At 38.1% G+C, this 45,224-nt stretch carries 36 protein-coding genes and 1 pseudogene; 26 read left to right on the plus strand and 11 right to left on the minus strand.

The window, feature by feature from the left end:
- Nucleotides 1-235 (plus strand): annotated as a pseudogene (locus HRT50_RS00855) (hypothetical protein); the annotation flags it as partial.
- 51 nt (nucleotides 236-286) lie between these two features.
- Here the strand turns inward: HRT50_RS00855 and HRT50_RS00860 are convergent.
- Nucleotides 287-2,983 carry a serine/threonine-protein kinase gene (locus HRT50_RS00860; RefSeq protein ID WP_291610362.1) on the minus strand — a complete coding sequence of 899 codons (2,697 nt, stop codon included), beginning with the start codon at nucleotides 2,981-2,983 and terminating at the stop codon, nucleotides 287-289.
- Nucleotides 2,976-3,989, minus strand: coding sequence for an FHA domain-containing protein (locus HRT50_RS00865; RefSeq protein ID WP_291610363.1), 1,014 nt, complete (start codon nucleotides 3,987-3,989; stop codon nucleotides 2,976-2,978). The genes HRT50_RS00860 and HRT50_RS00865 overlap by 8 nt, the downstream gene beginning before the upstream one ends.
- A 614-nt stretch (nucleotides 3,990-4,603) precedes the next feature.
- Here HRT50_RS00865 and HRT50_RS00870 point away from each other — a divergent pair.
- Nucleotides 4,604-5,491, plus strand: coding sequence for a 1-acyl-sn-glycerol-3-phosphate acyltransferase (locus HRT50_RS00870; RefSeq protein ID WP_291610365.1), 888 nt, complete (start codon nucleotides 4,604-4,606; stop codon nucleotides 5,489-5,491).
- Nucleotides 5,492-5,603: 112 nt separating this feature from the next.
- On the opposite strand, the gene pulA is transcribed toward HRT50_RS00870, so the two are convergent.
- Both pulA and HRT50_RS00880 read right to left on the minus strand, forming a co-directional pair.
- Complete coding sequence (gene pulA, locus HRT50_RS00875) at nucleotides 5,604-8,468, minus strand: pullulanase-type alpha-1,6-glucosidase (protein WP_291610368.1); 2,865 nt, start codon at nucleotides 8,466-8,468, stop codon at nucleotides 5,604-5,606.
- Between the two features lie 117 nt (nucleotides 8,469-8,585).
- A complete protein-coding gene (locus HRT50_RS00880; RefSeq protein WP_291610370.1) occupies nucleotides 8,586-9,557 on the minus strand; it encodes a LysR family transcriptional regulator in 972 nt (323 codons plus the stop codon).
- A 155-nt stretch (nucleotides 9,558-9,712) separates the two neighbouring features.
- Between HRT50_RS00880 and HRT50_RS00885 the strand changes: the two genes are divergently transcribed.
- Complete coding sequence (locus HRT50_RS00885) at nucleotides 9,713-10,642, plus strand: redoxin domain-containing protein (RefSeq protein ID WP_291610372.1); 930 nt, start codon at nucleotides 9,713-9,715, stop codon at nucleotides 10,640-10,642.
- A 140-nt stretch (nucleotides 10,643-10,782) separates the two neighbouring features.
- Here the strand turns inward: HRT50_RS00885 and HRT50_RS00890 are convergent, their stop codons facing one another.
- Nucleotides 10,783-14,715: an alpha-1,6-glucosidase domain-containing protein gene (locus HRT50_RS00890; protein WP_291610373.1), complete on the minus strand. Its 3,933-nt coding sequence runs from the start codon at nucleotides 14,713-14,715 to the stop codon at nucleotides 10,783-10,785.
- A gap of 294 nt (nucleotides 14,716-15,009) precedes the next feature.
- On the opposite strand from HRT50_RS00890, the gene HRT50_RS00895 reads away from it, so the two are divergent.
- The 3 genes from HRT50_RS00895 to HRT50_RS00905 all read left to right on the plus strand — a co-directional run bounded on the left by HRT50_RS00895 (nucleotide 15,010) and on the right by HRT50_RS00905 (nucleotide 20,397).
- Nucleotides 15,010-17,817, plus strand: a complete 2,808-nt coding sequence (locus HRT50_RS00895) for a TonB-dependent receptor (RefSeq protein WP_291610375.1) — start codon at nucleotides 15,010-15,012, stop codon at nucleotides 17,815-17,817.
- Between the two features lie 105 nt (nucleotides 17,818-17,922).
- The gene (locus HRT50_RS00900) at nucleotides 17,923-19,455 is read left to right on the plus strand and encodes a tryptophan halogenase family protein (protein WP_291610376.1); all 1,533 of its coding nucleotides are present in this window, start codon (nucleotides 17,923-17,925) and stop codon (nucleotides 19,453-19,455) included.
- 33 nt (nucleotides 19,456-19,488) lie between these two features.
- Nucleotides 19,489-20,397, plus strand: a complete 909-nt coding sequence (locus HRT50_RS00905; RefSeq protein ID WP_291610378.1) for an aldo/keto reductase family oxidoreductase — start codon at nucleotides 19,489-19,491, stop codon at nucleotides 20,395-20,397.
- 106 nt (nucleotides 20,398-20,503) lie between these two features.
- On the opposite strand, the gene HRT50_RS00910 is transcribed toward HRT50_RS00905, so the two are convergent.
- Entirely contained in the window at nucleotides 20,504-21,202 is a 699-nt protein-coding gene (locus HRT50_RS00910; RefSeq protein WP_291610380.1) for a hypothetical protein, read from the minus strand.
- Nucleotides 21,203-21,348: 146 nt separating this feature from the next.
- Here HRT50_RS00910 and HRT50_RS00915 point away from each other — a divergent pair, with 146 nt between their 5' ends.
- The 3 genes from HRT50_RS00915 to ygjK all read left to right on the plus strand — a co-directional run bounded on the left by HRT50_RS00915 (nucleotide 21,349) and on the right by ygjK (nucleotide 25,840).
- Nucleotides 21,349-21,765: a BlaI/MecI/CopY family transcriptional regulator gene (locus tag HRT50_RS00915; protein ID WP_291610382.1), complete on the plus strand. Its 417-nt coding sequence runs from the start codon at nucleotides 21,349-21,351 to the stop codon at nucleotides 21,763-21,765.
- A complete protein-coding gene (locus HRT50_RS00920) occupies nucleotides 21,758-23,101 on the plus strand; it encodes a M56 family metallopeptidase (RefSeq protein ID WP_291610384.1) in 1,344 nt (447 codons plus the stop codon). The genes HRT50_RS00915 and HRT50_RS00920 overlap by 8 nt, the downstream gene beginning before the upstream one ends.
- A 249-nt stretch (nucleotides 23,102-23,350) precedes the next feature.
- Nucleotides 23,351-25,840, plus strand: coding sequence for an alpha-glucosidase (ygjK, locus tag HRT50_RS00925; protein WP_291610386.1), 2,490 nt, complete (start codon nucleotides 23,351-23,353; stop codon nucleotides 25,838-25,840).
- Between the two features lie 196 nt (nucleotides 25,841-26,036).
- On the opposite strand, the gene HRT50_RS00930 is transcribed toward ygjK, so the two are convergent.
- Entirely contained in the window at nucleotides 26,037-27,014 is a 978-nt protein-coding gene (locus tag HRT50_RS00930) for a zinc-dependent alcohol dehydrogenase family protein (protein WP_291610389.1), read from the minus strand.
- Between the two features lie 271 nt (nucleotides 27,015-27,285).
- Between HRT50_RS00930 and HRT50_RS00935 the strand changes: the two genes are divergently transcribed.
- Entirely contained in the window at nucleotides 27,286-28,203 is a 918-nt protein-coding gene (locus tag HRT50_RS00935; RefSeq protein ID WP_291610392.1) for a LysR family transcriptional regulator, read from the plus strand.
- A 156-nt stretch (nucleotides 28,204-28,359) separates the two neighbouring features.
- The gene (locus HRT50_RS00940) at nucleotides 28,360-28,827 is read left to right on the plus strand and encodes a class I SAM-dependent methyltransferase (protein ID WP_291610393.1); all 468 of its coding nucleotides are present in this window, start codon (nucleotides 28,360-28,362) and stop codon (nucleotides 28,825-28,827) included.
- 361 nt (nucleotides 28,828-29,188) lie between these two features.
- Here HRT50_RS00940 and HRT50_RS00945 read toward each other — a convergent pair whose 3' ends face one another.
- Nucleotides 29,189-30,079, minus strand: a complete 891-nt coding sequence (locus HRT50_RS00945) for a LysR family transcriptional regulator (RefSeq protein WP_291610395.1) — start codon at nucleotides 30,077-30,079, stop codon at nucleotides 29,189-29,191.
- A gap of 111 nt (nucleotides 30,080-30,190) precedes the next feature.
- Between HRT50_RS00945 and HRT50_RS00950 the strand changes: the two genes are divergently transcribed.
- A complete protein-coding gene (locus HRT50_RS00950; protein ID WP_291610397.1) occupies nucleotides 30,191-31,315 on the plus strand; it encodes an alkene reductase in 1,125 nt (374 codons plus the stop codon).
- Nucleotides 31,316-31,526: 211 nt separating this feature from the next.
- Here the strand turns inward: HRT50_RS00950 and HRT50_RS00955 are convergent, their stop codons facing one another.
- Nucleotides 31,527-32,357, minus strand: coding sequence for a hypothetical protein (locus HRT50_RS00955; protein ID WP_291610400.1), 831 nt, complete (start codon nucleotides 32,355-32,357; stop codon nucleotides 31,527-31,529).
- A gap of 126 nt (nucleotides 32,358-32,483) precedes the next feature.
- Nucleotides 32,484-33,761 (minus strand): IS4 family transposase, encoded by a 1,278-nt coding sequence (locus HRT50_RS00960; RefSeq protein WP_367238715.1) that lies wholly within the window; start codon nucleotides 33,759-33,761, stop codon nucleotides 32,484-32,486.
- A gap of 436 nt (nucleotides 33,762-34,197) precedes the next feature.
- On the opposite strand from HRT50_RS00960, the gene HRT50_RS00965 reads away from it, so the two are divergent.
- The 9 genes from HRT50_RS00965 (at nucleotide 34,198) to HRT50_RS01005 (ending at nucleotide 39,022) form a co-directional block, all read left to right on the plus strand.
- Complete coding sequence (locus HRT50_RS00965) at nucleotides 34,198-34,422, plus strand: DUF3955 domain-containing protein (protein WP_291610402.1); 225 nt, start codon at nucleotides 34,198-34,200, stop codon at nucleotides 34,420-34,422.
- Between the two features lie 124 nt (nucleotides 34,423-34,546).
- Entirely contained in the window at nucleotides 34,547-34,906 is a 360-nt protein-coding gene (locus HRT50_RS00970; RefSeq protein ID WP_291610404.1) for a VOC family protein, read from the plus strand.
- A 100-nt stretch (nucleotides 34,907-35,006) separates the two neighbouring features.
- Nucleotides 35,007-35,339, plus strand: coding sequence for a YggL family protein (locus HRT50_RS00975; protein ID WP_291610405.1), 333 nt, complete (start codon nucleotides 35,007-35,009; stop codon nucleotides 35,337-35,339).
- A gap of 106 nt (nucleotides 35,340-35,445) precedes the next feature.
- Nucleotides 35,446-35,955: a hypothetical protein gene (locus HRT50_RS00980; protein WP_291610407.1), complete on the plus strand. Its 510-nt coding sequence runs from the start codon at nucleotides 35,446-35,448 to the stop codon at nucleotides 35,953-35,955.
- 516 nt (nucleotides 35,956-36,471) lie between these two features.
- Nucleotides 36,472-37,056: a hypothetical protein gene (locus tag HRT50_RS00985; protein ID WP_291610410.1), complete on the plus strand. Its 585-nt coding sequence runs from the start codon at nucleotides 36,472-36,474 to the stop codon at nucleotides 37,054-37,056.
- 225 nt (nucleotides 37,057-37,281) lie between these two features.
- Nucleotides 37,282-37,698 (plus strand): hypothetical protein, encoded by a 417-nt coding sequence (locus HRT50_RS00990; RefSeq protein WP_291610412.1) that lies wholly within the window; start codon nucleotides 37,282-37,284, stop codon nucleotides 37,696-37,698.
- 49 nt (nucleotides 37,699-37,747) lie between these two features.
- Nucleotides 37,748-38,062 carry a DUF6693 family protein gene (locus tag HRT50_RS00995; RefSeq protein ID WP_291610413.1) on the plus strand — a complete coding sequence of 105 codons (315 nt, stop codon included), beginning with the start codon at nucleotides 37,748-37,750 and terminating at the stop codon, nucleotides 38,060-38,062.
- 89 nt (nucleotides 38,063-38,151) lie between these two features.
- Entirely contained in the window at nucleotides 38,152-38,502 is a 351-nt protein-coding gene (locus HRT50_RS01000; RefSeq protein WP_291610416.1) for a DUF4144 domain-containing protein, read from the plus strand.
- A 103-nt stretch (nucleotides 38,503-38,605) separates the two neighbouring features.
- Complete coding sequence (locus tag HRT50_RS01005) at nucleotides 38,606-39,022, plus strand: VOC family protein (RefSeq protein WP_291610418.1); 417 nt, start codon at nucleotides 38,606-38,608, stop codon at nucleotides 39,020-39,022.
- Nucleotides 39,023-39,217: 195 nt separating this feature from the next.
- On the opposite strand, the gene HRT50_RS01010 is transcribed toward HRT50_RS01005, so the two are convergent.
- Nucleotides 39,218-41,569, minus strand: a complete 2,352-nt coding sequence (locus HRT50_RS01010; protein WP_291610420.1) for a TonB-dependent receptor — start codon at nucleotides 41,567-41,569, stop codon at nucleotides 39,218-39,220.
- Between the two features lie 128 nt (nucleotides 41,570-41,697).
- On the opposite strand from HRT50_RS01010, the gene HRT50_RS01015 reads away from it, so the two are divergent.
- The 5 genes from HRT50_RS01015 to HRT50_RS01035 all read left to right on the plus strand — a co-directional run.
- A complete protein-coding gene (locus tag HRT50_RS01015; protein WP_291610422.1) occupies nucleotides 41,698-42,777 on the plus strand; it encodes an AraC family transcriptional regulator in 1,080 nt (359 codons plus the stop codon).
- Between the two features lie 86 nt (nucleotides 42,778-42,863).
- Entirely contained in the window at nucleotides 42,864-43,565 is a 702-nt protein-coding gene (locus HRT50_RS01020; RefSeq protein ID WP_291610424.1) for a DUF3313 domain-containing protein, read from the plus strand.
- Nucleotides 43,566-43,868: 303 nt separating this feature from the next.
- A complete protein-coding gene (locus tag HRT50_RS01025; RefSeq protein ID WP_291610426.1) occupies nucleotides 43,869-44,270 on the plus strand; it encodes a DUF4267 domain-containing protein in 402 nt (133 codons plus the stop codon).
- A gap of 9 nt (nucleotides 44,271-44,279) precedes the next feature.
- Nucleotides 44,280-44,819: an isochorismatase family protein gene (locus HRT50_RS01030; protein ID WP_291610427.1), complete on the plus strand. Its 540-nt coding sequence runs from the start codon at nucleotides 44,280-44,282 to the stop codon at nucleotides 44,817-44,819.
- Nucleotides 44,820-44,941: 122 nt separating this feature from the next.
- Nucleotides 44,942-45,224, plus strand: a 283-nt coding sequence (locus HRT50_RS01035) for a nitroreductase family protein (protein WP_291610429.1), incomplete at its 3' end; no start/stop codon positions are given.

The raw sequence follows: 45,224 nt of genomic DNA on the forward strand, positions 1-45,224 counted from the left end.
GAATGAGCCGGAACTATTACAACAAATAATGCAAATGGCTGATTCTGACGCGGCGCAATTAGAAAGGTTGTTATATTTAGCTGAGTACGCACCTGAGCTGCTTGCAAAAATGGTAACCATTAAGAATGTTGCCGCGACTCAAAAATTAAAAGTAGAAGAACAGCAAGTTTCACCGTATGGGCAAATGTCTACGTTTGGTGCTATTGATGTAGGTGGCGGAATTATCAGAAATTAATTGCATTAACTCATTGCTAGAATGAAACTCTAAATCATAATAAAAACAAGGTTAATTTTGACAGCGATCAGCATTATTATATTTTGCCATTAATTGCTGAAATTCAGACTCTGCACATAAACTATCAAACCAGGGAAGGTTAAACCAAACAACACCAATGTTATCCTTCAATGCAGATTTTATATGATGAACTGCTGACGCCTTCTCATCCAATAAACTATAAACGATAGCTGAAGCATAAGATACCTCGCCATTTTCCGGGGCTAATTTTTGTGCCTTACTTAACGCTGCTATCGCTAAGTTGGCTTGATTTAGCTGGCCATATGCTTGCGCTAAATATGTTAAATACTTAACATCATCTTTTCCTGCCAAAATAGCTACTACTTGTTGATAATAAGAAATGGCTTTCTGTTTATCACCTAAAATCATTTCGATATCTGCTAAGTTTAACAGTTTAACTGGATGTTTTGGGCTTTTCTTATAAGCTTTCAGGGCAAATTCAAGCGACTTTTGGTATTGCTTATTCAAGGCATAAGCCATACTTAAATTGGTTAAATCCCTGCCATTGTTTATACTCGCTACTATTTTCTCATAAGCAGTAATAGCTAAATCAAGCTTACCTTGTAGTAACCAAATATTTGCTTGTAACTGTTGTGCTATATAATTATGAGGGACAATTGCGAGCATTTTATTTATTGCTCTCTCAGCTTTAATTGAATCCCCCATATACCAATAACTAAAGGCAATATTGTTTAATAATGTTGAGCTGGGCCTGAGTTTAAAAGCATTAGCATAAGAATTAGCCGCTTGTTGATATTCTCCAGAACTAAAAAACATAAATGCTTCCAGTTCTAAAATAGTCAAACCATCTGCACCTCTTTTTTTCGCTTCACTGACTTGCAATCGTGCCAATGCCATATCACCCATTTCTGAGGCTAACCAAAACCTATCTATGGCTTCAAAAACACTGTATCTATATTCAGGCGGTGAGTTTTGCAATAAAACATCTAGCTGTTGAAAGTACTTTTTATCTTGTGAATCAAAATACAAATCTAATGCTGTATCTCGATACAAAGCATAAGCTGCATATAAATAGGGTGTGTGTGTTAACAGTGCCTCTAACTGAGTCAAACTATCAGCGCTATAATTACCCTGCCCTTTAATTTGGCTATAAAGGGTTATATAGTCACGATAATCATCTTCATTAATGGCGCGCTGTACTAAGGCTGATTGATTCACTTCTGAATGCTCAGGAAAAAGTGAAGCGAACTGTGTTTGGCTAGTGCTAAAAATGGCACTAAACCTATCTATTGGTGCTAACCAGTTTTTCTCAGACTTTACCGTTAACCTATCACGTTTATTTTCATTCGCAACCAAACGAGAAAAGCTCACTTTACAGCGGCTATTATCACACTCTAGCGCCGTTGATATAATATCTGATGCACCAACCGCTTGTCTGAGTTTATTCAAATCATCAGGATAATCTTTGGTAATGGCATTCACTTCTCGTTGCGATATTAAATACATGTCTTTGGTATTTATTACTGCTTGGCGCAAAGCATCTTCTACCGCTGAAGTAACTAAATCTTGTTGCATAGGTGCCATTATTGAACTATCTGACAACGTTGGCTTTAGTATAACTACTTGCTTAGATTCCACTTTATTGGTCTTATCAAACCAATAAAGTACAATCAGCAGAATGCAAAATATAGTCATGCTAGTAATGACTATATTGCTCTGTCTAAACCAGGGCGTTGGTAGTTTTTCAATTGGCTGAATACTTTGCGTACCTTGAGGAATAAAGGCTTGCTGAATAGGCTGCGTAGCATATTCATTAGCAGCGAGTTGAGAAGGTATCGGCAACTCACCCAAAGGTAAGGTTGCTTGCTCACTCATCTCTGCTTGTATTAAAGCGGTTCTAATATGCTTTAAACGATTTTCTATTACGCTAGCGGTTAATGTTCGTTGTTCAAGGGGCTGAACTAACATTTCCATTAACAAGTCAGTTAAGGCAATAGGTGCGTTTAACATTAAATTTTTTGCATGCTCTGGCGTTTGTTGACATATTCTTTCGGCAATATCTGTCGTTGAGCCACGGCCAAAGGGGTGGCTACCTATCATTAATTGATAAGCAACAATACCGAATGAAAAAATATCACTACGATAATCTAATGGCTTTTTTTGTATTTGCTCTGGCGACATATAAAGCAAGCTGCCGTACAACAACGGCTCTTCACTGGCTGAAGGTTCTCCACTAGCTGAAGGCTCACTATTTTTTCTTTCCTTGCAGGCAATTAAAGCGATGCCAAAATCTGTGATCTTTAGCTGCCCTTGGTCATTCACCAATATATTGGCCGGTTTTAAATCACAATGAATAACATCGTTTTTATGTGCCGCCGTTAGTCCTGCTGAGAGTTGCTGCAATAAATCTAGCTTTTGTACTAGAGTACAGTAGTTTTCCTGTTGAAATTGCGTCAGGGTTTTACTATTGAAATATTCCATGACCAAAGAGATATGGTCTCCTTCATCATGGACATTATAAATTTGGATAATATTAGTGTGGTTCACACGCGCTAATAAGCGTGCTTCTTGCAGGGCATGATTAACCGCTCCATCTTTCGGCTGATAGGTTAATTCTTTAATAGCAACTTGTCGTTGTAACTGGTTATCTTGGGCTAGGTAAACTTTACCCATGCCCCCTTCACCCAATAATCGTTCACGGCTGTAATGTGGTAACTTATTATCCATGTAATACCGTAAGTGAAACTTTATCTTGTCCGCGATTCACAATCAGCTCATTGCCTTTATAAATACGATAATTAACCCCAGAAAAACGTATTTTTTTCCCTTTACGTTCAATCAATTCATCACCATCACAAGCACCATCAAGCATGTCTCTAAATTGCTGTTTAGCACGGCAAACATGAGTATTAAACAGGGTGATATCACAGCCTAACTCTTTGGTTAACACTTCTGGCAAGCGCCAACCTTGATTATCTTCATCTATGCCTTGTTTAGCATCTTCATCTCTATGTCTAGCCAAACTTAAGGTTAAGTAATGATGTGCTTTAGTCGCTAAAGAGAATTTTTCATCATCAGTAGTAACCGTTAATTCAGTGTTTTCTTCATCTAAACTTAAATTAAAGCGGTATTTTATCTGATGAACAGATAACTTAGCTTTCGCCATGAGCACGGTATTTTCAGTTAATGGAATTAATTTTAACTGCCACTTTTGGTTAGCAAAAAATAATAAATCTGAATTTACCACAGGATAAGCACTACCGTCGGTATCAACCAAAAACTCTTTATACCATTGGTCTTTACTCGGCACATAAAACAAAGCAATCTCAGGGTTTTCCTCTGAAGGAAGTAAATTACCATCAGATAAAATAATTGGCGATTCAGTTCCTTGCTCACCATATTGGTCAATAGGCAGTAACATATTTTGCGGAGGATTAAGGTCTTGAATAGCAAAACCGTGGCTATCACCTGAAGCGAAAAATATCTGATCGCCAACCTTAAGTTTATACGGAGTATCTTTTACTAATTTTTGTTTATTTACCCAAGTACCATTATTACTAATATCTCGAATAAGCCATTGATTATTAGTCCAATCTACTACTGCGTGTATGCGAGACACTTCCTGAGCATTGATTACAGTATCAACATTAGTCGGCGACCTGCCAAAGCAATGACAGGCATTTAAATAACTTAACGCTTTGTTTTTACTACTAAGATCTAAAATGGCAGCCATATTATTATCATTGATACGTTGAGTTGATACTGGGATGCAAAGTGCATAGAAAGGTTGATTGTATATAAATACAAGTGACTCTTCTAGTGAATATAGTAACTTCTCGCATTGCACCCTAATCATGACCTAAAAATAGTGCTTAAAAATTTATCTCTAAATACAATGTTTTATCCTTTAATCGGTATTATATGAGACATTTTTAGGAAACAAATTACAACAAAGCCCCCACTTAAATCAGCTATGACATTGCACCACTGAAATGGTACCTATTGAATTACCAATGAAGGTGCTAGTTATGACGATAGTCCTGAAAAGTGTCTATATATATAGCAACTTTAAAAAGGGGCCTTTTAAATAAAGTAGCTTCACTATCAATTAAGTTTATTTATTTCAAACACAGCACTAACAACATAACAGCTTTTAAAGCTACAAACATTAAACTAACACCCCGTTTTTATTGGTAAAATCCTAGCAAACAACTCAAGATGATTATCTATTTTCAAACGGGTGTTTACTTTTATCAGCAGAAGCAAGTGCCAAGCGAACGAAATAGCTAGCTACATCAATATTTTTTGCCACTTACCTGCTACAATAGCGCCATCTTAGTAGTAACTTTGAATTACTTTATCATGGCTAAAAAAGCACTCACCATTCGCGAAAAAACCATCTTTGACGGTATTTTTACTAAATATTTCTTAAAATTTATGTTTACTGTTTGGTTTAAAATAGCTGGTTGGAAACTTTCTAAAACAGCGCCAGAAGGTGCCGGGGTAGCTATTGCTGCGCCTCATACATCAAACTGGGATTTCTTTTACGCCCTTGGTGCCGCTATTTTACAAGATGTTAAAATTTACTTTTCGGTAAAAGACAGCTTATGTCGAGTACCAGTGTTAGGTACTTGGATGATGTATCTTGGCGCTATACCTATTGATCGTTCAGCAAAAGGCGTTGGCCAAGTTGAACAAATAAAAAACTTTATCAACAGCCAAAAATTAAACCGAGTGTTTTTCTTATTCACTCCGGAAGGAACGCGAGGCCTAGTGCCTAAATGGAAAAGCGGCTTTTACCATGTTGCACAAGGTTGTGACTTACCGATATTTTTAGCGAAAGTTGATTATTTAAGTAAAGAAACAGGGGTTTTTCATACCTTTAAATTAACTGATAACAAAGACACTGATATTAAGGCGATACAGGCTTCTTACGAGAGTGTGCAAGGTAAGTTCCCGTTAATGCAATTCCCTGCATATACTGGTCGTATGCCAAAAATATCTGAAGCAGAAGCTAAGATAATCAAAGCTATGTACACCTTTAAAGGCGTTGCCACTAAAGTTGAAATTACCGCCAAAGCAAAATTAGGTGAATTATCAACTAACATGTTAGATTTTTTAGTTGATAAAGGCTTGTTAGAAAAAAGTATTAATGCTGATAAAGGTGTCGAACCTCGCTACCAATTAACCTTTGCCGGACGTGGTTGCTTTTTACATTTATCACCGAGTGTTTAATTAAGCACACTCACGTTTAACCGCAATACCTTGTCACAAGAAACAAAAAGGCTCTGATTATTCATAATCAGAGCCTTTTTTTGTTAAATGATAGTAAGAATAGAAAACCTAACTAACCTCTCTGTTTAACAAATACCACACTGCTTAGTGCGGGTACGGTAAAGCCATTAGCCGTTACTTTACTTTGTTTAACTACTTCATCAGTGCCACTTTTCTGTATTGGGTGTAATTGATAACCCTGAGTGCTGCTAGCATTAGAGTCATCGCTAAAGTCATAATCAAAGGTTTGGGTTTTATCGCTGGTATTAAAGATAACTATTAAGCTTTGATAGTTACTATCTACCGCGGTACCAACACTGTCATCAATTTTCATTACTAACAGACCTAGTTGCTGTTCTGCGCCCTGCTTTGCGCCATTTTTAGGTGAAGCAGCGTTAAGAAAGCTCACTTTATCAATAATATCCTGTTCGTTGGTTAATCTAAATAATGGACTAGCCATACGTATCTCTAGCATTTCTTTAAAGACTTCACTAGAAAATTGTATATGCTTGGCACTGACTTGATCACGGCCTTGATGTCCTTTTAACACTTCTTTAATCAGTGGCCAGTTAGCTTGGTCTTTCTCTGCAGGTGGTAAGCCAACATTATAAAAGTTATCTTGCTTAGAAAAATCAACACGATTAAACCAATCGCCATAATCATAACTGTCACGAAGGAAAGACTTAGAGCGCATAAACTCTGCGCCCATATGTAAAAAAGGTATGCCTTGGGCGAATAAGGTGAAAGACAAGCTTTGCAAATGCATTCTCACCCTATCATCTGTTGATACTTCAAACGCTAAGCGATATTGACTATTGTCCCAAAGGGTTTGGTTATCATGCTTAGAAACATAGTTGATAGTATCCGCGGGATCTAAGGCATAACCTGTTGGTTGGTCACCATATGGGATATCTTTACCTAATACTGTTGCGCCATTAACCTCCCTTAAAGGGAAGTTAATTAAATTACCTGCTAAGCCAATACGTAATTGATCCATCCTTAACGCATAATCAGCACGATTTCCTTCTTCATTTTGCTTTTCATTGGCTTTGTCATTAGGGAAGGTTAATAGGCCATTCCCTACACCTTGAGAGTCTCGGGTATTGTTACCACCACCACGAACGGCGTCACGTAATCGGTCAGAAAATGTTCCTATCTCAGTACCACCTAACTCTAACTGACTGGCTTGTGTAAATTGACTATTGCTAGCGACCTCACCAAAGTTCCAACCCTCACCGTAAAAGTAAGTATCACTGTCTACTTGGCGCACCGCTGCTCTTGCCACTAACATGACATCTTTTGGTTGATGCCCCATTAAATCAAAACGAAAACCATCAATTTTATAATCACGTGCCCAAACCACTAACGAATCTGTCATTAGTTTTGCCATCATTACACGCTCTGTCGCGGTATTATCACAACATGTCGATTGCTCGATTGCACCGGTTATTGGGTGTAATCTATGGTAATAATTAGGCACTATTTTATCTAATACGGCATTAGTTTCTAAGCCTGCTTGATGAGTGTGGTTATAAACTACATCCATAATCACCCGAAAGCCCATACCATGCAGGCTTTGCACCATTTCTCTAAATTCGACTAAGCGTGGCACACCTTGGGCATTAACAGCATAACTTCCCTCTGGCACTGTGTAATGAAAAGGGTCATAACCCCAGTTATAGTTGTCATATTCGCGTAATTGACTAACTAATTGCTGTGCTTTTTCTCCAGATACCGAATAACCCTGTAATAACGACCTAATTGACTGTTTTTCATCGTAAGATTGCTGACAGATACTGGCATTTGGTGTAATGGTACAAACCTTAGCCAGGTTGTCATCTATATCAAGATGCTTGGACTGATCTTCGTTAACAGTAGCAATATCAAAAGTAGGTAATAAGTGAATGTTATTTAGCCCTGCTGCTTGCAGTGCTTTTAAATGTTGTATGCCGTCAGAGTTGCTCTCACTAAAAGCTTTATACTTACCTTTAAATTTAGCATTACTCAAGCGCTGTTCATTAGCACTAAAGTCTCTAATATGGGTTTCATAAAAAACATTATCTTCAACATTTTTAACCGTCGGTATTGGCTGATTTAGCCAGTTTTCGGGTTGAGTGATAGGGTCATTCAAATCGACTACCTGTGAGTACTCACTATTAACAGATAAGCTTAAAGAGTATGGGTCGGTAACCGATAAGCTTTCTATCTTTTGGGATTCCGGATGATAAACACTGAGCTGATATTTATAATAAGCGTAACTCGCTTGGTCATCTGATATTACCTGCCAAATACCTGTATTGGTATCTTCTACCATGGCAAGCTTACCGCCTAAAATCGCCTGTAAGTTGTCATCAAAAAGCTGTACAGAAACAGCTTGTGCTGTTGGTGCCCACAACTTAAAGCTAACCCCTTCCTCTGTAATCGTTGCACCTAAATCAGTTACTTCGTCGGCATCATTTTCACCCTGAGTGTAAAGTGCGTCAATTACAGGCCCTGTTTGCACAAAAGAAACCTTTTGTGCTTGCTGACTTCTATCAAAGGCAACAACCATTAATTGCTGCTTTAACCATTCTTTAGCTTCTACTGGGGATAAGTCAACTTTGTAAGCTTGAAAATCGGCAAGGTGGGGGAATTTCTTTGCTAAGTGCTCAGGAAAATCAACTGCCAATAACGTAATGGCATTAAATTCATCTTTTCCTGTATTAAGAAATTGATATAACACCTCTTCGGTACTTTTAGGTAAAACCAATAACTCAGGTGTTAACCAATGGACTGAGCTATCACTGGCTTGCTTAGCAAACCCACTAGTAAGAGCAGCATTTTTCTCAGCGACTAGTTGCGCGGAAGTTAGCGTTTGAACACCATCACTACAAGCGGTTAGGTATAAAGACACGATAAGTGTCGCGTAAGTAAAAAAGGAAATTGAAGGCTTTTTCATGATCACAATTCTAGTAAGTTTTTATTGTTACTAACTTACTTGTTAAGCCCATATAAAAGAACCAGTTTTATAATTTTGCATACGTATTCAATATTCGCTTCCTAATACTATATCCTGTTAACCAAGTTTTAGCGGTCTATCAAGCCAAGTATGCGATGGCGATTCGCCCATTTCTTGCAGGTAATCTTTAACAAATTTGATAAATAGTTGCGTGCGTTTGGGTAGGTCTTTTCTTTTTGGATAAACAATAAAGACTCCTGAATTTGGAAAGTCATCAAGTTGTGCCACAACCTTCATCTTGCCAGCAACGACTAAAGCTTTCGCGGTAAAATGAGGCATAAGGCTAAGGCCTAGACCTTCAGCGCACATTTGGGCCATGGCTTCACCATCATCAACAATGGTTACGTTTTTCGGTTCAACATTAATGTGGCAACCTTGATAGGAGAAATTTATCGGCATTGTCCTACCTGTTTGTTTGAAGCGAAATAATACCCAAGGTAAAGCAGCCAGTACTTTATTCGAAATATCAATATCTCTGCTGGTTACTAACTTATTACCTACTCCATTGCTACTGACACCCTCATTACTGATGCAGAGAACAAAAGGCATGGGTGACAGTTTTTGTGCCACCAAGCGGCTGTCATTTAAAGTACCACTACGAATAGAAACGTCGACTGCATCACTAATCATATCAACATATTGATCATTAAAACTGACATCTAGCTGGATTTCAGGATAGGCCTGTTTAAATCGGCTTAACATTGGCAGCATATACATACGGCCATACGATACCGGTAAATTAATTTTCAGTGCACCGCTGTAACTATTATTGTCTGATTTTAATTCTTGCTCACACGACTCTAATTGTTGATAGAGAGAGCCAACGGTATCTGCATACTTCTGCCCTGCTGAGGTCAAACTTAATTGCCGAGTAGAACGATAGAGCAATTGCAAGCCGAGCTGCTCTTCTAATCTTTTAATTGCTTTACTTACTGTCGATGGATCGGTCGAATGTTTTTTGGCTGTTGCAGCAAAGCTGCCAGTCTCGATAGTCGACATAAACAAGGCGATGGTTTTAAACTTATCCATAATGCCACTTATTAATGAATTATATTCACTAATATAATTCATTATCGGCACTTCTGATAATAATAATTTGACGTAAAATAAATTTCATTGAAATCGCTAAGCAGAAAAACATACAAATTACCTTCAACCGAATAACTAACGGAATCCTTATTCTCATGTTAAAAAGATTGCTCTTATCCTTCACTCTGACATTATTTATCAGTCCTATTTTATTGGTGCAAGCCAGCAACTTATCGAAGCAGTTATTAACCATGCCAATGACACTAACCACGGGGGAAGTGATTACCTTAGAGCAATATCAAGGTAAAAAGCCGGTATATTTAAAGTTCTGGGCAACCTGGTGCAAACCCTGTATTGAGCAAATGCCCCACTTTGAACAAATTAGCCAACAACATGGTGACAACTTAGCCGTCATCGCCATTAATCTAGGTATCAATGATAATTTAGCTGCGGTGCAAAAAGTGCAGCAAGAGTTTAACTTATCAATGCCAATGGCTATCGATAATAGTGGCGACTTAGCGCAAGCATTTAGGTTGCTCGGTACCCCGTATCACTTATTGTTTGATAAACAAATGAACTTAGTTCACCTTGGCCACAAAGCTGACTCTGTGCTTGATAACAAAATTGCCTTGATAAGTACTGACAAACAACTTGATTTACTGGCCGACAATGCCATTACAGAAACTGCATTGCCACTGGAGTTAGGGGTTAATGACAATAAAACACAGGCATTTTTATTTACGGCTACTTGGTGTGATTGGTACTTTAAAGACTCTCGCCCAAGCTCATCACAACAATGCATAGCGGCACAAAACTCAGTCAATATTTTAACCCAGCAGTTTGACAATATCGCATGGCAAGGCATAATTTCAAGACTTTGGACTGGTCCAGCTGAACTAGCGAATTACACTAAGAAGTATCAGGTAAAACATGCCATTGCAATTGATGCTAATAATGGCATGTTTCATCAATATGCCGTGAAAGAATTACCGAGCTTAGTCATTGTAAAAAATGGTCAAGTCATATTAAGAACGTCTGACTTTTCCGAGCCTGAAGCTTTAGCTGAACAAATATCCAAGCTATAAGCAGTAATCATTTACTCGTAGATTTCCGGTGCAAAGCTAAAATAAAAAAAAGGCTTACTGATTTACTCAGCAAGCCTTTCTCATTACCTTCAAAACAAGCTCAAGGTCTATTTTACCAGCATGTTATTCTGCTTTGATTGTTATGGCTGACATTGCTGAATAATCAAACTACCTACATTCGCGCCCTGTGCAGGGTTAGCTTCATTAAGTATCAACAAAAAGCTATAACTGCCTGCTGGTAAATTAGCTGAATTATTTGTTTCGCCCGCATCGCCATAAGTAACATTATAATTAAGGCCTACACTAAGCTCGCCAGTATTAATGTTGGTACTATCACTAGCTTGTGCCCACAGTTGTGTGGTCCAGCTCTCATCATCAGAGGCTAATTTAAATGACATCGTACCATCAAAATCGGCAACGGCTTGATACTGCTTATTGCCTTTATAATGTAAACGATATAACTCATTTGCACCCCAGCCAGAATGATCACCTTTGACATAGAGTTCACCGCCGCCAGCAATACTAAATGGAATACTATCAGCAGAGTCTGTTAATGCGCTACAATTTACGGTTAGTGTGATGTTAGTAATAGTGACTTGAGGTGTTGCACTAGAAGCGTCAATGGTAAAGCTATAAATACCATCACTGTCGGCAGTAAATACCATGTTGCCACCATCATCATTCACCATAATTGAACTTGCGGTAAAACTCACATCATTAAAGCCTAAGTTTAAATTGGCCCATTCAGCATCGGCAAATTTAAAGGTTTGCTGGCCCGCAGTTAAATTAACACTAAGAGTGTAAACGTCATTTTCTTGATAAATAAAGCTATCTTCTTCAGTTAATCCATCGTTACCCCAGTTATTCATACTGCCGCGTAAGTACACAACGGTATCACCAAATGGTCCAATATCTTCGGCATCTCGAGTAAGACCCGCGGCTAACCCTGCTCCTTGCTCGCCAACTTGTGGCTTAACAAATACTGCAGTGGTATAAGCAGGTACTGTAAAGGTTCCTTCACCAGTTCCTGCGGTAAAACTTGCTGCTTGGACACTGGTATCTACAGACGTTTGCTGAATTGAATGAAGTGCAAAATCAGTTGCTGTACTTATGGTATGAACTTGTTCTGCATCAGTACCGTTAATTACCACAACAATTGCGTCATAATTAGTATCTAGATCTGTGTATCCAGTACCATCATCTATGCTCATCACAATTAAACCTTGGGTTTGATTAGAGCCGGTATTATGAAAACCAACACGGTCAATAATATCTTCTGCTGAAGTTAATCTAAATAATGAACTATCACTACGTATAACTAAGAACTCAGCAAATATCGCAGAGCTGAAATCAATATCGCTATTATCCACAACAATTTCGTTATTGGTTTTTATAGTAGCAATAGTTGCTAAGTTATCATCATTACTATTATCAACAGGCGTGCCTGCTTGCCAATTATTACTTTGGTTGGTGTAATCAACGGCGTTATACCAATCACCAGCATCGTAGGTATTTCTGTCCATCGATTTAGAACGCATTTTGTCCAAACCTAATTGAAAGAAAGGTATGCCTTGGCTTAATAACGGAATACTAGCCGATAAGTTATGCACACGCACACGATCATCATTGAGCATTGCTGTTGGTAAGTTATATTGTAAATAATCCCATAAAGTTTCATTATCATGTTTTGAAACATAGTTAATGATATCTGCAGGATCTAAAGCGTAAGCTTTACCGTCTGAAAAATCACGGCCAAGTTTAGTAGCACCTCTAAAATCTTGCAGTTGATAGTTTTGCAAGGTACCCGCTAAACCACGACGGATTTTATCTACTTTATTTAAGTCGGGAGATGTTACTGAAAGTACCGCTTCACGAATGGCATCACGTGGGCGATCATTAAAGGTACCAACCTCTGAGCCAGCCATTGTTTCTTGAATGGCATTTTCAAATAAACGACCACTTACTACTTCTCCCCAGTTCCAACCTTCACCATAAAAGTAATTATCAGGGTCAATAGCTTGAACCGCTTCACGTGCAGCCAAAATGTTAGCTTTGGGCATATGGCCCATGATATCAAAACGGAAGCTATCAAATTTATACTGCTCAGCCCATTGCGCTAAAGAGTCAACGACAAACTTGCCCATCATTACATGTTCGGTAGCGGTATTATCACAACAAGTTGATTTCTCTAAATCACCAGAAACCTCGCTGTACCTGTGATAATAACCCGGCACCATTTTGTCAAAAACAGAATTGTCCCATAAACCAGAAGCTGAAGTATGGTTATAAACCACATCGAGAACTACTCTAAATCCTAAGTTGTGTAAGGCCTTGTTCATTTCTCGCATTTCTTTAATACGGGATACGCCATCAGCATTTGAAGCATAACTGCCTTCTGGAGCATTAAAATGATGAGGATCATAACCCCAGTTAAAGCTGTCGATACCACGCATAGCTTCAACTAAATATTTAGCGTCATTACTGGTTGGCTCATAGCTTTCTAACACAGAAAGAATGGTGGCGCTATTATCTTCCACACCACATACTGGCGCACTAGCATTTAGAGCACATAATTCAGTAACAGTGTTATGGAGGTTAACGGTTTCTCCTACCCCTTCCTTAATGGTAGCGATATCGTTAGCAGGTAACATATGAAAATGAGTAACGCCAGCGTCGGCTAAATTTTTCAAGTATTGCACGGCATTTGAATCAGTTTCAGTAAAGGCTAAATATTTACCACGATTTTCTGCTGTTGTGGTGCTATCAGTGATACTAAAGTCACGAATGTGTGCTTCTAAAATTACCGCATCTTCAACCTCTGCAATCGTTGGCGATAAATGATTATCCCAATCAACAGGTTTTAAATCATCGTCGTTTAAATTAACAAATTGTGAATACATACCATTAGTAGCTAAACTCACTGAATAAGGGTCAGTTGACCAAAGGTTTTCAACTTTTTGCGAAATCGGGTGATAAACACTGACTTGATAACGGTAAAATTTACGATCATAAAACGCCTTATCACCAGTAAATGACCAGATACCTGTTGCAGTATCAAGTATCATGGTTTCGGTACTGGTTAAGGTTTTAGCATCATCAAATACTTGTAAGGCAACAACTTGCGCTGTTGGCGCCCAAACTGAAGCGGTAATGTTATCCTTGGTATAAACAACACCAAAAGTTGCTTCATTAGCGTCGTTATCACCTGAGGTATAAATATCATCAAGGGCTTTAGCAATCTGCACACGCGTTGCCGATAACATCTCGTCGTCTGCTGAATACGCTATTGCCACTAGCTCCCCCTTTAAGGCGACTTTAATTAATGATAAATCAGCAGTAGTTGCATAAGCTGCAAATGAATCTTTAATATGAGGTACCAATGCTGCTTCATTGTCGGTAAGAATACTTGGGGTAAAGCTAATAAAGTTATCACCTGATATACCTGAAACAGGCTCAAAGGCTAAGTCAGCATCTGCTGCATGGTATATACGCACTTCGGCGGCATTGTCTGTTGGCAGTAAAACTGTAGATGCGGTTAACCAATGTGCGCTAGCACCTTCGATAAAGGTACCTTCAGGCGCTAGTATTGCCTCGGTATATAGATCACTAATACCTGATAATGTCCAAATAGTGTGTTCACCGGTTAAATCGACTACGTTATTAGTATCGCTACCAATGTCTTTTTCATCACCGTTATGCACAATAAAATTAGCACATCCGTTATGATCAGTTTTTAGTGGCAGTATCCAATAAGCACCATAGTTAGGATCTTCACCATTTGCTGCTTGACCTACATCCCAAACAGTACCTTCATCATCAGAAAAATCGGCATACGCAATACAGCCATCGCCATTCCACAAATGTAATACCCAGTCGTCATAATTATCGTCAGAGCGGTTATAGAAAATAACTAACTCGTCATCGCCTGCGATAACTACAGGTTCAGGTAAAGTATCAACCACAGGGATTGGTGTAACTTCGTCAGTCGGTTCATCACCCTCTTCACAAGCAAGTAAACTTACTGAAGTAAGAGTAACAATTAAAATATTCCTTAAGCTTTTTATTAAAATCAAAACTATTTCCTTTTATTGTTTTTTAGTTTCTCTTTTAACCTAATGACTTGTTTGTTTTTAAAACAGTCGTTGCATACGTATTCAATGTGCATGGAGGGCCAAGCTAGCCTTTGAATACGTATGCAACGGCTATCCATCTGTAATTTGCCCCTTTATATTAAACTTGCTCACAAATAATAACGAATTAATACATGTGACATCATAACGACAACATAAAACATCAATATATAATTATTAGGCTAAATGGAAGTTAGCTAATAAAATTAATCATGGATGGCTAGGGGAGAATATTCAATGCTACATTTTAAACCAAGCAAATTGACTTTAGCGCTACTTTCAAGTGGCTTAATGGCATTAAGCACTGCAAGTTTTGCTGCAGAAGAAGCTAAATCGGCTGAAAAAATCGCAGAAGAAGACGTAGAAGTAATTCAAGTTACCGGCTTTCGTAAAAGCCTGGTTGAATCAATCAACTTAAAACGTTATTCATCAAACGTTGTTGAAGCAATTTCTGCTGAAGATATTGGTAAACTACCTGACTCTTCAATTGCTGAGTCCATTGCTCGCTTACCTGGTCTTGCGGCACAACGTATTGACGGCCGTGCTAGTAAGGTAAGTATTCGAGGTTTTGGTGAAAATGAAAGTGGCACTACCTTAAATGGTCGTGAGCAAGTGTCTATCGGTGATAACCGTGGCGTTGAATTTGACTTATACCCTTCTGAAATTATGAGCGGCGTTACCGTTTATAAAACACCAAGTGCTAGTCTTGAAGGTGAAGGTATTGCCGGTGTTATTGATTTACAAACAATTAAACCACTTAATCAAGATGGTCGCGTTATTCAATTTAACGGTGTTTATGAAAAAACCAGCTTTGATAAGCTAAACCCTGATGGCGATGATGCAGGCTTAAAAGGTACCTTCTTCTATATGGACCAGTTTGCTGATGATACTTTAGGTGTTGCTTTTGCTTACACCACCATGACATCACCAAACCAAGAGAAACGTTGGAATGCCTGGGGCTACCCAGAATTTGAGTACGACGATGGTTCAAAAGGGTCTATTTTAGGTGGTGCTAAGCCATATGTTCGCTCTTCTACCTTAGAACGTGATTCAGTTATGTTAGTTATTGAAGCTGCGCCAACTAACGACTTAAAAATGACCTTTGATGCGCTTTACGTTGATTTTTTAGATACTAAAATTTTACGCGGCATTGAGATTCCTTTTGCTTGGGGTCAAGGCAATATTTCTGCTGATACCGCAGTAATTGATCCGGCAACTGGCTTTGTCACCAGTGCAATAACTCAAGGACAACGCGTAGTAGTACGTAATGATTACGAAGAACGTGATGCTCAGTTAATGTCATTTGGTTTAAATACTTCATGGGTCGCAAGTGATAACTGGACCTTAGACTTTGATGTTAGTTACTCTAAAGTAGAACGTGATGTATACAGTGTTGAAAGTTACTCAGGTACTGGCCGTGGCGATAGCCGAGGCGCTGCTGATGACTTAGGTTACACTTTCGATTCTGGCAATACTGGCGCTACCTTTAGCCATGGTCTGGATTATAGTGATTACACTCTAATTCAATTAGGCGGTCCGTTAAGCTGGGGCTGGAGTGGCGCACTTAATGATAAATATGGCGTTACGGGTACTGACTATGAAAACCAATTACAAGATGGTTTTATTAACACCCCGAGCATTGATGATGAGTTAATGTCGTTGAAGTTTGCTGCGAGTCAGGAAGTTGATTTAAGCTTTATCTCAGATATTACTTACGGTGTTGCTTATCGTGAACGTGAAAAAACTAAAAAGTCTGAAGGTTACTTTATGACCTTAAGCAGCTTTAGCTACCCTGATAACCCAGGCATGCAATCGGTACCTGAAGAGTATCGTTTAGGCTCAGCTAACTTAGATTTTATTGGTATGGGCGACATGATAGCCTACGATACCATGGGTTTGATCAACGATGGTTACTATGATCTACTACAAGAAAGTCTAACTAACCCAACTCATGCCACTAAATCTTGGATGGTTAATGAAAAAGTAATGTCGGCGTTTGTTCAAGCTGAGCTTGTTACTGATATTGCCGGTTTACCACTTACCGGTAACTTTGGTGTACGTTATGTTTATACCGATCAGTCTTCACAAGGTAATGCCTTTAACACAGTTGATGGCTTAGTCGTTACTGAACCGACCGATGTTAGCCATGATTATGGTAATTTCTTGCCTAGCTTAAACTTATCATTACAGCTTGATGATAGTCAGACTTTACGTTTTGGCGCAGCTAAAACCATTTCTCGTGCGCGTTTAGATGAAATGAATGCTTCATATAATGCCACATACAACCAAACACCAGATGAAAATGGCAACCACTGGAGTGTAAATGGTGGTAACCCATCACTTGAACCAAAAGAAGCCATTGGACTTGATTTATCTTATGAAAATTACTTCAGTGATGAAGGTTATTTCGCGGTAGCACTTTTCCATAAAGATTTGAAAAACTGGATTTTTGATGGTAGCTATGAAGTTGATATGACCGGTGTTGCCGACCCATCAACAGGTGAATTACCACCAACAAGCACAGGTACAGGTACCGGTAAAGTTAACGGCGGTGGCGGCACACTTTGGGGTTATGAACTTTCAGCAACTATACCGTTTAATGTAATGTCAGAGCACCTTGATGGTTTTGGACTTATTGCTAGTTACACTGGCATTGAATCAGACATGAAAGATCAAAATGGTGATGACTATCAATTACCAGGTTTATCAGACAGTATTACCAGTGCAACCTTTTATTATGATAAAAATGGTTTCTCAGCTCGTGCTAGCATGCGTAAACGTGGTGCCTTTAAAGGTGATGTTTACGGCTTAGGCTTCGATACCGTGCAAGTTGATATTGTTGGCGAAACTATTTGGGATGCACAAATAGGTTATGATTTTGGTGAAGGCGGTTTTGAAAGCTTAGAAGGTCTATCTATCTTCCTACAAGGTTATAACTTAACTGAAGAGCCATTCACTTCTTTACAAGGTGATAATGCACTACAAGTACGTGATTACCAAGATTACGGTAGCACTTACTTACTAGGTTTTAGCTACAAAATGTAAGGGTTTTCTTAAGTCACGCCTTTAAATAAAGCCCTAGTGAACATGTGTTACTAGGGCTTTTGTATTTCGTCAATGAAGGTTTATGGTCAGATTAAGGAAAGTGTAATGCAACAAACTAATAGTCAAAATGATACACAAAGTAAGGTTCAGAATGTTGTTATTGTCGGTGGTGGTACTGCCGGTTGGATGACAGCTTCTTTACTGGCAAAAACCTTAGGTAAAACCCTCAACATAACCCTAGTTGAATCTGACAAAATAGGCATTGTCGGTGTTGGCGAAGCTACTATCCCACCCATAGTTAATTTTAATCGTGCCATTGGCATTGATGAAAAATCCTTTGTTAAAGCAACCATGGGCACTATTAAGCTAGGCATAGAGTTTAATAACTGGCAGCAAGATGGTGATAGTTATATGCATGCCTTTGGCAACATAGGTAAAAAGTTTCCTTTCTGTGATTTTCATCATTTTTGGCTAAAGGATCAGCAAAATAAAAATTCCGATAGCACCATCAATGTCAGTAGCTTTTGGGATTTTTCACTCAATTACCAAGCGGCGAAACAACATAAATTTGCCCCGATAAATAACATTCCCAATACTAATTTACCGGGTATCGCTCACGCCTATCATTTTGATGCCGGTTTATACGCTAAGTTTTTAGGTAAACACGCAATAAACATGGGTGTTAAGCGTATTGAAGGCACTATCACAAAAGTGAATCAGCATACGGACTCGGGCTTTATCGACAGTGTATTACTGGAAAACGGTACCTGTATTGCCGGAGACTTATTTATCGACTGCAGCGGACTTGCTGCTTTATTAATAGAAAAAACCCTTAGTACCGGTTATGAAGATTACTCACACTGGTTACCCTGTGATCGTGCTGTTGCTGTGCCTTGTGAAAAAGTTGCACCTATTGAGCCTTATACTCGCTCAACAGCACATAAGGTAGGCTGGCAATGGCGCATTCCATTGCAACACAGAACCGGCAATGGCTTAGTGTATTCAAGTAAACACATGAGCGACGAAGAAGCGCAAGAATTATTGCTCAATAACCTTGACGGTAAACCGCTAGCAGAGCCTAGAATTATCCCTTTTAAAACAGGTCGTCGTCGCAAACAATGGCATAAAAATGTTATTGCCATTGGTTTATCTAGTGGCTTCTTTGAGCCCCTTGAATCAACCAATATTCATTTAATTCAAACCGCTGCCATACGATTAATGAAGTTCTTTCCTCATAATGGTATCAAACAAGCAGAGGTTGATGAATTTAATGCTCAGTCTAAAGTTGAATTGGAAGGTATTCGTGATTTTATTATTTTGCATTACAAACTTAACAACCGAGGTGATAGTGAGTTTTGGCGTGCTTGTCAGCGCATGGATATACCTGAATCATTGTTTAATAAAATAGAATTATTTAAAAAAACTGGTAAAGTCTTTTGTCAGCCGGATGATCTTTTTACTGAAATTGCCTGGCAGCAAGTGATGATAGGTCAAGGTAATATTTCTGAAGATCACCATCCCCTAGTTGACACTTTATCTGACGAACAACTAAGCGATTTAATGGCAAACTTAAAGACACTTATCAATCGTACTGTGGAGAAACTACCCAGTCATGATGAGTTTTTACAGTCACTTTAACCGCTGTGCACAATTATAAAATAAAGGCATAAAATGCAAAAAATCAATTTCACTTCATCCTCAATAACCAGCTCACGCCTTATTTATGGCTGTATGCGTATTGCCGGTGATAATACCCCTGCAGATAAAGCCAAGGGTAAGTTGGCACTTAGAGCGGCACTTGAAGCGGGTTATAACCATTTTGATCATGCCGATATTTATGGCGGAGGTCACTGTGAAAGTTTATTTGGCGAGTTATTAACCGAGCTTAAACAAGAGACACCGACAATACGTGAACAACTTATTATCACCTCCAAAGCTGGCATTCGCTTTGAGCCCCAGCGTTATGATTTTTCAACAGACTATTTAACTACCAGTGTTGAGAATTCTCTAAAGCGGTTAAATGTTGATTACCTAGATATGTTTTTGCTGCACCGCCCTGATTATTTATTTAATACCGAAGAAGTTGCGCAAACATTTCAGCAGTTAAAAGCTAGCGGAAAAGTAAAACATTTTGGCGTCAGTAACTTTAGCCCGTCACAAGTGAGCTTATTACAATCAGCTTTAGATGAACCATTACTTGTTAATCAAATAGAAATAAATATTCATAATATCAGCAGCTTGACCGACGGTAGCTTAGATCAATGTCAGCAGTTAGGCATAACACCTATAGCTTGGTGTCCACTCGGCGGTGTAGCTTACCCGGCCTGGGGGAATACCTTCTCTACTGCTGATGAAGAGCGTATTGCAGCGGAGTTAGCAAGACAAGGTGAGCAATATAATTGTTCACCTTGGCAGCTTATTTTAGCTTGGTTACTTAAACATCCAGCTAATATCTGCCCCATTATTGGTTCAACTACGCCTGAGCGAATTGTCGCCGCTAAACAAGCCTTAGCGATTGAATATAATCATGCTGACTGGTATCGCTTGCTTGAAGCAAGAAATGGCTATGCGCAGCCTTAAGTCGTAACCTTAAGTCGCGAATCTTTAATAAAATACTGTCAGCGTATTAGTTTTGCTAATACGCTGCTTTGCCTATACGTTTTCCTATAAAAATATACAACTAAAATTAAACTCTTAGCCCATAGAGAAAACTACATTTCGGCAGGGTATAATGGTCATCTACTGGCTTTAATTCAATAATTTCTATCTTACCCACCACATCCGTTTCTATATCTTTTTGTATTTCATAATAGAAACGCCACATTTTATTTAATGAGGTTAACTCAATATAAGGGTAACTTGTGATCTGCCAACTTCCAGTTAGCTGCTCACTTTTCCGGGATTGAGCGGATGCTTTATTTAAATATAAAAATTGATAACTAGCATCACTATTTAGCCTGAGTGTCATTGAGGCCTGACAATTTTCGCTTTCATATTCATTGACCAGATCTTGCCGTGTCACTTTATCACTTTGCCTCCCCCCATCAGGCAGTAACAACAGTCCAACACTATTTTTAGTGTAATAGTGATTGCCAGCAAAGATAGGCTGTACATTAGGGACAAGCCAACCAATCTTAGCAAGTGTATCGATTAAGATATTTAAAGTATTTTCACCTTCAACAAATGGCGAATAAAGTAAGGTGGATTGCTGAACCTCATCAGGAAAAACAAGAGTATTAGCTATGACATCAAAGCCTAATCCCTCTAGATTTTTAGTCACTGCTTCAGTTTCTTCCGCTGATAAATAACGTGTATAAAGGTGCACCTTTGTTGAAGAACACGCCAAAATAAAAAAACACATCAAGACAATACTTATCATCTTCATTTTATTAATCCTCTTATTTTAAATCACTAGCGTAGATAAAAATAACAATTGACAGTTAAGATTACAAATGTAATCTTAACTCATAGATTACATTTGTAATAGTTAATTATACCTAGAGTAATACCTAGAAAAAAACTGGAAGTGATATGACTGAAATCAGTAATGCCGAATTTGAAGTATTAGAAGCACTGTGGCAAAACTACCCTGCTAGCGCTAACGATATAATTGCCAAACTTAATGAAAGTGCTAGTACGAATGCCAATAGTGCTGATGATAAAAAACAAGAGAAGCAGTGGCATGATAAAACGGTAAAAACATTGCTAAACCGTCTAGTAAAAAAACAGGCGATTAGTTTTGAAAAGCAGCAACGTCATTATTTATATTCTCCGTTATTAGAACGTGAAGCCTATACCTTAAAAGAGAGTAAAAGCTTAATAGAGCGTATGTTCAGCGGGAAATTAGCGCCATTAGTGGCTGGCTTTGCTAAACAAAACGATCTCAATAAAGACGATATAAGCGCGCTAAAATCATTGATTTCTGACTGGGAGAAAAACAATGATTAGCGCGTTAGTTAATTCATTACTGCCATTAACCGTTTTATTGTCGCTAATGCTGCTTATTCGCCAGCCGTTACGAAAAAGTATCGATGCCAATACTGTTTATAACTTATGGCTGGTTATTCCATTGAGTTTAGTGCTTTATTTTTTGCCTTTACCTTGGCAACATTTAAGCTGGCTAAACATGAGTGAGCTAACCGCTATTGAATCACATAATAGCTTAATGCAACGTTATTTAGTGACGCCAAGCCAGAGCATTAGCCAGCAATTATCAATAGATAATCTGTTAGGTTTATGGCTCAGCAGTACTTGGCTGCTAGGTTTTACCCTACTTATTAGTTATTGGAGTGTTAGCCAATATAACTATCGCAGAGCGTTAAAATTAACATTCTTAACTGACGGTAAACATCAACAACAAATAGCCGAAAGTGGCATGACAGAGTTAATGCTTGCACAAAGCAGCCATATTCATAGCCCAATACTTATCGGTTTATTCAAACAAGTTTTAGTTATTCCTGAGGACTTTGAGACACTTTATACCACTGAGCAGCAACAGCTGATCATCAGTCATGAAATGTGTCATTTTTCTCAGCACCATATGTGGACGAATCAGCTAGCGCTTATGCTCTTAGCGTTATTTTGGTTCAATCCGCTAGCTTGGCGTGCTTATGCGGCATTTCGTCAAGATCAAGAGCATTCCTGTGACCAAGTTGTTTTGGCGCGAAAGCATACTCAATCCAGGATCCAATACTGTAAAGCACTAGTCTTAGCGGCGGAAACGTCACCACCTAACGCTTTTACCTTACTTAGTTTTAAGAATAGTTTTAAGCAAAATGGAGAACAACACTTTATGTTTAATCGAATAGAACAAATAAAACAGATGTCAAAAGCCTTCTCAGCAAAGAGCACTATCGCTAAAGTAGCTAAACTAAGTTTGGTTACCCTAGTATCAAGCTCATTACTGGCTGGCGTTAGTTATGCGGGTCATCAACTGCACCAAGATGAAAGTAAAAATGGTAGCATTCAAAAAGTAGTCAATGGCCTATCACCTACCATTCGGATTGAACCTAAATACCCTGTTACCGCAGCTAAAGCGGGAACAGAAGGCTCAGTGGTATTGATGTTTAATGTAGAAGCCGATGGCTCGGTAAGTCATGTCGAAGTGATTAATGGCAAGCCCGCTTATATCTTTGATAAATCTGCGGTCACCGCTTTAAAACAGTGGCGCTATAATGCCACTGATACTATTCATACCAACTTATTAGTGCAATTAGACTTTGTCATGAGTGAGTCATCTGCCATGCCAGAGTCTTTGATAGAACGTATCAAAGTAAGTCAGTAGATTTTAAATAATTAATCCGTTGAACCTGTAAGGCCTTCCCTGCTTTACAGGTTTTTTTATCTTTTGTTTTTCATTACCTTCCTTTAAATTTTTAATTTTAACTTTTCTATTAAAAATACCCTGCCTTATTACAAATAAAAACGATATACAATATACCGAACTTACTTCATAGTACGTTTATCTAATACCACTCGACCTAATTTATGGCCGGATTTGGTAAACCAACAAGTTCAAATAAGAAGAAGCTCAATGCCATTAATTAGAAATGCATCGTTAGCATTAATACTAATATCGCTCATGTTATTGCCATTCCTTACCTTAGCAACGACAAGTAATACCAGTGGTGTCATCGACAGAGCTGGTACACCTAAACAGCATAAAGACTACGATAAATACCAAAACCAACGTTTTAACCCATTATTTGATTTAGGCGCTTGGCACGGTTTTTTATTACCTGAGCAAGAAAACAGCTACGCCGCCTTCACTGGCCCTATGGTTATCGCCGAAGAATACAGCTTATTTATTGCTGAAAAATTAGAGCTGTTAACTATTAAGGATTTATCCCGAAAAGAAATCTTAGACTTTTCAAAAGCAAAAATAGAACGTACTTCAAGTCCTGGTCAACTGCAGCAAAAATTTGTATTTAAAGAGCTAACGCTAGATTTAACCTTACATTTCATCAGTAGCCGAACAGCTATTATTGAAACAAAAATCACCAACCACAGTAATGACAAGCTTGCTTTGACACTAACATGGCAAGGTCAGTTATTGTCACAATGGGATGATAAAAAGACCGTTAAGCAAGCCCTGCCCCAATGGCAGAGAAGTTTAACGGCCAAAGCTAACGGAATAAGTTTTCATTTTAGTGAAGTGCGTAATACCTGGAATATTATGACCAGTGATAGTGCGCAATATCAAATTAGCCGTTCACTACCGACTAAAACCACCATTAAGCAAAAACAGCATAGCTACCAGAGCACAGGCACAATCGATATTGCTAAAAATAGCAGTACTAGCATTTTTAGTACACAAAGTTACTTTCATAACCAAACTGAAGCAGATGCTGAGCAAGCTTTTATCAAAACAGCTTTGGAAAAACCTCAAGAGAAAATTGTAGCGACACAACAACGTTGGCAGCAATACCTTGAAAAAGCCATGGCCGTTGGCAAGCGAAGTAAAGCCCAAAATAAAGTCGCTATCAAAGCCATTGAAACCCTTAATGGTAATTGGCGTAGTCCGGCCGGTAAATTAAGCCACGCTGGTGTTACTCCTTCGGTTACCGCACGTTGGTTTAATGGTGTATGGGCGTGGGATAGCTGGAAACATGCTTATGCCATGGCGCACTTTAATAGCGACATCGCCAAAGAAAATATTCGTGCAATGTTTGCCTATCAAATTCAAGCAGATGATGCCCTTAGACCACAAGATGAAGGCATGGTAATTGACGCCATATTTTACAACAAAGACCAAGCCCGTGGCGGTGACGGCGGTAATTGGAATGAGCGCAATACTAAACCACCACTAGCGAGTTGGGCGGTATGGGAGATATATAAAGCTACAAAAGATGTTAGCTTTATCGAAGAAATGTTACCTAAATTACAGCGCTATCATCAATGGTGGTATCGCAACAGAGATCATAACCAAAACGGTTTGGTTGAGTATGGTGCAACTAAACATAGATACCATAATAACGCACAAGGCGATATCAGCTTTAAAGTGCGCTATGTAACTCCCCCTAATAACGCTAAACCTAGCAACGCTAAGCCTAACAGCCCCGCCATTGACTTAAGTTCCTGCCAAAGCGCAGATGAAAATTGGTATCTTTGCTCAGGTATCAGCCTTTACCGAAATATCATCGCCAGTAGCGATTATGATGATATTGATATTGGCGCTCAACATGGCGCGGGTTGGGAGTCGGGTATGGACAATGCCGCAAGATTCGGCTTTATCAATGCAGAGCAATTATCAGATTATGCCAAGAAAAACTACCTAGGCGACGTGCACAAGGCTCGTAAAGATTGGCAAGTGATGTTCTACCAAAATACTAACGATGCTGGTGATTTACTGGGGTTTTCAATCAATCAAGAATCGGTAGAGCTGAATACCTATCTTGCTCATGAAAAAACATTATTGGCCAATATGGCAGAGCTACTGCAGCAAAAAAATCTCGCCGCAGACTATAGACAAGCAGCTAAAGTATTAGCCAAACGCATTAACCAGTGCTTTTTCGATGAAGATAGCGGCTTTTACTATGACCGAAGTTTTACCGCCACGAATATGAAGAGTGATAAAATCGACAAAAATGGCTGTACCGGTAAATTATTAACGGCACGTGGTAGAGGACCTGAGGGCTGGAGTCCATTGTGGGCCAATATAGCCGACGTCGATAAAGCCGAGCGAGTCAAAAATGTCATGTTAAAGAGTAATGAGTTTAATACTACTATCCCGCTAGGAACCGCGGCTTTAACGAACCCCGCTTATGATGCAGATATATACTGGCGTGGCCGTGTTTGGTTAGATCAGGTATATTTTGGTTTAATCGCCCTAGATAACTATGGCTATCATCAAGAAGCTAAAACCTTAGCAGAAAAATTATTTAATAATGCTGAAGGTTTGAGTGAAAATGGTGCCATTAGAGAGAACTACAACCCTGAAACGGGCGCGGTACAAGGCGCAACAAACTTTAGCTGGAGTGCCGCACATCTCTTGATGCTCTATCGAGAGTTCTTGGCTGAGTAAATTATTTTTAATGGTCTAAATATCCAATAACAGCGTTGCTCTCAATCCCAATAGCCAGCTATTGGTCAATCAAGCGCCTTGTTCTTGAAAATTTATTCTCATTATTATTTTATCTGGTGATTAATATAATTGATAAAAATAGAAAAGCGACTATTAGCTAATTAGAAGCTTTTCGTTAAATAAATTTAAATCAAGCTTATGCTGTAAGGGTAACTTTACCTACCGCTTTGCCAGAAGCAAGGTAATCGTGAGCTTTTGCTACTTCCCAAATTGAGAAATTTCTTTCATCAATAATAGGCGTGATCTTGCCGGCATCAACAAGTTCAGCAATCTCAGTAAGAATACGACCATGTGATTCTTGGTTAATGCCATGACATAATGGAATAAGCATCAAAATACTGTGGAATGACAAACTTTTAAGGGCAATTTGTAATGGATCGGCAATAGGTAAAATCGTTGCAACATGACCATTATACTTAGCAGCCTCAAATGATTTTTCAATGTTATCACCGGCAACCGTATCAAATATTTTATCAAAACCAACACCAGCAGTGTGATCCTTTACATAGTCTGCAACCGACTCAGTTTTATAATCAACTAAATTATCTGCACCCAGTGTTTTTGCTAGCGCTTCATTAGCAGGAGAATAAGTAGCCGTTACCTTAGCACCAAGCACTTTTGCTAATTGAATGGCAATATGACCTACGCCGCCGGTCGCGCCATGAATAAGCACATGGTCTCCGGCTTTAACATTCATTTTTTGTACTAGTGCTTCATAAGCAGTGATTGCTACCAATGGTAGAGCCGCCGCTTGTTTCATGCTTAGGGTTTTAGGCTTCATCGCCATTAAACGGGCATCAACCAACATAAATTCAGCTAAAGCACCATCAACACCATTAATGCCGCCAGCCATGCCGTAAACTTCATCACCAATTTTGAAGTTACTTACGTCTTCAGCCACTTCAACCACAATACCCGCAACATCGCCGTGTAATACTTCAGGTAAGTTTGTCGACCATGGCAATTCAATTGAACGCAACATAGTATCAATTGGATTTACACTGCTAGCTTTTACTTCTACTACCATATGGCCCGCTTTAGCGACTGGTTTTGCTTTTTCAACAAGTTGAAAAACGTCTGTGCTACCAATTTCTTTAATGATCATTGCTTTCATAATTTTACTCTCTATATATTTAAATTAGTTTGCATATTTTCTTATGCTACTTGCTTAGCTATTTACTTAGTTGATTACATAAGTAAAGGCTTTGCTTGTTCGTTTAAGTGCGGCCATTTTATGCCTTGCCAACAAAGCAAACCATTACCCAACTGACAAATCACCTTTGCTTTTAAAGCAACACAAAGTTAAAGTAGCTCTTAATAAGAGTTAGTGCCTGAGAGCCCTTATTTAGCAGACCTTGTTTAAGAGCAGACCTAGAGGAATAAAGATGAGTTCATTAAATCGATTACTGTATTTTAATTGTGTGGTAGAAACTGGCAGCATCTCAGCTGCGAGTCGAATCTTTGATGTCCAGCCCTCTTCTATTTCAAGGCAATTAGCAGCACTTGAACAAGAGCTAGGTGTACGTTTGTTAAATAAAACCACCCGAAATACTGGCTTAACTGAAGCGGGTCAAAAATATTACGAGTATTCCCAGCGCATTGTTGCTGAATTTGATGAAGCGAAAAAGGCCGTTAATGACTTACAAGAAAATCCCAAAGGCAAACTAAAAATAAGTATGACTGTCGGCTTTGGCGAAAGCATTGTACTGCCATTGATTCCCAAATTTATTGCCTTATATCCTGATATCAATATCAAACTTGAGTTAACTGAGCGCGTTGTTGATCTGGTAGAAGAAAATATTGATGTTGCTATTCGCAGTGGTCGCTTAACTGACTCAAGTATGATTGCCAAACACTTGGCTTTTAATAACTTTTTACTTTGCGCCAGCCCACAATATTTAGCCAGTGAAGGTACGCCGCAAAGCCCTGAAGAGCTAATTGATCATCAATGTATCCGCTACAGCTATTCTCGTTGGCAAGATTGGTATTTAATGGCTGAACAAAGAACAAAATTAACCATTAGCGATACTATTTCTGTGAACTCAGTTAACGGTCAAAAGCAACTGGTGCTAAATGGCAGTGGCTTAACGTTAATGCCACTATGGGCTGTTAGAAAAGAGTTAGCCGATGGCACGCTCATCCAAGTAATGCCAGAACATACCTTTAGTCCTTATGAAGAACTAAGCTCCACCTACGCTATTTATTTAAAGCGAGAAATGGTGTCAGTTAAAACACGGGTTTTCTTAGACTTTCTAGTAGATAATTTAGTGGCAAACGTAGTAGAAAACAGGGTAGAAGATTAAATTGAAAACATGGTCAACTTTGATAACTAACACAGAAAACAGGAGAGTGTGCCCTTGCTAATATTTGATGTTTTTTTGTTGCTGTTTTTTGCCTTAATAGTGCTATTTATTACCGTGTCGATCATCTATAACACAGTAAAATTAGGAATTTCACCAATGCCAAGCTCAAATAAAGCTTACCTGGCGATGATGCAATTAATTGACGAAGCGGGATTAGAAACAAAAGCAGGGTCGATAATTGATCTGGGTAGTGGCTGGGGCAACTTTGTTATACGTATTGCCAAGCGACATCCGCAAAGGACAATAGTAGGTTATGAATTATCCTACTTGCCATGGCTAATATCCACCTTACTTAAGAAGCTACTGGGATTAAAGAACTTAACTTTACATCGACAAGATTTTTATCAGGCGGACTTATCGTCCGCATCGATATTAGTGTGTTATTTATTCCCACAGGCGATGAATAAAATCAGCGATAAGCTGCACTTAGAACAAGCAAGTGTTAACTTTCTTATCAGCAATAATTTTGCCCTACCAGCATGGCAACCTTACAAGACTATACAAATCGATGATTTTTATAAATCCCCGGTTTACCTATATAAAATTTCTAAAAAACAAAGGTGAAAACAAGCAATGTTAAGCTTTTAGATTTCAGGTATTGACCAATGACAGCCAGTACCACAAAGACGATCTAATTAAGACGTGAATTTATCTTAATAAATAGTCCGCTTTGCTACCATTGCTGTTATTCATGGTTAAGCTGGTAACGATCACGTTGTGCACATTGACGTTAACCCTCCTCGATATGAAGGTCAACTTTCCGACCATTCAACTGACATAAATTTTACATTATATGGCAAAGGGGGAAAAAACCAGATAGTTTCATATGGAATATGTGTACAAATATAGGTCTAAACTTCCGGTTAAAAGCCGGTGATATTGAGTCTACTGACTTAAAATATATTTTACTTTTATAGATTTCCCTCTACCCCACAAGTTTTTTTAACTGTCCTCTTATCCAAATATGAAGAGGGTCCTGGTTAGATCTTTGATGCCAGACAGCAATGACTTCAAAATTAGGAGGATACTCTTCTAATTCGATAGCTTTAAGCTGTAGGTCAGGGAGTAAACGTGAGGGAATAAAGCCGCATAAATCACTTTCGCCGATACATGCTTTGGCTGCGGTGAAAGTAGGTACTGACAGCACTACATTTCTGGGGTGGCCTTGTTCTTCAAACCATAAATTAGCGGCCCCACTAAATTCTCCGCTGGAAGGAGAAACCACTAATTGAGGAATTTGAGCTATGGCTGCCACCGACATCTTTTTTTTCACTTTCTTGTTGGTCTTACCGGCAACACAAACATAGTTTTCATTGTACAAGAGCATGGAAGGGTAGCTCTCAGGCACAAATGCAGGGTTACTGATCACTAAATCGACGTCGCCAGTCATTAAAGATTCTGCCAATTTATCTAATTCCAGCTTCCGCACTGCCAATTTCAAATTAGGTGCTTTTTGACGAAGCAGATTCACTAACTTAGGCAGAATGACTCTTTGTTCGAAATCGGTGGAACTGATGGAAAACAGGTCTGTAGCAGTGGCAGGGTCGAAGATATCAGGTTTGAGCAGATTTTCTAATGATTCCAAAATGTGATCTATTTTAGGCTTAAGAGATTCGACAAAAGGGGTGGGGATAACTCCGTTACTAGTTCGAATAAACAATCGATCATCGAAGGTATCGCGCAATTTACGCAGTTGGTCACTTATTGCTTGTTGGGAGACATCCATTTTCTCTGCTACACGGGATAAATTCCGCTCTTTAAGCAATCCTTGAAGAATTCGTAACTGACGAATATCTATTTTATTTAAAAGTTTCATTTGTATCACTTACAGGTTTATCTTGTTTTTAATTGTATCTGTATCGGTTTAAAATAGCACCTATCTATTACATATTATAAATGAACTAAACAGTTCATTTCAGGAGTTTTTATGTCGTTTTCCAGTTTGTTCAGCGAAGTTTCACTTGGCCCTTATAAATTAAAAAATCGTATTGTTTTGCCCCCGTTAACTCGTTCAAGAAGTTCACAACCTGGCAATATCCCTAATGAGCTGATGGCAGAATATTATTCTCAACGTACGGGAGCTGGATTTATGGTCACTGAAGGGACTCAAATTGAACCCAGAGGTCAAGGGTACGCTTGGACACCGGGCATTCATAGCAAAGCACAGGTCGAAGGTTGGAAGAAAGTAACCAAAGCAGTACATGACAAAGATGGCGTGATCTTCTCGCAGCTTTGGCATGTTGGTCGTGTCTCTCATAACTCGCTGCAACCAAATCAAGAATCCCCTGTAGGACCTTCTGATATAAAAGCGGATTCGGTAAGTGTGTTCATTGAAACAGGGCCAGGCGAAGGTGCATTGGCAGACCCAAGTCAGCCAAGAGCATTATCAACCGAAGAAGTCGAAGCCTTAGTAGGCATGTATCGCAATGCGGCAATTAATGCCAAAGAGGCCGGCTTTGATGGGGTTGAATTGCACTGCGCTAATGGTTATTTGGTTAACCAATTTATTTCTGAGCACACCAACACCAGAACAGATAAATACGGAGGAAGTTTAAAGAACCGCTTACTATTTTTGAAAGAAATTACCCAAGCCGTCACTGAAGTTTTTGGCCACGACAAAGTAGGTGTGCGTTTCGCCCCCTTGTTTGAAAGCACCGATGAAGACCGGGTGTATTTAGGCTTGGTTGAAAGTGATCCGCACACAACTTACATCGAAGCCATTAAAGTTCTGAATGAAGTCGGCATAGCCTATTTATCATTGGCAGAAGCCGATTGGGATAACGCGCCGGATTTACCTGATGCGTTTTACCAAGAAGTAAGAGATACCTTCGAAGGATTAATTATGTACGCTGGTAAATACACGCCAGAGAAAGCACAGAGAGTATTGACAGAAGGTAAAGGTGACATTTTTGGTTTCGGTCGCCCATTCATTGCTAACCCGGATTTACCAGAACGAATTCGTAATGAATGGCCTTTGAATGATGTTGATCCTACCAGCATGTATGGCGGCACGGATAAAGGCTATACCGATTACCCTAAATTCTCTGGGTGATATAAAAACATACCATCGTAACGGTATTTGCTCACCCGAAAATCAAGGAAAGTCATAATTTTGGTCCTCGAAGGCCTGACCTAAGTTATCGTCAAGTGCAGTGGCTAATTGATTTTAGCCACTGCAATAGCTGCTTTCATTAGTGAAGTTAATATAAATAGTATTAAAAATAACATCATTTAACCGTCCTAAAAGTGGCAATTGCGATCGTTTAGTTTGTCTGATAATAAAAGCTAGTTTCTGAAAGTTCCTCAACAATGTCATATTCTAACCCTATGTGATTGTAGACTCCTGCTTTTGGTAATTCAGCATAATGCTCAATTACAACTCCCCAGTGATTATCTCCTATCCCACCAAATATTACATTTGTACTGACTTCATCTATTTTAGCTATTGCAGCTACTTTGTGTTCTCCCATGATAGCTCTTAATTTATTTGAGCTAGCAGATAGAGCCATTAGTTTAGGAGCATCCGCGAGTTTAGAGGTAACTTCAAAGTTTCCTGATGGAACAAACCCTGCGTGTTCTGAGGGGAAGTAAGTAATTAGAGTCGTAGGGCTATAAAAGGTGTTATTTACACGATAAACATGATGTGCTGTTTGTTGGACAATGAATATCTCTTTATTTTTATGTAGTTTTTTTAATTGTAAAGAGGCGTCCAGTAAAAAGGCATCGATTACTTTTAACCGTTCAGTTTTACATTTATTCTTTTTACAAATTGACACACTTGGCAAATTAGAGAGCTGTTTTTTGTTAATATTAAGTAATGCTGCACCGAACACTCCAAAGTTAAAATTTGCGAAATCTTGTTTGTCCTTGTTATCCCCAAACTTAAGTGGACGAACATCTAACAAATTAAATGGTTCAAAGGAAGGTAAGTAAGCTAGTGGTAAATCTGTTTTTGGTAACATTTCACGTATATGCTTTATAAAAGTACGATACTCATTATCAATTTCTTTAGTAAAGTAATTTGGGGCATCAGCATGCACAGTAGGAGAAAGTAGGACACAGATGAAAAAGAAAATTTTTAATAGTTGGGACATAACCGTCCTTGTTTATGCTGACTCCACTGCATAAAATTTAACGACAGCTTATCGCTCTAGGCCGACATTAATATTTTCAGTTACTTACGTCAACTATGCGCACCACAATGTCATTAACTTAAGGGTTTAGCACATACGTTTATAATTCATTGGGTACTTATTTGTCTTGTTTCTACGGTCTTGTCGAACAAACTTACGATTGGGTCGAATAACACTTAAACTCTTTGATATTTTACTTATCAGTAATTCATATAGCTCAAGATCAGCTAGCTTCATTGTGAACCGCACAATATTATCTTTGAGCTGATTTATCGCAAAAGCGAAATTGATCTTATAATCATAGAGCCTATTCTTTTTAGGCTTCTTTATTTTTCGTTTGGCATCATGCATTGCAGAAGCAGCAAGGTTTTTAGTCAATAGCTTTGCATGTAAGTCTTGTAAAATACCTTCAACAGAAATACTAGAATAATTCTCAATGTTGAGACGACTTTTCAATACTTTGTAATCTTCTTCAACTCCCCAGCGTTGGTGATATAAATTAGCGAAAAGAGAAGTAGGATAAGCTTTCAAGTCTGTTAATGANGANACNAAAACCTCTGGCTCTCCTGATGGCAGGTCAACTCGTACTAATCTTAAACAAAGTGATTCGGTTGATATTTTGTCTTTTCTACATCGACGGAGAGACTTCTCAATACAAGGAAAATCAACGATATCACTATATTTCCCACTTTCTAAGAAGGCTTTAACAACATTAGAGCTTTTAACAATACGCATGCAGAAATCAACATTTTTTAGCCTATGGTATTTATAAAACCAAACGGCAGGATAACCTCTGTCATAAAGGACTAAGTCGCCTTTTTGAGTTTTATTTAAATGCTTTAGCGCCATTTCACGCTCTCCTGTTGAATGGCTTTCTACCTGTAAATCTAGGGTAATATTATTCTTAACATCATAAAGTTGAGAAAGACGAACATGAGGCATAGCGGCATGTGGACGAGCTTTTCCAAAATGCTCAAGTAGTTCGTTAGAGATAGGTAATTGTGTGACTGACCCATCAACAGCTAACAGTCTATGGCCTTGCCATTTATCAATGGTTGCAGTTTCATAAAATTCTTGAACTAAATCATCGTTTAACTCAACAAATGCTTGATGGGATAATTTCATTCTCGCTTTACAAAAAGCAGCGGTGCTAACTGACTTTGTCGACAAGTAGCTATCATCGATAACATTGAAAAACCGAACGAGTTCAGCCTGAATTGAACCATTGAGAGCATTCAACATAAAACTAATTAAACAAGGAAAAGTAAGGGTGCGATTTCGAGTGAAATCAGTAGATTTTTTACGGTGATTTTCTAAAAATTCAGTTGAGTGAATTTTATCGGTTAACTTTTGTACTATTTGAATTAAATACTGAACAGCTCATTGGTGATTTCTCTCTATTTTTAATTCATAGCTAGGTTATCAACTAGGTAACTTATTGTAAACGTGTAAATTAAGCTTAAGTTAATGACATTGATGTGCGCATTCCGGACGTTAGCCTTTAATTTTTTGCCTTATATTTTCTAATGAATATTTTATGTCATGTTACTGAGCCGGCTCAGTAACACTCCTAAAAAACACGAATAAACGTCTATTTGATTGATCTTAGTGTAATATACAGCGTTTTCTATTATGAGTATTACTGAGCGGGTTTAGTAACATCCTATCTTTTATTAACTAATTGGTTGCAGTGGTTTCTAATTCTTTGAATTTGTGGGACATTAATGTAAATTAAATTTTAATTATGGAACGGACATTACTGAGCCGGCTCCATAATAAGCTGTTATATGCAGGTGCCTAAATGAATATTCTCGCAAATAAAACTCTTCTTATTTCTTTGATTTTACTTGGTTTGGGAATGTTATCTCTAATAGCCGAGAGTACCTTTTATCAATTTCTTGATAATGAAGGGGTTCTTCATGAGAGTATGTTCCTGCCACTCGGTATGATAAGTATTGTAGTTGGTATGTTGTTTTTATTATTTTTTATAATACAAAAAATACGATGTGCGTTTAACAAAAAATAAATTGCATATAACAAGGGTTTTCAAGTCGGACTCGTAACAGTTTGCTCGGTTCCACTTCGTTTCACATTTTAGTAAACTATTTCTCGCCGCTTAAAACGGCGTTAGGTGCAAAAGGAAGTCACGCATGAAAAACCCATCAACTTTATTAGTTGTTAACAACCTTCAAGAATCACTTCAGTTTTATACAAAATCTTTAGGCCTAGATTTAGTCGAAGAGCATTCTGATTGCATAAAGCTAAAAGCTGGCGACCATGAAGTAATTGTGTTTCAAGGGACAATGGATTCAATTCAATATTCACATGGTTATAATGCTAATTCTACGTTATTGTTCACGGTTGATGATTTAGATAGCAAAATTAATCAACTAAAATCGCAAGGTGTAATTTTTGTTCATGAAACACCAAACCAAAACCGGTGGGGGCGTTATTCAGCCTTTAAAGATCCATCAGGTATTGTTCATGAGCTATTCGAGCTTTGCACCTAACAAACGCTTCAAAACTATGTCACATTTTTTGCAAAGACACGCAAAAAGGTCACCACAATTTTTACCCGTTTAAGCGGGTGTTATATACCTAAGGAAAATCATGCACAGTATCAAGAGTCGTAGATTACGGAAAAAACTATATTTAGATGAATTTGCTATTTTAGGTTTTGAGTTCTCATGTACATTAAATGCAAAAAAATCAGATGAGTTTGATTCATTATTAAGCCAGTTGGTAGATTTTGTTGAAAGCCGTGAACTTTCTATGGGAGGTGGCGGAGACACTAAATTATTTAGTGCTTTTATCTGTTCAGATCATCGTTATACTTCTGCAACTGAAGACGACCGTGACTCTATTACAGCTTGGCTTGATAAACAGGAAGCCATAAATAATATCACGGTAGGTAAACTGGTTGATGCAAACTACGGTATATAACGAGCTGTTCAAGCCGGACAAAATACATTTGGCTGTTTTCGTTCCTCAACATTTTAGCCAACTAGATTTCGCCCCTTAACAGGGCGTTAAGTTACTAGGGAAATATGTGCGTAATTTTATAAATTTAAGTAAAAACAAGCAAGTAGAGCTAAATGCTAAATTTCCTGATCTATTCAAAATTTATTGTTTAGATGAGACTCCTCACTATAAGAAAGTGGAAATAACTGTTTTTGACCACTGGTTAACTCTTGAAGAGTTTCAAAATGATCGCCCTGATAAAAATGAGCAGTTGCGCCGAAACAGGTTATTGCATGATTTTGCAAAGATTATGTCTAAAAATACTGAAATCTTGAATTTTAAGTTTAAAGGTAAATGGGATCGTTGTTGCCCGTCTTTTAGAAAGTTCAGCTGTCAAGAATCTATGGATAACTATTTACATCCTGCCGCTGATAATGACTCCTCAGATAAATTTTGCAGGTTAGTTTTACCCGAATTTTCTGCTGTATATTTTGAAAGCTGGGATTATACGAATATATTTTACATTCAAGATGATAAAATCATACCGAAAATCAAACAATGGGCTAGTGAATCAGGTGTTTATTGTTTGGAGTATTAGTAACTTAACAAACCATTAAAGCCGGACAAAAATAGTTTGCTGTTTCGTTCCTCAACATTTTAGGCAACTAAATTTAGCCTCTTAATGGGGCGTTATCGATACACAAACTAATCCGAAATCAGTTTTAGCCCGTTAGTGCTAATGTATTCTTTGTGGTAAAAGTGAGCCTTAGCTCGTAATCATGACCAACTAAAAACAGGTCATCGTTAAAGACTTCTTAGTGGCATTAGTTGTCCCTTCATTGCAACCAAAAATGTAGGGAATAGCAACAATGTTTACCTTAGTTTTATTTACCAATAACAGGTAAAAGAGATAGTTTTTTGTAAAGTGGCTTGGTGCATTAATAATTCATTTGAAATACTTTTTAGCTCAATAATGACAAACATATAACTAGACTAAACAATGCAGAAACATTTACAGACACTGATCAATTTATTGACTAAAAATGACCTTAAAGCTTTGCTTCAACATTACTTAGATTCAAATGGATCTGAGAACATCGTTCAGTTAGGTTTTATGTTTCAACAAGGACAAATAAAATCATTTGATTTTTATCAACAGCTAGCAACTAGTTTTATAGAAAATAAAGGCTTTTCCATTGGACTTATCCCAAAAATCAAAACTAACAATACCTTAAACTTTTTCACCCCCGCATTACAAATAGAAGGGAACTTCAGTAAAATAGATCACCAGAAGTGTAATGTTTTACATTATTTGTTTACCAACAATCAATCAGTCAGTAGCATCCACCCGCCATTTAACTATGTACGATCTATGATGTTATTTGGAAGTAATGAAGCATTGCGCGATGGTCTATGCCAACGTAATCAACAAAATTTAACCCCTATTGAAGCTTATTTATTTACGAATAAAAACTTAACACCATTAGCTAATCATGAACTTACTGCTTTTTTGGCACTAATAGAAATTGAACGTAAGCAACAAGAAGTAGATAAGGCTAACTACTCCTTTGTCATTCAAGAAGTGAGTGAATTATGTCGAAGTCAGGCTCAATTAACTAATGATGACCTACAGCGCATTATGCTCATAGCCACTTATTACATGACATCTATTAAACAGGTCGTCAGTGACATGCATTAAATATACTACCTGCTAGTGGTAGAGGTATGGTCGAGTTTTCAATACCTTTTGAATAATCATTTTCTAAATTCAGAATGGTTATAGTTCACGTATAGTATTAAACAGTCTGATTATTCTGTGCCTGATAAAGTGCTAATATCTTTGATAAAACTACTTAAAATTCATCCTAATTTAACCAAGGTTACTTAGCCGTGTATGGCTAGTTTGCTGAACAAGGAATAGTCTTTGAATCTTCAATTTTTAGCCACTATTGCAACCGTTTGTTTGTTATCTGCATGTACAGCTGGAAAGTTGTACTACACAGACGACTCAGGCCATCTTGTTTTAGCTTGTGATGTAGAGTTTGTTGGCTTACCCAGCGTAGATAAGTTTGCCGTGGAGTATGCCTTAAGCCTTTGCGCAAAAAGTGTGGTAAGAAAAGGGCACAAGTTAGGGAATGAGCAAAAGTATTTGTTAAAAATTGATACTTCTATTCCTGCTGCTCCTTGTGGTAAGTTCTGGGATCATGAACTTGCCAAAAATGAATACCAAGATGGTCAACTTTCTAAAAGAGAATATGGCTATCTAGTTGCTCATATAGACTTAGGTTTGGCCGTTGTTGAGCAATGTTCACCGGACATGCAAATAAACCAAGACAAATAAGCCAAGAGAAATAAATCAGTAAAATAACAACACTATGCAAGGAGCATAAATGAGAATTCAAGCAGATGTAGGTACATTAGATATTTTAGGTCATTTAATATTTTGGTTTATTATCATTTTAATTACTTTTGGCATTGGAGCATTTTTTTTCGCGTACTCATTTTCTAAATTTATAATTAATAGATCAGTCTTAATTGACGATCAAGGTGTCTCTAGACGAATGAGCTGTAATACAGATATGTTTGGAAATATTGGCCATGTAATACTCTGGATTATTATTTCAATAATAACCTTTGGTCTAGGATATGCTTTCTACTTTTATAAAGTATGGAATTATTCATTAAACAATACCTCTATTGGCTAACATCTTAGCTTACCTGGTACTCAAACTGGATAATTACAGTTGCCTTGCGCTCGTACCTCAACATTTTAGCAACGATTATCAGCCAATTATTGGGCGCTTTTTTATTTAATATTATGTTTATTGGAGTAGTTATTATTATATCTTGGCCATGTATTTTAAAACTGGAAGGTGATGATGAGCTTATATATTTAGCCTCTGAGCAGGAGTTCATCTCGCAGTGTGATGAATTAATTTTTAGAGATGATGATTACGTCATAGACTCTGCTGGTTTTAGCTATTTAATATCAGAGAAACTCGCGTTAATTAAATCTAAAAGGATATTAGCTGTAGGTGAGGTAACTGATTTGGTTCGTGCTAGCGAGTTTACCAAGGCGGAACTTTGCCTGACTAAAATTTATTTTATAACGGTATCAGCTGCTATTAAGTCTCAGTGTTGCTGACTTTTACTGCGTTTTATAGCTCACACTTTAGCCAACATTTTACCGCCTGTTCAGAGGCGTTATAACGCTGAATTAAATCAGCTTAAAAAAAAGGGATTTAAAATTGAAACAATCGATAGTGCACATAGCTATAGTCGTTAAAGAATATGATGAGGCTATTGATTTTTATGTCAATAAACTCAAGTTTGAGCTTATTGAAGACACCTACCAAGCAGAACAAGATAAACGTTGGGTTGTGGTTTCACCACCAGGCTCTAATGGTGTAAGTCTATTATTAGCGCGTGCATCTAAGCCAGAGCAAAATGACTTTGTTGGCAATCAAGCTGGTGGCCGGGTATTCCTTTTCTTAAATACCGACGATTTTTGGCGTGATTATAATCGTATGATAGCGGATGGTATTAAATTTATTAGAGAGCCCAAAGAGCAAGACTACGGTACTGTGGCAGTATTTGAAGATCTTTACGGTAATTTATGGGATTTACTGCAACTAAACAGCAGTCACCCAATGGCATTGAGATAGCTATTACCTCAAACTGAAAATGTAGTTCGCTGTTATAGTGGATCCTCATTGTCATAATGAGGATCCACGTAAGGGCAGGTTATGCTGCTTGATCATGCTGTAGCTGTAAAAGCTTTCTTTACAAAAGCGCTAAGCAGCTATCAGTAACTATCTGCCGCGATTACCAGAAGTTAATAGCATCAACAAATACAACTACTAAAAGTTATAATCTAGTTGTATGCCATATACCGCTGGACGGTCAACAAAGCCATAAAAAGTATCAGTACCAAAGGTACTGCCCGATAATGGGTTATTACCTACATAAGTTAATACTTCTGCATTGGTCATATTTTTACCAAACAGCGCAATGTTCCATTTTTCACTCTCCAGAGCAATACGCATATCTACCTTGTTGTAACTGTCAACTTCATAAAGTGGATTTAAGTTTACATCAACATTCTGTTTTGCTGAGTGATATAGACCGAGTGTGGTTCTGAAATATTCGAAGCCTAAGAATGAAATATCAGTGAAATAGTCAAACCCAATACTGGCGGTTATTTTCGGGGTAAATTGTCCAGACTTGCCGGTGTAATCACAAAGTTGGTTACCATCTGCGCCCATATCGCCGTCAGGCACTTGTCGGCTATGACAGTTACCATTAGTGAAGTCGATATATTCATGGTCTAAATAAGCGATACCATATTGCATAGATAAACCATCGAGCAATATCCAGCGACCGTCAATTTCAACACCTTGCACCACGGTTTCTTTGGCATTACCAACATTAAAACCAAGCACGCCGTCAAATTGACTGACTTGTAAGTTGTCATATTCGGTGCGGTAAAAAGCGAGGTTGATTTCTAAAGTATCATCGAGTATTAATGACTTTAACCCCAGTTCATAAGCCGTTGCTTCTTCTTCTTCAAATTCCCATGAATTAACGTTATTGGCTCTGGCATCAAAACCACCCGCTTTAAAGCCGGTGGTGGCAGAAGCGTAAGCCATAATTTTATCATCAATTTTATAGCTTATATTAATGAGCGGAGTAAAAGAGTTTTCATCACGTGTACCTGTTAAGTTATGGCCTTGCGGTGATAAAGGGCTTTGTTCACTTTGAATACCAAACACTGCATCAAATAAAGCCGGCGCCATGGGATCTTGGGTAATATCACCGGTGCTAATATCGGTAATATTCATAACTCGAGAAGATGTTTTCTCTTCGCTGGTAAAGCGTGCGCCTAAAGTAAGTGTCAAGTCTTCAGTGAAATGATAACGACCTTGAAAAAAGGCTGACCACATATCGGTATCTAACTGGTAGTTTCGACCTGCAGCTTGTCCGGTCATAGGCGCGAGTGCACCACCCGATACTAAACCTAAAACACTATTGGTTGGTATAATGATATTGTCATCAAAGGCGAGTTCACTGGTTTGATAAAATAGCCCACCTAGCCAATCAAATTTTTCTCCAACCGGTGAAACTAATCTAATTTCTTGACTGAACTGCTGATACTCTTCATCAATAAATACTGAGAATATTGGCGCCGCGGTATAGTCACAATCACAGCTTTCAACAAAATCGTATGAAACGAAGCCAGAAACCGAGGTGAGGGTGTAATCACCTAATGCGAAGTTAGCAGTTAAGGTGGCATTATTTAAGCTGTTGCTATTACTTTCTTCTGCGTCGGCTTGGCGCTGATAATTCAACTCACTTTCAGTTATTGCCTCAGGGTGACCTAAAATAGCTAATATTTCGCTGAATGTTGCACCAGGAATAGGATACCCGGCAAGCGCTGGTTCATCTTGAATTACTTCTATCTGTCTTCCGGTACCATCAAAGTCATCTCGCTCGACTTTAAAAAGGAAGTTCATGGTGTCGCTTGGCTCCCACAATAAACTTAAACGTACGGCGCTTTCGTCACGAATTGTCTCATCTCGATCTTTATAGGTATTTTCAATATAGCCATCTTCTGAATAGTCTCGAATGGCAAGCCTAGCTGACAAGGTTTCAGTTAAGGCTCCTGATATCATGCCGGTGACTTCTGTAGCACCAATGGTCGGTTGATACTGCAAGCCAAGGTGAATCTCGGTATCTTGTGTTGGTTTAGCAGAAGATAAATTAAGCGCACCGGCAACAGAGTTTTTGCCAAACATGATTGATTGCGGGCCTTTTAACACTTCAATCCTTTCTAAATCGAGAAAGGGCATGCGCAGTAGTTGTTGTCGGCCATAATGAATACCATCGATATACTGACCTACAGATTGTTCAAAGCCTTGGTTATTACCCGTGCCTATACCACGGATAAACATTTGTGTGCTAATACCTGTTTCAGTCATATGTAAATTAGGTACTGAATATTGTAAGTCATCAATTTTTTCGATGCTTTTTTCTTTTATATCATCGGCACTAAGTACGTTCATTGATATTGGCGTATCTTGTGCATTTTCCGATCTTTTTTGTGCAGTTACTTCAATAACTTCTAATACAACTTGCTCTTGCGCGCTTGCAGCGTTAATTGCTAAAGCACATGCACTCAGGGTGAATATGCTTTTTAATGCCATGTTTTTCATGTTATCTCACTCTTTTATTATAATTATTATTTACTGTTTCTATTAATAATATAAAGAGGAGTTATAGTGAAAATAAGGTTAAATGCGGTCAATTTTGGGTGTAAAACGGTCTATTTGATGGTTAACTGGTGACAACTAGCAACAAGTTGAATAACGATATGTTTTTAAAAGACAGTTTACCTGCTAACTTTTCTGGTCAAGTATTTGCACATAAACTTAACTTTATTTCGACCACCTTAGCTAAAGACGGTATTGATGTATCAAGTTTGTATAAAGGCACAGGTATTGAACCGCATGGCTTAAAAGACCGTGAATACAAAATTCATAAAGAACAAATAATCACCTTTTATCGCAATGTTTTAGCACTGAAAATACCCCGTATTAGTTTATTATTGGGTGCCTCGATAAAACCTCAGGATTACGGTTTATATGGTTGCACGTTATTATGCTGTAAGGGCCTACGTTCAACGTTAGAGTTTGCTATTCGTTATCATAATTTGGTCACTAAAACCGTCGATATGTCGCTGCACGATGATGAAAAGTCAGGGCAATCGTGTTTTCGATTTGAAGATCTCTTGTTTGCCAGTGACCTAGAAGAATTCAACATAGAGCTTCAGTGCATTATTGTTTTGTCTTTGGTCAGGGACTGTTTAAATAACGACAACTTTTCGTTTGATGCTTTAAGGTTTAGTTTTGATAAACCTAAACATCATCAAGACTATGAAGACTTTTTTAGCTGTCCAATAAGTTACGGTAATCGCCATAGTGAATTTGTCTTTAATAATGACAAATGGTCATTGAATACACCAAGTAGTAATCCTTTTGCTATGCCGCTATTACTTAGCCAATGTGATCTGGTATTAAAGTCAGTGGCGTTAAAAAATGACTTTCTAATCACCATAAATCAATGGATAGCCGAAAATATGCACAAGGAACTGTGTGCTGAAAATCTAGCGAGTGAATTATATCTAACGCCAAGAACGCTGCGTAGAAAACTATCGGAGCAGGGCACCAGTTTTACCGGCATAGTGAAAGAATTACGTTGTAGCGCGGCTAAAAAATTAATCACTGAGACACAATTAACCATTGAAGATATTGGCTGTGCTATTGGTTTTAATGATGTTTCAAATTTTAGAGCTGCCTTTAAGAAATGGACCGGGAGAACGCCTTCAAACCTCAGGCAAGTTAATACAAGTTCAGGCATGTAAATAAATCTATTTATTAAGGCAGTGTTAACAATACTTTATTTGATAGCTACTATACTCAGTTTATGTTTAAAAATGGGGCTAACCATATGAAAATAAGACTATTAACTACATTATGTATTTTGTTGAGTGCTTGTTCATTTACCAATCATGAAAAGCTTGAGCCCTTGTATATTGGATTTATCGGAGACTATTCAAAGTTTGAAAGGATTGAAACTGATGATGGTCTAAAGTCATTTCGTTACGCCAGTGACCGAGTGCTGTCTGGATTTTACAGTAAAATTATTATCGACCCTGTAGAGTTTTACCCCTTTGAAGTAACTTCCGAGCAGTTATCTGCAGAATTATTTGCTAAGACTAAAGCCTATATCAACGAAAGCCTTGCTGAAGTGGCTGCCTTATCTTTAGAAGTTGTTGAAAAACCCCAAGCAGGCGCCTTGAGATTGACCCCTCGAATTTCCGCTATCAAAATCAGTCCGGGCGACGTTAAGATTAGAGAGCTAATTCCTGTTGGCTCGTTGATCGCGCTAGGTAAAGCGGCAGCAGGATATAGATATGAGAATATTGATATTTATATGGAATTTAAAGCAACTGACAGCATGGACGGCGATTTTATTGGTGGTAGCGTTAAACAAGGTAAAGCAGGTGAAATATCAGGCTTTAATGAAGTAGTGACGTTTGAGCACATTAAGCCTTTGTTAGACATTTGGATTAAAGACGCTAAGGGTGTTTTCGAGAAACTGAAGCAGTTTAATGAGAAAAATAGAGCTCGCTTGATAGAGCGTTTGTAGAGTTAACTAGCAAGATTAAAAGAATAATAACCCGTATTAATTACTGTCTATTGTTACCAATCATGGGTAGGGGAAAACGTACGAGTCTCAACGAACATCATCTTTTCTACTTTAAGTCTTTAATAAACCGGTGTAAAACTTAAGCAATCTGCTTGAATCTTTAAAAACAAACCCATACGATAACAGCCAGTTATATTAAAAATCAATATAACTGGCTGTTACATTACGAACAAAATACTGTTTTTGTATCTCATTATTTAATAGGCATATTTATGCCCTTTATTATGGCCAAATGGATAGTTTATGATCAATCAAATGACTGATGTAGAGAAAATAGGCTTTATCTTAGTTTTACTTATGGTGTTGTTACAGGGGTTCTATGGCCTTTTTGCTTATTTTTATCCGACAATCTTTGCTAGTTTAAGAGGAACAGAGCTCTTTTCAAACATGGATGCTGACTGGGTGAAAATATATGGCTCTCGTACGTTATTCATCACGTTAATTCTCGGTTACCTTTTATATACGCGCAATTATTTAATTCTAATGTGGAGTGCTCTGTTTGGTATGGTGATGCCAATTACCGATGGTTTTCTTGCCTTTGAAGCGCAAGCGCCGATTAAGGTTATCTTGAAGCATGTTGCTACAGTCGTATATTTATTAGTGATATTTTTGGTTATAAAAAAAATAGTCGCTAAAAAGGCTTAGGAGGCGCTTATGTTAGAGAAACAAAATACTGGTCTTATTGTTATAGATATACAAGGAAAGCTGGCTCGCTTAGTCCATGATAGTGATGTGTTGATTGCCAATTGTGAAAAATTGATTAAAGGTGCTCAAGCACTTAGCTTGCCGATAATATGGCTTGAACAAAATCCAGAAAAACTTGGCCCAACGGTTGATAGTTTAGCGGCGATACTAGTTAACCAACAGCCTATCGCTAAATTTACCTTTGATGCTTGTCTAGAGCCTAAGTTCATCGAGGCTGTGCAGGAAGCGAATGTTGATAGCTGGCTTATTTGTGGAATCGAAGCGCATATTTGCATATACCAGAGCGCACTGAATCTAAAAGAATTAGGCTGCGATGTCCAATTGGTTGGCGATTGCATTTCGTCACGTTCGCTTGAAAATAAAACCCTCGCCATCAGTAAACTACTTAATCATGGCATCGATACTACAAGCTTGGAAATGTGTTTATTCGAGTTGGTTAAAGATTGTCGAGCGGCAGAGTTTAAAGAAATCTTGGGTTTAATTAAATAGTATTGCTCTACGTGCTACCTTGCGGGGCGGAACATTGCTTGAGTCGTATTATGGGCTTATCAAAAGGTTGGCAATAACTACATCATTAATATTACAATGACGCCAATAATTTTGAGGCAAATATGAATATTAATGAAGCAGAAAGAAATGCGCTCTATAAAGTGATTTTTTCACGTAGAGATGTACGAAAAGATTTTTTACCTACACCAATACCGGATGATGTATTGGCACGAATTCTTCAAGCTGGCCATCATGCGCCAAGTGTCGGCTTTATGCAGCCTTGGGATTTTGTCTTGGTTACTGAAGAAAACACTAAAAAGGCGCTTAAAAGAGGTTATGAGTCAGCCAGTATTGAATCAGCTCAGCAATTTTCTGAAGATAAAAGGGAAGAATATAAAAGCTTTA

The organism is Colwellia sp. (assembly GCF_013215345.1).
Taxonomy (GTDB): Bacteria; Pseudomonadota; Gammaproteobacteria; order Enterobacterales; family Alteromonadaceae; genus Colwellia.

Bases quoted from the DNA above. Each gene is read 5' to 3' on its own strand.
- HRT50_RS00955 (WP_291610400.1), bottom strand. From the start codon at position 32,357: ATGTCCCAACTATTAAAAATTTTCTTTTTCATCTGTGTCCTACTTTCT.
- HRT50_RS00950 (WP_291610397.1), top strand. From the start codon at position 30,191: ATGTCGTTTTCCAGTTTGTTCAGCGAAGTTTCACTTGGCCCTTATAAA.
- HRT50_RS00895 (WP_291610375.1), top strand. From the start codon at position 15,010: ATGCTACATTTTAAACCAAGCAAATTGACTTTAGCGCTACTTTCAAGT.
- HRT50_RS00975 (WP_291610405.1), top strand. From the start codon at position 35,007: ATGCACAGTATCAAGAGTCGTAGATTACGGAAAAAACTATATTTAGAT.
- HRT50_RS00940 (WP_291610393.1), top strand. From the start codon at position 28,360: ATGCCAAGCTCAAATAAAGCTTACCTGGCGATGATGCAATTAATTGAC.
- HRT50_RS00900 (WP_291610376.1), top strand. From the start codon at position 17,923: ATGCAACAAACTAATAGTCAAAATGATACACAAAGTAAGGTTCAGAAT.
- HRT50_RS01030 (WP_291610427.1), top strand. From the start codon at position 44,280: ATGTTAGAGAAACAAAATACTGGTCTTATTGTTATAGATATACAAGGA.
- HRT50_RS01020 (WP_291610424.1), top strand. From the start codon at position 42,864: ATGAAAATAAGACTATTAACTACATTATGTATTTTGTTGAGTGCTTGT.
- HRT50_RS00935 (WP_291610392.1), top strand. From the start codon at position 27,286: ATGAGTTCATTAAATCGATTACTGTATTTTAATTGTGTGGTAGAAACT.
- HRT50_RS00905 (WP_291610378.1), top strand. From the start codon at position 19,489: ATGCAAAAAATCAATTTCACTTCATCCTCAATAACCAGCTCACGCCTT.
- pulA (WP_291610368.1), bottom strand. From the start codon at position 8,468: ATGAAAAAGCCTTCAATTTCCTTTTTTACTTACGCGACACTTATCGTG.
- HRT50_RS00915 (WP_291610382.1), top strand. From the start codon at position 21,349: ATGACTGAAATCAGTAATGCCGAATTTGAAGTATTAGAAGCACTGTGG.
- HRT50_RS00945 (WP_291610395.1), bottom strand. From the start codon at position 30,079: ATGAAACTTTTAAATAAAATAGATATTCGTCAGTTACGAATTCTTCAA.
- HRT50_RS00970 (WP_291610404.1), top strand. From the start codon at position 34,547: ATGAAAAACCCATCAACTTTATTAGTTGTTAACAACCTTCAAGAATCA.
- HRT50_RS01010 (WP_291610420.1), bottom strand. From the start codon at position 41,569: ATGAAAAACATGGCATTAAAAAGCATATTCACCCTGAGTGCATGTGCT.
- HRT50_RS00985 (WP_291610410.1), top strand. From the start codon at position 36,472: ATGTTTCAACAAGGACAAATAAAATCATTTGATTTTTATCAACAGCTA.
- HRT50_RS00930 (WP_291610389.1), bottom strand. From the start codon at position 27,014: ATGAAAGCAATGATCATTAAAGAAATTGGTAGCACAGACGTTTTTCAA.
- HRT50_RS00885 (WP_291610372.1), top strand. From the start codon at position 9,713: ATGTTAAAAAGATTGCTCTTATCCTTCACTCTGACATTATTTATCAGT.
- HRT50_RS00920 (WP_291610384.1), top strand. From the start codon at position 21,758: ATGATTAGCGCGTTAGTTAATTCATTACTGCCATTAACCGTTTTATTG.
- HRT50_RS00865 (WP_291610363.1), bottom strand. From the start codon at position 3,989: ATGGCTGCCATTTTAGATCTTAGTAGTAAAAACAAAGCGTTAAGTTAT.
- ygjK (WP_291610386.1), top strand. From the start codon at position 23,351: ATGCCATTAATTAGAAATGCATCGTTAGCATTAATACTAATATCGCTC.
- HRT50_RS00995 (WP_291610413.1), top strand. From the start codon at position 37,748: ATGAGAATTCAAGCAGATGTAGGTACATTAGATATTTTAGGTCATTTA.
- HRT50_RS00965 (WP_291610402.1), top strand. From the start codon at position 34,198: ATGAATATTCTCGCAAATAAAACTCTTCTTATTTCTTTGATTTTACTT.
- HRT50_RS00860 (WP_291610362.1), bottom strand. From the start codon at position 2,983: ATGGATAATAAGTTACCACATTACAGCCGTGAACGATTATTGGGTGAA.
- HRT50_RS01025 (WP_291610426.1), top strand. From the start codon at position 43,869: ATGATCAATCAAATGACTGATGTAGAGAAAATAGGCTTTATCTTAGTT.
- HRT50_RS00880 (WP_291610370.1), bottom strand. From the start codon at position 9,557: ATGGATAAGTTTAAAACCATCGCCTTGTTTATGTCGACTATCGAGACT.
- HRT50_RS00910 (WP_291610380.1), bottom strand. From the start codon at position 21,202: ATGAAGATGATAAGTATTGTCTTGATGTGTTTTTTTATTTTGGCGTGT.